Source organism: Bradyrhizobium sp. cir1 (assembly GCF_014198245.1).
Taxonomy (GTDB): Bacteria; Pseudomonadota; Alphaproteobacteria; order Rhizobiales; family Xanthobacteraceae; genus Bradyrhizobium.
This window is the reverse complement of the sequence record NZ_JACIHE010000040.1, coordinates 1-45,604: the sequence shown is the minus strand read 5'-3', so window position 1 is coordinate 45,604 and position 45,604 is coordinate 1. Positions and strand designations below refer to the sequence as shown.

The 45,604-nt window shown below is 64.7% G+C and carries 37 protein-coding genes, 1 tRNA gene and 1 pseudogene; 22 read left to right on the top strand and 17 right to left on the bottom strand.

Annotated features, from left to right (window positions below):
- Nucleotides 1-237: 237 nt before the first annotated feature.
- Complete coding sequence (locus GGD63_RS38040) at nt 238-1,398, bottom strand: PHB depolymerase family esterase (RefSeq protein WP_183250182.1); 1,161 nt, start codon at nt 1,396-1,398, stop codon at nt 238-240.
- 141 nt (nt 1,399-1,539) lie between these two features.
- Nucleotides 1,540-2,952, bottom strand: coding sequence for an MFS transporter (locus GGD63_RS38035; protein WP_183250180.1), 1,413 nt, complete (start codon nt 2,950-2,952; stop codon nt 1,540-1,542).
- A 495-nt stretch (nt 2,953-3,447) separates the two neighbouring features.
- Here GGD63_RS38035 and GGD63_RS38030 point away from each other — a divergent pair, with 495 nt between their 5' ends.
- A complete protein-coding gene (locus GGD63_RS38030; RefSeq protein WP_183250178.1) occupies nt 3,448-4,683 on the top strand; it encodes an LLM class flavin-dependent oxidoreductase in 1,236 nt (411 codons plus the stop codon).
- Between the two features lie 263 nt (nt 4,684-4,946).
- Entirely contained in the window at nt 4,947-6,323 is a 1,377-nt protein-coding gene (locus GGD63_RS38025; protein ID WP_183250176.1) for a cytochrome P450, read from the top strand.
- A 226-nt stretch (nt 6,324-6,549) separates the two neighbouring features.
- On the opposite strand, the gene GGD63_RS38020 is transcribed toward GGD63_RS38025, so the two are convergent.
- Nucleotides 6,550-7,389: an SDR family NAD(P)-dependent oxidoreductase gene (locus GGD63_RS38020; protein WP_183250174.1), complete on the bottom strand. Its 840-nt coding sequence runs from the start codon at nt 7,387-7,389 to the stop codon at nt 6,550-6,552.
- Nucleotides 7,390-7,568: 179 nt separating this feature from the next.
- Here GGD63_RS38020 and GGD63_RS38015 point away from each other — a divergent pair, with 179 nt between their 5' ends.
- The 13 genes from GGD63_RS38015 (at nt 7,569) to GGD63_RS37955 (ending at nt 25,442) form a co-directional block, all read left to right on the top strand.
- Nucleotides 7,569-8,537 (top strand): sensor histidine kinase, encoded by a 969-nt coding sequence (locus GGD63_RS38015; protein ID WP_183250172.1) that lies wholly within the window; start codon nt 7,569-7,571, stop codon nt 8,535-8,537.
- 291 nt (nt 8,538-8,828) lie between these two features.
- Complete coding sequence (locus GGD63_RS38010) at nt 8,829-10,565, top strand: bifunctional diguanylate cyclase/phosphodiesterase (protein ID WP_183250170.1); 1,737 nt, start codon at nt 8,829-8,831, stop codon at nt 10,563-10,565.
- Nucleotides 10,566-10,810: 245 nt separating this feature from the next.
- On the top strand, nt 10,811-12,253 hold the full coding sequence (locus tag GGD63_RS38005) for a sigma-54-dependent Fis family transcriptional regulator (RefSeq protein WP_183250169.1): 1,443 nt from the start codon (nt 10,811-10,813) through the stop codon (nt 12,251-12,253).
- Between the two features lie 195 nt (nt 12,254-12,448).
- Nucleotides 12,449-13,759, top strand: a complete 1,311-nt coding sequence (locus GGD63_RS38000) for an MFS transporter (protein WP_246785815.1) — start codon at nt 12,449-12,451, stop codon at nt 13,757-13,759.
- A 123-nt stretch (nt 13,760-13,882) separates the two neighbouring features.
- Nucleotides 13,883-15,919 carry an acyl CoA:acetate/3-ketoacid CoA transferase gene (locus GGD63_RS37995; RefSeq protein WP_183250165.1) on the top strand — a complete coding sequence of 679 codons (2,037 nt, stop codon included), beginning with the start codon at nt 13,883-13,885 and terminating at the stop codon, nt 15,917-15,919.
- 106 nt (nt 15,920-16,025) lie between these two features.
- Nucleotides 16,026-17,210 (top strand): substrate-binding domain-containing protein, encoded by a 1,185-nt coding sequence (locus GGD63_RS37990; protein WP_183250163.1) that lies wholly within the window; start codon nt 16,026-16,028, stop codon nt 17,208-17,210.
- Between the two features lie 181 nt (nt 17,211-17,391).
- Nucleotides 17,392-18,156, top strand: a complete 765-nt coding sequence (locus GGD63_RS37985; protein ID WP_183250161.1) for an ABC transporter ATP-binding protein — start codon at nt 17,392-17,394, stop codon at nt 18,154-18,156.
- The gene (locus GGD63_RS37980; protein ID WP_183250159.1) at nt 18,153-18,875 is read left to right on the top strand and encodes an ABC transporter ATP-binding protein; all 723 of its coding nucleotides are present in this window, start codon (nt 18,153-18,155) and stop codon (nt 18,873-18,875) included. The genes GGD63_RS37985 and GGD63_RS37980 overlap by 4 nt, the downstream gene beginning before the upstream one ends.
- A complete protein-coding gene (locus GGD63_RS37975; protein ID WP_183250157.1) occupies nt 18,872-19,882 on the top strand; it encodes a branched-chain amino acid ABC transporter permease in 1,011 nt (336 codons plus the stop codon). Before GGD63_RS37980 ends, GGD63_RS37975 begins: the two co-directional genes overlap by 4 nt.
- Nucleotides 19,879-20,964, top strand: coding sequence for a branched-chain amino acid ABC transporter permease (locus tag GGD63_RS37970; RefSeq protein WP_183250155.1), 1,086 nt, complete (start codon nt 19,879-19,881; stop codon nt 20,962-20,964). Before GGD63_RS37975 ends, GGD63_RS37970 begins: the two co-directional genes overlap by 4 nt.
- Before the next feature lie 175 nt (nt 20,965-21,139).
- On the top strand, nt 21,140-24,250 hold the full coding sequence (locus tag GGD63_RS37965) for an EAL domain-containing protein (RefSeq protein WP_183250152.1): 3,111 nt from the start codon (nt 21,140-21,142) through the stop codon (nt 24,248-24,250).
- Nucleotides 24,250-25,305 (top strand): diguanylate cyclase, encoded by a 1,056-nt coding sequence (locus tag GGD63_RS37960; protein WP_183250150.1) that lies wholly within the window; start codon nt 24,250-24,252, stop codon nt 25,303-25,305. Before GGD63_RS37965 ends, GGD63_RS37960 begins: the two co-directional genes overlap by 1 nt.
- A 60-nt stretch (nt 25,306-25,365) precedes the next feature.
- Nucleotides 25,366-25,442 (top strand) — tRNA-Arg (locus GGD63_RS37955).
- A gap of 65 nt (nt 25,443-25,507) precedes the next feature.
- On the opposite strand, the gene GGD63_RS37950 is transcribed toward GGD63_RS37955, so the two are convergent.
- The 3 genes from GGD63_RS37950 to GGD63_RS37940 all read right to left on the bottom strand — a co-directional run bounded on the left by GGD63_RS37950 (nt 25,508) and on the right by GGD63_RS37940 (nt 28,277).
- Entirely contained in the window at nt 25,508-25,732 is a 225-nt protein-coding gene (locus GGD63_RS37950; RefSeq protein ID WP_183250149.1) for a hypothetical protein, read from the bottom strand.
- A 50-nt stretch (nt 25,733-25,782) separates the two neighbouring features.
- Nucleotides 25,783-27,717: a S8 family serine peptidase gene (locus GGD63_RS40435; protein WP_183250147.1), complete on the bottom strand. Its 1,935-nt coding sequence runs from the start codon at nt 27,715-27,717 to the stop codon at nt 25,783-25,785.
- Nucleotides 27,718-28,067: 350 nt separating this feature from the next.
- Nucleotides 28,068-28,277, bottom strand: coding sequence for a hypothetical protein (locus GGD63_RS37940; RefSeq protein ID WP_183250145.1), 210 nt, complete (start codon nt 28,275-28,277; stop codon nt 28,068-28,070).
- Nucleotides 28,278-28,495: 218 nt separating this feature from the next.
- On the opposite strand from GGD63_RS37940, the gene dinB reads away from it, so the two are divergent.
- The 3 genes from dinB (at nt 28,496) to GGD63_RS37925 (ending at nt 33,731) form a co-directional block, all read left to right on the top strand.
- Nucleotides 28,496-29,596, top strand: a complete 1,101-nt coding sequence (gene dinB / locus GGD63_RS37935) for a DNA polymerase IV (RefSeq protein ID WP_183250143.1) — start codon at nt 28,496-28,498, stop codon at nt 29,594-29,596.
- Nucleotides 29,597-30,084: 488 nt separating this feature from the next.
- Complete coding sequence (locus GGD63_RS37930) at nt 30,085-32,748, top strand: EAL domain-containing protein (protein WP_183250140.1); 2,664 nt, start codon at nt 30,085-30,087, stop codon at nt 32,746-32,748.
- A 62-nt stretch (nt 32,749-32,810) separates the two neighbouring features.
- Nucleotides 32,811-33,731 carry an amino acid ABC transporter substrate-binding protein gene (locus GGD63_RS37925; RefSeq protein WP_183250138.1) on the top strand — a complete coding sequence of 307 codons (921 nt, stop codon included), beginning with the start codon at nt 32,811-32,813 and terminating at the stop codon, nt 33,729-33,731.
- A gap of 143 nt (nt 33,732-33,874) precedes the next feature.
- On the opposite strand, the gene GGD63_RS37920 is transcribed toward GGD63_RS37925, so the two are convergent.
- Nucleotides 33,875-34,168 carry a hypothetical protein gene (locus GGD63_RS37920; RefSeq protein ID WP_183250136.1) on the bottom strand — a complete coding sequence of 98 codons (294 nt, stop codon included), beginning with the start codon at nt 34,166-34,168 and terminating at the stop codon, nt 33,875-33,877.
- Between the two features lie 227 nt (nt 34,169-34,395).
- On the bottom strand, nt 34,396-35,082 hold the full coding sequence (locus tag GGD63_RS37915; RefSeq protein WP_183250134.1) for a DNA-3-methyladenine glycosylase I: 687 nt from the start codon (nt 35,080-35,082) through the stop codon (nt 34,396-34,398).
- Between the two features lie 210 nt (nt 35,083-35,292).
- On the opposite strand from GGD63_RS37915, the gene GGD63_RS37910 reads away from it, so the two are divergent.
- Nucleotides 35,293-36,120 (top strand): metallophosphoesterase, encoded by an 828-nt coding sequence (locus tag GGD63_RS37910; RefSeq protein ID WP_183250133.1) that lies wholly within the window; start codon nt 35,293-35,295, stop codon nt 36,118-36,120.
- On the opposite strand, the gene GGD63_RS37905 is transcribed toward GGD63_RS37910, so the two are convergent.
- The 4 genes from GGD63_RS37905 to GGD63_RS37890 form a co-directional block, all read right to left on the bottom strand.
- Nucleotides 36,059-36,544 carry a Crp/Fnr family transcriptional regulator gene (locus GGD63_RS37905; RefSeq protein WP_183250131.1) on the bottom strand — a complete coding sequence of 162 codons (486 nt, stop codon included), beginning with the start codon at nt 36,542-36,544 and terminating at the stop codon, nt 36,059-36,061. The genes GGD63_RS37910 and GGD63_RS37905 overlap by 62 nt on opposite strands.
- A gap of 184 nt (nt 36,545-36,728) precedes the next feature.
- On the bottom strand, nt 36,729-37,469 hold the full coding sequence (locus GGD63_RS37900; protein ID WP_183250128.1) for a di-trans,poly-cis-decaprenylcistransferase: 741 nt from the start codon (nt 37,467-37,469) through the stop codon (nt 36,729-36,731).
- A gap of 29 nt (nt 37,470-37,498) precedes the next feature.
- On the bottom strand, nt 37,499-37,873 hold the full coding sequence (locus tag GGD63_RS37895) for a transcriptional regulator (protein WP_063985952.1): 375 nt from the start codon (nt 37,871-37,873) through the stop codon (nt 37,499-37,501).
- Nucleotides 37,860-38,477 (bottom strand): hypothetical protein, encoded by a 618-nt coding sequence (locus GGD63_RS37890; RefSeq protein ID WP_183250126.1) that lies wholly within the window; start codon nt 38,475-38,477, stop codon nt 37,860-37,862. The genes GGD63_RS37895 and GGD63_RS37890 overlap by 14 nt, the downstream gene beginning before the upstream one ends.
- Before the next feature lie 199 nt (nt 38,478-38,676).
- Between GGD63_RS37890 and GGD63_RS37885 the strand changes: the two genes are divergently transcribed.
- Nucleotides 38,677-39,921, top strand: a complete 1,245-nt coding sequence (locus tag GGD63_RS37885) for a S1C family serine protease (protein ID WP_183250184.1) — start codon at nt 38,677-38,679, stop codon at nt 39,919-39,921.
- A 223-nt stretch (nt 39,922-40,144) separates the two neighbouring features.
- Here GGD63_RS37885 and GGD63_RS37880 read toward each other — a convergent pair whose 3' ends face one another.
- The 5 genes and pseudogenes from GGD63_RS37880 to GGD63_RS37860 all read right to left on the bottom strand — a co-directional run bounded on the left by GGD63_RS37880 (nt 40,145) and on the right by GGD63_RS37860 (nt 43,199).
- On the bottom strand, nt 40,145-40,882 hold the full coding sequence (locus GGD63_RS37880; RefSeq protein WP_183250123.1) for a thioredoxin family protein: 738 nt from the start codon (nt 40,880-40,882) through the stop codon (nt 40,145-40,147).
- An 18-nt stretch (nt 40,883-40,900) separates the two neighbouring features.
- Nucleotides 40,901-41,233: pseudogene (locus GGD63_RS37875) on the bottom strand (SRPBCC domain-containing protein); the annotation flags it as partial.
- A gap of 11 nt (nt 41,234-41,244) precedes the next feature.
- Nucleotides 41,245-41,697, bottom strand: a complete 453-nt coding sequence (locus GGD63_RS37870) for a helix-turn-helix transcriptional regulator (RefSeq protein ID WP_183250119.1) — start codon at nt 41,695-41,697, stop codon at nt 41,245-41,247.
- A gap of 99 nt (nt 41,698-41,796) precedes the next feature.
- Nucleotides 41,797-42,075, bottom strand: coding sequence for a DUF3551 domain-containing protein (locus GGD63_RS37865; RefSeq protein ID WP_183250117.1), 279 nt, complete (start codon nt 42,073-42,075; stop codon nt 41,797-41,799).
- A gap of 149 nt (nt 42,076-42,224) precedes the next feature.
- The gene (locus GGD63_RS37860) at nt 42,225-43,199 is read right to left on the bottom strand and encodes a tripartite tricarboxylate transporter substrate binding protein (protein WP_183250114.1); all 975 of its coding nucleotides are present in this window, start codon (nt 43,197-43,199) and stop codon (nt 42,225-42,227) included.
- Nucleotides 43,200-43,324: 125 nt separating this feature from the next.
- On the opposite strand from GGD63_RS37860, the gene GGD63_RS37855 reads away from it, so the two are divergent.
- On the top strand, nt 43,325-43,735 hold the full coding sequence (locus tag GGD63_RS37855) for a VOC family protein (protein WP_183250112.1): 411 nt from the start codon (nt 43,325-43,327) through the stop codon (nt 43,733-43,735).
- A gap of 170 nt (nt 43,736-43,905) precedes the next feature.
- The gene (locus GGD63_RS37850; RefSeq protein WP_183250110.1) at nt 43,906-45,486 is read left to right on the top strand and encodes an AMP-binding protein; all 1,581 of its coding nucleotides are present in this window, start codon (nt 43,906-43,908) and stop codon (nt 45,484-45,486) included.
- Nucleotides 45,487-45,604: the final 118 nt, after the last annotated feature.

Below are 45,604 nucleotides of genomic sequence, written 5' to 3'. Positions count from 1 at the left end.
TCTGGCTCACGGACGGCTCCTGTGAATGGGTGTGTGACAACCTCATTCTGGCACACCTGATGCCGTAGGGGGCCGTCCACACCATCAACCACAGGGAGGCGTGGTTACGGGGACTCGGAGTTACTCCTTCGCGCTTCACCTGGTCCCGGGAGTATGGGTCCCGGATCGATCTGCGCGCGCTTGGGGCGCGCTTGTCCGGGACGACGGCGGAGTTTGTATCGGTTGCGGAACGACTAACTATTTCATCAATCCCGCCGCCGTCAGGGCGCGCGTGATGATCTGGCCTAGATCGAAGCCGCGGGATTCCTGTTGCTTCGGCTCGGCGGCCGCCTCGGCGACCTTTGCGCGGATCGAACGCGCAAGATGCGGCGCGGGCGTCAGCGCCGGCTTTGCCTCCGCTTTCTTCTTCGCCTCCGCGACCCAGCCGGTCAGGCCGAAGAATTTTGCGATGTGATAGGACGAGGAGATGCCGGCCTCGATCAGGAAGGCGCCTTCGACGCCGTAGCGCTGGTCGTTGTCGGCCAGCCCGAGCGGCGTGCCGTGGGCCATGTCGGTGATGGCGTAGGACTCGACCAGCGTCTCGCCGTCCTTGTTCCACCAGGCCTGGCGCGGATAGCCGTCGACATTGGTCTCTGCCATCGGCACGTCGGGCAGATCATGCAGGTCCAGCCACTGCTTGACGATCTCGTTGGCATTGCCGGGATTGACGGTGCGGTCGGCGCTGCCGTGCCACACCGACACCTTCGGCCAGGGACCGCGATGATCGGAGGCGCTGCGCACGAGATCGCCGAGCTCGCGCGCGGGCCGCGCCGGGGAATGGAACATGCCGTCCAGCGCCTCGCGCAAGTTCGAGGCGATGCCGTAAGGCAGGCCCGCGATGACAGCGCCGGCGGCGAAGAGCTCCGGATAGGTCGCGAGCATCACCGACGTCATGCCGCCGCCGGCCGACAGGCCGGTGATGAAGACGCGCCTGGGATCGATGCGATGCGCATCCGCCATGTGCGCGATCATCTCGCGGATCGAGCGCGCCTCGCCGCTGTCCCGCGCGGTGTCTTCCGGATTGAACCAGTTGAAGCAGGTGTTGCCGTTGTTGATGCGCTGCTGCTCGGGCATCAGCAGCGCGAAGCCGTAATGCCGCGCGAGCGTCGACCAGCCGGCGCCGAGATCGTAACCTGCCGCGGTCTGTCCGCAGCCATGCAGCACGACGACCAGCGCGCGCGGCTTCTGCAGCTGCGCTGGCACGAACGCGAACATGCGCAAGGCGCCGGGATTGTCGCCGAAGTCCGTGACCTCTTCCAGCGGGCTGGATGAATCAGGGCTCCGGCCGAACTCGGCAAAGCGCAGACCGTCCAGCTTTGGCAGACGTCTCAACAAATCGACATTTCTGGCTAACGACACGGCAATTTCCTGGTGGGCGACTTTCAACGTACAGCCCAACCAGATAGTTGCTGCATTGCGAAATAAAAAGGACGTGTGCTGTCGATCTCGCGAAAATCACTGGAAATCCTGCGGAAAACCGCACGTATTAACCGCAATGCCTCAACTTGATGCAGATGCGCGGCGCATCCACGTCAGAAATGCGGTGCAGACGATGATTAATGTCACAAACAGCGCGAGCGAGACGAAGAATCCTGCGCGCGCTGATTGCAATGATTCGATCGCGAAGAACACCGCGCCGATTGCGGCCACTCCGGCCGCATTTCCGATCTGTGCTGTCGTACCGTACATGCCGGAGGCCGAGCCCGCGGCGACAGGCTTTACCGTCGAGAGCACTGCACCGGACAGCGGCGCCATCACCAGCCCCTGGCCGTAACCGAAGATGCTCATGGTGAGCGCGAGTGCGAGCGGCGACGGCGTGTCAACATAGAGCACAAGAAGCGCGAGCGCGCCGAGGCCTGCGATCTGCAGCGCGCAGCCTTCGATCAGCACCTTGGTGCCGCGATGCCGCGCCCGCGCGCCGCTGTGACGCGAAGCTACGACGAAGGCGAGCGCGAGCGGGACGAAGGCCGTGCCGGCCGCGAGCGGCGGAATCTTCAGGCCGCGCTGCATGAACAGCGTCATGACCAGATAGAACGAGAGATTGGCGAAGAAGAAAAAGAACGCCGCGCCGAGGCCGCGCAGGAAGGCGGCGTCCGTGAGCAGCGTCAGATCGATCAGCGGCATGCCGCCGGCGCGCGCAACCGCGTGTTCGAGCTTCAGGAATGCGACAAGGATCGCGGCCCCGATCGCCATCACCGCCCACAGCCACGGCGCCCAGCCGACGTCATGACCGAACAACAGCGGCCCGATCAGGCACAGCAAGCCTGCGAACAGGACCATGCTGCCCTTGATATCGAGCCGTGTGCCGGCCCGTCGCGGCACCGACGGCATGATGCGCCAGGCCGCCGCGGCGATGACGAGCCCGAAGGGAACGTTGACGAAGAACACCGAACGCCAGCCGGTGCCGGCGAGATCGAGCGTGACCAGGAGGCCGCCGAGCAGAAAGCCCGCGGCGCCTGCAAGCCCGAGCACGATGCCGTAGACGGCGAAGGCGCGGTTGCGCGTCTCGTCGGTGAACAAAAGATGCAGCGTCGCCAGCACCTGCGGCACCATCAGCGCCGCGGTCGCCCCCTGCGCCAGCCGCGCGACGATCAGCTCGACGCCGGACTGCGCAAGGCCGCACCACAGCGAGGTCGCCGTGAAGCCGAGCACGCCGGCCAGGAAGATCGTCTTGGTGCCATGGATGTCGCCGAGCCTTCCGCCGGTGACGACCAGCGTGGCATAGGCGATCAGATAGATCGCGATGACGGATTCGATCTGCGCCGGCGTCGCATGCAGGTCGACGGCGATGGTGGGAATCGCGACGTTGACCACGAAGGCATCGACACCGAACATGAACTGGGCGGCGACGACGATCGCCAGCACCCACCAGCGACGCGTCGAATCGATCGGCTTTGTGACGGTTTGATGCATTGGCGCGCGAGCTTTCCGGAATTTATTCGCGGGCGATGCTCGCAGATCGGCATCATCCGCGCGATTACCTCCGAGGTAGGATTCGACGCTCTTCGCCTCTCCCCGCGTGCGGCGAGAGGCCGGAATTCAAACACAGTTTGAATTCCGGGTGAGTGGGAATCTCCGCGAGTCGTCTGTCCATTGGAACGACACGCTCTCAGCACGTCATTGCGAGCGTAGCGAAGCAATCCAGAATCCCTCCGCGGATGCATTTCTGGATTGCTTCGCTACGCTCGCAATGACGGTGTGGGGCCATCTCGAAAACCTAACTACCTCCGTCCCCGCGGAGACTCCCCCTCACCCCGCCCTCTCCCCGCAAGCGGGGAGAGGGAGAAGAACCAGCGTCAGCACTTAGCTGCATTCCGTCGCGCGGGACATCGCGCGATTGCGTTCGCGCCATCAGGCACGTAGCCTTACGCTACCCAACAAACAGAAAATTCAGCCGGAGAGAACGCCATGGCGCGCCTGAAGTTCGGAGCCTTTCTTGCCCCGCATCACCCGATCGGGGAGCATCCGATGCTGCAGTTCCGGCGCGATCTCGACTTGGTCGAGCAGCTGGATGCGCTCGGATATGACGAGTTCTGGTGCGGCGAGCACCATTCCTCCGGCTGGGAGATGATCGCTTCGCCCGAGATGTTCCTGGCCGCGGCCGGCGAGCGCACCAAACGGATCAAGCTCGGCACCGGCGTCGTTTCGCTGCCCTATCACCACCCCTTCAACGTCGCCCAGCGCATGGTGCAGCTCGACCACATGACCGGCGGCCGTGCCATCTTCGGCTCCGGTCCCGGCGCGCTGGCCTCCGACGCACACACGCTCGGCATCGACCCGATGACGCAGCGCGACCGCCAGGACGAGGCGATCGCCGTGATCCGCCGCCTCTTCAACGGCGAGCGCGTCACCGCCAAGAGCGACTGGTTCACCATGAACGACGCTGCGCTGCAGATCCTGCCGCTGCAGGAAGAGATGCCGTTCGTTGTCGCCTCGCAGATCTCGCCCTCCGGCATGACGCTCGCCGGCAAATACGGCATCGGTATCATCTCGCTGGGCTCGATGACGACGCAGGGCCTGATGTCGCTGCAGCAGCAATGGCAGTTCGCCGAGGATGCCGCCAAGAAGCACGGCACCAAGGTGAGCCGCGCCGACTGGCGCGTGCTGCTGACCTTCCACATCGCCGAGACCCGCGAGCAGGCCCGCAAGGAGGCCGGCGCCGGGCTGATGCGCTGGCACAACGAATATAATGTCGGCACGCTGCAGAGGCCGGGCCTCACCGCATTCTCCTCGCCCGATGAAGCCGTGGACAAGACCGCTTTCGTCGAAGGCGCTGCGTCCACCATCGGCACGCCCGACGATCTGGTCAAAACCATCAAGAACGTGATGGAAGTGTCCGGCGGCGTCGGCGCCATCATCGGCTTCGTGCACGATTGGGCCAACCCGGAAAATACGCGCCGGAGCTGGGACATGGTGGCGCGCTATGTCGTGCCGGAGATCAACGGCTACATCGATGGGCTGCGCAGGTCGCAAAAATTCGTGATCGAGAACCGCGCGATCTTCGAACGTGCAGGCCAGGCCGTGATGGCCAAGATCATGGAGAACGAGAAGGCCGCCGAGGCGCTGAAAGTGACCGGCCCCGGCCGCGTCGCCATTCCCGCCGTCAACGCGCCGGATCTGCAGAAGGAAGCGGCGAAGCGGTAGGACGCGCTCGTCGTCCCGGACAAGCGCGCCAAAGCGCGCGCCGATCCGGGACCCATAACCATAGGATTTTGTTTGACGAAGACTGGTCATTGCCAGCTCGCGCCAAACGCTTCCTGGGAGTATGGGTCCCGGCCCCCGTGCGCAATTGCGCACTAGGCCGGGACGACGATAGTGTGTGTGACGATTTTGTGCGCTAGACGACCGCAGCGTCATCGTGCCCGGATGTGCTATGTTGGCCGGGCCTGCCTACCGGAGCAATCGTCATGTCGATGCAGAATGTGGCCGCCCCTGCGCTTCCGTTCACTGCACCGAGGCGTAACGAGCTGACGCACATTCCCGGCGATGAAGGCTGGCCGATCATCGGCAAGACCTTTCAGGTGCTCGCCGATCCCAAGGGACATATCGAGGCGAACGGCGCCAAATACGGCCCGGTCTACCGCACCCATGTGTTCGGCGAGACCAACGTCGTGCTGCTCGGCCCCGAGGCCAACGAGCTCGTGATGTTCGACCAGCAAAAGCTGTTCTCCTCGACGCATGGGTGGAACAAGGTGCTCGGCCTGTTGTTTCCGCGCGGGCTGATGCTGCTCGATTTCGACGAGCACCGGCTGCATCGCAAGACGCTGTCGGTCGCCTTCAAGTCCGGACCGATGAAATCCTATCTCAGCGATCTCGATCGCGGCATTGCCGCGCGTGTTGCGCAGTGGAAGGCAAGGCCCGGGGAGATGCAGCTCTATCCGGCGATGAAGCAGCTGACGCTCGATCTCGCCGCCGCATCCTTCCTCGGCGCCGATATCGGGCCGGAGGTCGACGAGATCAACCGCGCCTTCGTCGACATGGTCGCCGCCGCCGTCGCCCCGATCCGCAGGCCGCTGCCGGGCACGCAGATGGCGCGTGGCGTTGCGGGGCGCAAGCGCATCGTCGCCTATTTCCGCCAGCAGATCCCGCTTCGCCGCGGCAATCACGGCGGCGACGACCTGTTCTCGCAGCTCTGCCGCGCCACCCATGAGGACGGCGCGCTGCTCTCCGAGCAGGACATCATCGACCACATGAGCTTCCTGATGATGGCCGCGCACGACACCCTGACCTCGTCGCTGACCTCCTTCATCGGCGAGCTCGCCGCGAACCCGGACTGGCAGGACAGGCTGCGCGCGGAGGTTCTGGCGCTCGGGCTTTCTCCTGATGCCCCCAGCAGCTTCGACGATCTCGAAAAGATGCCGCTGTCGGAGATGGCGTTCAAGGAGGCGCTGCGGATCAAGCCGCCGGTGCCCTCGATGCCGCGCCGGGCGATGCGCGATTTCACCTTCAAGGGCTATACGATTCCCGCCGGCACCGCAGTCGGCGTCAACCCGCTCTATACGCACCACATGAAGGACATCTGGCCGGAGCCGGACCGCTTCGATCCCTTGCGTTTCACCGAGGAAGCCCAGCGTAGCCGTCACCGCTTCGCCTTCGTGCCGTTCGGCGGCGGCGCGCATATGTGCCTCGGCCTGCACTTCGCCTATATGCAGGCCAAATGCTTCGCGCGGCACTTTTTGCAGAACATCGAGGTGTCGCTGGCGCCGGGTTACAAGCCGGACTGGCAGATGTGGCCGATCCCGAAGCCGCGGGACGGGCTGCGGGTGACGGTGAAGGCGGTTTAGGGCCGGCACCCGTCATTGCGAGCGAAGCGAAGCAATCCAGACTGTCACCGCGGAAACAGTCTGGATTGCTTCGTCGCAAGGGCTCCTCGCAATGACGGAAACCCAGTCTCGTAGGGTGGGCAAAGCGAAGCGTGCCCACCCTATCTCGCCGAGCTCGAACGCCGATGGTGGGCACGGCGCGCGAAGAGCGCGCCTTTGCCCATCTACGGCACCGCCGCTGGAGCCACTACGCCCCCTGATCGAACGCCTTGCGCAACGCGGACAAGCCCTGCTGCTGCTGGCTCCAGTTGCGGCCGCCGGTCATGGCGCCGTCGATGACGAGGTCGTGGCCGTTGATGAAGCTGGATTCGTCGCTCGCCAGGAACACTGCGGCATGGGCGATGTCGTCGGGAAGACCAGCGCGCGGGATCGGCTGCGCGGTCTTGTAGACCTCGCGCATCACTGCCGGCGTCTTCTCCGCGGCGTCGGTCGAGAGCCCCAGCGCCTTGCCGAAAATCCCGGTTGCGATCGCGCCCGGCGAAATCGAGTTGACGCGCACGTTGGACTCGCCGAGCTCCATCGCCACGCATTTGGTGAGATGGATCACCGCAGCCTTGGCCGCGCCATAGACCACGGACGAGGAGAACCCGGCGAGGCGGCCAGCGATGCTGCCATTGTTGATGATGCTGCCCGATCCCTGCTTCTTCATATAGGGCGCGGCGTGCTTCATGCCGAGCATGACGCTGCGCACCAGCGTCGCCATCGCCGCGTCGAAGCGCTCGACCTCGAGACCCTCGATGCCGCCGGTCTGCGCCGGGCCGCCGGCATTGTTGAACAGGCAATCGATGCGGCCGAACTTCTCCACCGCGAGCGCGATCAGCGCCTGCATCTGCGCTTCGACCGTCACGTCGGTCTGGAGGAAGACGCAGTTGCCCCCAAGCTGCCGCGCCAGCGCCTCGCCTTCCGGTATGCGCCGCCCGGCGATCACAATTTTGGCACCTTCGGCAACGAAGACTTCCGCAGTCCGCAATCCGATCCCGCTCGTCGCGCCCGTGATCACCGCCACCTTGCCGTCCAGCCTGCCCATGGAATGTCCCTGCTTTCGAACCCCTTGACGCCAAACGGCGAATACCGATCGACGACGGCACCGCGACAGTCGGCGCCGCGACGGTCACTATTCCCGCCGGCTTGCAACAAGGCAAGCTTTGCTTGCGCGCCCGACATGCGTAACATTCAAGGCGAACGCACGTCGCAACCGGGCTGCGCATGGAGAAGCTGATCGAGGAGTTCCGCAAAGGCTGGCAGGGCGTGGCACCGCCGTCGCTCGGCCTGAGCATTGCCTTTGCGATCGCCTGCCTGCTGATTGCGACGCTGGTGCGCTGGGGCCTCGCGCAGGTCCGGCCCGACGTCTATTTTACCCCATATTTTCCCGCCGTGTTCTTTGCCGCTGCGTTCGGCGGCTTCCGGATCGGCATCGTGACCGCGATCGTCGGCGGCGTGCTCGGTGTCGTCGTGAATTTCGGCGATGCCTTTGCCGATCGCGCGCGCTTTGCCCTGCTGGCGCTGTACTGGGTGGTCTGCGCGCTCACCATCTGGGGCGTCGAGCATTATCGCACGCTCCTGATCGAGCAGCGCCGGATCGCCAAACGCCTGACCGAGGAAGAAGATTATCGCAAGCTTCTGGTCGACGAGCTCCAGCACCGGCTGAAGAACAAGCTGTCGACGGTGCATGCCGTGATTCACCAGGTGCTGCACGACCAGCCGCAGGTCTGGGCCCGGATCGATCCGCGGCTGCGCTCGCTGGCCGCGACCGACGACCTGATCTCGCGGATCGACAAGGGGGGCTGCGATATCCGTGACCTCTTGATCTCCGAGCTCGGGCCCTACGGCCATGTCCGCTTTAGCCTCAACGGCGACCGGCTGTTCCTGCCGCCGAAGCTCGCGGTCACGTTGTCATTGATGTTTCACGAGCTCGCCACCAATGCGGGAAAGTATGGCGCGTTCTCCGCGCCGCGCGGTCTGTTGCAGGTGTCATGGACCGTCAGCGAGGACCGCCTGACCGTCACCTGGGACGAAACCGAAGGGCCGAGCGTGGACAAGGTGTCCGAACCCGGCTTCGGCACCAAGCTGCTGAAATCGGCACTTTCGGCTTTCGACGGCAGGACCGAGCTCTCCTATCTCAAGTCCGGGCTGCATTGTATCATGCAATGCCGCATCCCCAAGGACGTCAACTGACAGCAAGACTCGGTCGATTGGGTCACCTCTCCCCAGCGGGGAGAGGTGACCCCCGGGGCGCGCATCGATTCAAACAAGACTGATCGCGCAACCAAGCGAAAGTAGATTCGCACTCCGCTCGCAGTTTCGCATGTGCCGTTGACGCTCTGTTAATGACGATTTTCTGCGCGCGTCGCATCATCGCAAAACACCCCCGTATTTCTCCCGAACCCTTAACCAAACTTAAGAGGGAACTGCGCAACATCGCGTCCATTGCAAAGGCGCGCTGAAACAACAAGATTCATGACTTCTATGAACGACAACAATTATTCCGGCGCGAGCGAAGCCGAACTCGGATTTCTCAAGGAAATCGTTAGAATGCTGCCGGCCGGCCTGACCGTGCAGGACGCCCATGGCGAGCTTCTGCTGGTTAACGATGCCGCGGCCGCTCAGCTCGGCATGGACGGCAGCCGTCCCTCGCCGGATCTGGCGCCGCGCCGCGAAGCCTGCCGCAAGGCGTTGAGCGCCGGCCAGGCCGTCGTCACCGAGGAAGCGCTTCACGACGGCGCCGCGCGCCAGGTGCTGCTCACGACCCATCGTCCCGTTCGCCTCGCCGGACGCGAGCTCCTGATCTCCGCCTCCTCCGACATCACCGAGCAGAAGAATTTCGAGGACCAGCTGTTCCGCTCGGCCTATTTCGACGAGCTGACCGGCCTGCCCTCGCGCCGCGTGATCGAGCATCGCGCCAACAGCCTGCTCGCGGGCGATCGCAGCAGCGAGCGCTTCGCGCTCGCCTTTCTCGACGTCGACAATTTCAAGCACATCAACGACTATTACGGCCACGCCGTGGGCGATGCACTGCTGGTCGAGCTGTCGAAGCGGCTCGGGCGCGACCTGCGCGATTCCGACATGCTGTCGCGCATCTCCGGCGACGAATTCCTGCTGCTGCTCTCTCCGATCCAGAGCCAGGAGGAAGTCGCCGAGTTCATGCAATCGACGCTGGAGCGGCTGACCGCGCCGTTCTTCATCGACCATTCGGAAGTGTTTGCCTCGACCTCGGTCGGCATCAGCCTCTATCCCGACCACGGGCGCAGCTTCGAGACGCTGCGGCAGAACGCCGACATCGCGATGTACCGCATCAAGAACAACGGCAAGGGACTGGCTGCGTTCTTCGACGCCAGCATGGAGCGCGAGGCGCTGGCGCGGAGCAAGATCGAGCAGTCGCTGCGGCTCGCCATCCTGGAAAAGCGCTTCTGCTGCGCCTTCCAGTCCAAGGTCGACATCCGCACGCAGGCCGTGAAGGGCATCGAGGCCCTGGTGCGCCTGCGCGACGACGAAGGCGTGATCCAGGCGCCGGGCTCGTTCATCAACCTCGCCGGCGAGCTCGGGCTGATCGACGAGCTGACCCATCTCGTGCTCGCCGAGATCGTCAAGTCGATCGACCTGATCAACGACACCTTCGGCGCGGAAGCGTCCATCAGCATCAACGTCGCCGCCAAGCGGGCCGGCAATCCCGAGTTCATGCGCAGCTTCGCGCTGGCCCTGGAGGAGACCGGCTTTCCCCAGCGCTTCATGATCGAGGTGACGGAAGACGCCTTCGTCGCCAAGAATCATTTCCAGGCCGAGATCCTGCCGATGTTTCGCAAGCTCGGCGTCGGCATCTCGATCGACGATTTCGGCACCGGCTATTCCTCGCTTTCGGCACTCGCCGACATCACCGCGGACGAGATCAAGATCGACCGTTCCTTCATCACTGATATCCACAAGCGCCCGCGCAGCCAGGGCATCTTGCGCGCGATCGAATCCTTGAGCGAGGCGCTCGGCATGACCGTGATCGCCGAAGGCCTCGAATCCTACGAGGAGCTGGCTTATCTGCAGGCCGCGACCAAGATCCGCTACGCGCAGGGCTATTATTTCTCCCGCCCGATCTTCCTGGAGGAGCTGAAGCTCGCAACGCCGGTCTCCAGCGAGTCGCGCCCCAGCATCGCGAGCCGCCCGATGCAGCAGAACCGCCAGGGCTATTCGCGGGCGAGCGGGTATCGAAGGTAGGGATGCTCCAGGATCTGCGTTCCGTCATCCTGAGGCGCGAGACCCGCGATGCGAACGCATCGCGGGTCGAGCCTCGAAGGATGAACGGCCGAGATGCAGCCGGGCCGTCGCCCTTCGAGGGCCGCTGAAGAAGCGGCCACCTCAGGGTGACGGTGGATAGATTGCGAACGGTGCAACCCTCAATTCCCCCTTTGAAATTATTGGCCTTTTGGTAATACACAGGCGGGCTTCCCGCGAGGCACGCCATGTCCGTCCCCGTCTCCGTCGTCAGCGACCCCGCCTATATCCGCGCACGTGCCATGGAGACGCTGTTCGGGCGGCTCGAGCATCTGTGCGAGGGCGCCATCGCAATCGATCGCAGCGGACGCGTGGTGTATGTCAACGAAAAATATGTCACCGCGATTGGCCTCTCGCATGAATCCGAAGCGCTCGGCCGCCCGATCGAAGAGGTCATCCCCAACAGCCTGATGCGAAGGGTCGTCGAAACGGGGGAGCCGATCATCCTCGACATCATGGAGCTCGGCGGCCAGCAACTCGTCGTAACCCGGATGCCGATCGAGGACGAGAAAGGAAACATCATCGGCGCGATCGGCTTCGTGCTTTATGATCGCCTCGAGGGCCTGAAGCCGCTGCTCGGGCGCGTCGCCCAGCTCGAGAACGATCTGCGGCTGGCGCGACGCCAATTGTCGCATGCGCGCGCCGCGCGGTTCACCTTCGATGACTATGTCGGCGCAACCGCGGGCATCGCACAGGCCAAGGAGCTTGCAGCGCGTGCTGCGCGCCAGAGCGTCACCGTTCTGCTCACCGGAGAGACCGGCACCGGCAAGGAAATGTTGGCGCAGGCGATCCACAACGCCTCCTCCCGCGCCGACAAGCCGTTCGTCAGCGTCAATGTCGCCGCGATCCCGGAAACGTTGATCGAGTCGGAATTCTTCGGCACCGTGCCCGGGGCCTATACCGGCGCCGACCGCAAGGGGCGCGAGGGCAAATTCCGGGTCGCCGACGGCGGCACGCTGTTCCTCGACGAGATCGGCGAGATGCCGCTGCAGCTCCAGGCAAAGCTCCTGCGCGTGTTGCAGGAGCGCGAGATCGAGCCGCTCGGCTCGGACAAGATCAGCAAGGTCGACGTCCGCGTCATCGCCGCGACCAATGTGGACCTGCGCAAGCGCGTCAGCGACGGCGCATTTCGCGCCGATCTCTACTATCGCCTCAACGTGCTCTCGGTGGACCTGCCGCCGCTGCGCCAGTGCCTGGACGATCTCCCCGACATCTGCGCCCGGTTGCTCGACGACATCAGCGCGTCCGGCGACTACGTCAAGGCCAAGATCACGCCGAGCGCGCTCGCCGCGCTCGCCCGCTATGATTGGCCGGGCAATGTCCGCGAGCTCCGCAACATCCTCGAGCGCGCGCTGATCCTCAGCGATTCCGGGCGGCTGACCGGCGACGACTTCGTCCGCATTCTCCCTGTTGGCACCGAGGCCAGGCTTGCACCGCCCGAGCGGCCGGCCGGAACGGTGGTGCCCTATGCCGAGGCCGAGGCCGAGTTCGAGAAGCACACGCTCGAGCAGGCGCTCGCCGCCAGCAACGGCCAGATCTCGGAGGCCGCCAAGATGCTGCAGATCTCGCGTGCGACCTTCTACAAGAAGCTCGCCAAGTTCGGCCTCGCCGCTGGACCGGCTTCCGTCTGAGTTTCGAGACTCGGAGTGTCCGGAGTCTCGGATTCCGGACATGGCGCATTGCAGCTCTGTCCCGTCACTGCCGCTGAATCTGCTGGGTTTTCAGCCAATTTGCGCAAACCTGTGGCATCTGGCGCGGAGCTTGCTCTTCGCTTTGCACAATGACGCATGCTGCACATGCGCATTCGCAACCAGGGAGGACGCAAGATGAGTGAAGCGATCTCGGTCCATCAGCTTCAGACGAGACAGCCATCGCACGTCACGGTCGCCACCGCGAGCCTGATCGGCACGGCGATCGAGTGGTACGACTTCTTCCTCTACGGCACCGCCGCGGCGCTGATCTTCAACAAGCTGTTCTTTCCGACCTTCGACCCGATGATGGGAACGCTGCTGGCGTTCGCGACCTACGCGCTCGGCTTCATCGCGCGCCCGCTCGGCGGCGTCGTGTTCGGGCATTACGGCGACAAGATCGGCCGCAAGACCATGCTCTATCTGACGCTGCTGATCATGGGCGCGGCGACCGCGGCGATCGGCTTCCTGCCGACCTATGAGACAGCCGGCATCTGGGCCGCGATCCTGCTCGTGACCTGCCGCCTGATCCAGGGCTTTGGCCTTGGCGGCGAATGGGGCGGCGCGGTGCTGATGGCGGTCGAGCATGCGCCTGCGGACAAGAAGGGCTTTTACGGCAGCTGGCCGCAACTCGGGGCGCCGCTCGGCCTCGTACTCGGCACGCTGGTCTTCTCGGTGGTGTCAGCCATGTTGACCGATGCGCAGCTCTATGCCTGGGGCTGGCGCATCCCGTTCCTGTTCTCGATCGCGCTGGTGCTGGTCGGCCTGTGGATCCGCTTCACCATCGCGGAATCGCCGGAGTTCCAGAAGGTCAAGGACACCAAGCAGGAAGTGAAGATGCCGATCCTCGAGGCGATCAGGATGTATCCCAAGAACATCCTGCTCGCGATGGGCGCGCGCTTCGCCGAGAACGGCTTCTTCTATATCTATGCGACCTTCGTGCTCGCCTATGCCACGCAATCGCTCGGCATGAACAAGCAGGACATGCTCAACGGCGTGCTGATCGGCGCGGCGATCGAGACCTTCACCATCCCCGCCTTCGGCGCGCTCTCCGACCGCCTCGGACGGAGGCCGATCTACATTTTCGGCGCGGTATTCTCGGCGCTGATGTCGTTCCCGCTGTTCATGCTGCTCGCGACCAAGAACCCGCAATATGCCTGGATCGCGATCGTGCTCGGCCTCGCCATCGGCCACGCCGCGATGTATGGGCCGCAGGCGAGCTTCCTGTCGGAGCTGTTCGGCACCAAGGTGCGCTATAGCGGCGTTTCGCTCGGCTACAACCTCGCCTCGATCTTTGCCGGTGCGCTGTCGCCGCTGATCGCGACGGGATTGATGACGGCCTACGCACCGGCGACCTGGCCGATCTCGCTCTACATGATCGCGCTGGCGCTGATCACCGTCGTCTCGGTCTATTTCGCCACCGAGACACGCAAGGTCGCCCAGCCCTGAACGGGCTGAGTGCGGCCCCCCGCGACGCCGGAGCGGCTGGTCGCCAGCCGCTCCACGCGATACGAATAGAGGCAAGCGAGAAGAACGGGCATGCGGTCCGCAACAGACATGGGAGGGAATGCCATGAGCCAGCATCCTGCCTTGCCCTATTTGCGCAATTCCGAGAAGGGCAAAGTCGTCACCGCGGCGGAAGCCGTCATGCTGATCCGTGACGGCGATACCGTCGCCACCGGCGGCTTTGTCGGCATCGGCTTCGCCGAGGAGATCGCGATCGCGCTGGAGGAGCTCTATCTCTCCCACGAGGGCGATGCGCCCTACACGCAGGGCAAGCCGCGCAACCTGACGCTGGTCTATGCGGCCGGACAAGGCGACGGCAAGCAGCGCGGCCTCAACCATTTCGCGCACGAAGGGCTGGTCCGGCGCGTGATCGGCGGGCACTGGGGCCTTGCGCCAAAGCTGCAGCAGCTCGCGATCGCGGGCCAGATCGAGGCCTATAATCTGCCGCAGGGCGTGATCACCCATCTGTTCCGCGACATCGCGGCGCGCCGGCCCGGTCACATCACCCGCGTCGGCATGGGCACCTTCGTCGATCCCCGGCATGGCGGCGGCAAGCTGAACGCGCGCACCACCGAGGACATGGTGGAGCTGATTACGCTGCGCGGCGAGGAGTGCCTGCTCTACAAGACGTTCCCGATCGACGTCGGAATCATCCGCGCCACGACCGGCGATCCCGACGGCAACCTCACCATGGAGAGGGAGGCGCTGACGCTGGAGGCGCTCGCCATCGCCATGGCGGCGCATAATTCCGGCGGCATCGTCATCGCCCAGGTCGAGCGCGTCGCCGAGAGCGGCAGCCTCAATCCGCGCCAGGTCAAGATCCCCGGCATCCTCGTCGACTGCGTCGTCGTGTCGAAGCCTGAGAACCACTGGCAGACCTTCGGCACGCAATACAATCCGGCGTTCTCGAGCGAGATCCGCGTCCGCGCCGCCTCCCTGCCGGTGATGCCGGTCAGCGAGCGCAAGATCATTGCCCGGCGCGCCGCCCTCGAGCTCAAGGCCAACAGCGTCGTCAATCTCGGCATCGGCATGCCCGAGGGGATCGCCTCGGTCGCGAACGAAGAGCGCATCATCGACCTCATCACACTGACGGCGGAGCCGGGCGTGATCGGCGGCATCCCGGCGAGCGGGATCGATTTCGGCGCGGCGATCAATACCCAGGCGGTGATCGACCAGCCCTATCAGTTCGACTTCTACGACGGCGGCGGTTTAGATGCCGCCTTCCTCGGCCTGGCCCAGGTCGACCGCGCCGGCAACCTCAATGTCAGCAAGTTCGGGCCGAAGCTTGCCGGCGCCGGTGGCTTCATCAACATCAGCCAGAACGCCAAGGAGGTCGTCTTCGTCGGCACCTTCGGCGCGGGCAAGCAGCGCATTGCGGTGAATGACGGCAAGCTCGTCATCCTCGATGAGGCGAAGTCGCGCAAGTTCGTAGGTAGCGTCGAGCACGTCACCTTCAGCGGCCCGTTCGCCGCCGCGCGCAAGCAACGCACACTCTATGTCACCGAACGCTGCGTGTTCGAGCTCAGGCCCGACGGGATCGAGCTCACGGAAGTCGCCCCCGGCATCGACATCGAGCGCGACATCCTGCGCCTGATGGATTTCAAGCCGCTGATCCCGCGCGATCCTGCGCTGATGGACGCCCGCATCTTCCGCGACGGCCCCATGGAGCTGCGCGAGCGCCTGCTCACCATCCCGCTCGACCAGCGCTTCACGCTGGACGAGCAGCAGAACCTGTTCTTCGTCAATCTGGAGCGCTATCCGCTGCGCAGCAAGGCGGAGATCGACACCATCGCAGCGATCGTCGAGGCGAGGCTCGCACCGCTCGGCCGCCGGGTCTACGCCATCGTCAATTATGACAACTTTTCCATCCTGCCGGAGCTGATGGACGACTATTCGGCCATGGTACGCAGCCTGGTCGACCGCTTCTATTCCGGCGTGTCGCGCTACACCACGTCGGGCTTCCTGCGCATCAAGCTCGGCGAAGCCCTGGAGAAGCGCGGCGTCGCGCCGCATATTTTCGAGAGCGCGGAGGAAGCGCAGTCGGATCGACGTCAGGCCGAGGGGGCCGAATTATCGCAGACCGTGCGGCGGGCCCAAAAATGATGCATGCTCGAAAAGGCCGACACGCTCGGCCGGAGGTTCAATTGCAATGTTCGTAGTGTTGTGCAAATCGCTATTGCAGAGAAACTTTGAATCAGGAGGGACCATCGTGCGTCGATCACTCATCATAACAACAACCATCCTCGCCCTCGCCGCGAGCACCTCCGCACGGGCCGACGACCTCAAGGTCGCGCTGATCTACGGCAAGACCGGTCCGCTCGAGGCCTATGCGAAGCAGACCGAGACCGGCCTGCAGATGGGTTTTGAATACGCCACCAAGGGCACCATGACGCTCGACGGTCGCAAGATCGTCGTCATCACCAAGGACGACCAGGGCAAACCGGACCTTGCGAAGGCCGCGCTCGCCGAAGCCTATCAGGACGACAAGGCCGACATCGCCATCGGCACGACCTCGTCGGCTGCGGCGCTGGCGATTCTCCCGGTCGCCGAAGAGAACAAGAAGATCCTGATTGTCGAGCCCGCCGTCGCGGACCAGATTACCGGCGAGAAGTGGAATCGCTACATCTTCCGCACCGCGCGCAACTCGTCGCAGGACGCGATCTCCAACGCGGTCGCGATCGGCAAGCAGGGCGTCACCGTCGCAACGCTGGCGCAGGACTACGCCTTCGGCCGCGACGGCGTCGCCGCCTTCAAGGAGGCGCTGGCCAAGACCGGCGCGACGCTGGCCGCCGAAGAATACGCCCCGACTTCGACCACCGACTTCACTGCCGTCGGCCAGCGCCTGTTCGACGCGCTGAAGGACAAGCCCGGCCGCAAGGTGATCTGGGTGATCTGGGCCGGCGCCGGCAATCCGCTGGCAAAACTCCAGGACATGGACCCGAAGCGCTACGGCATCGAGCTCTCCACCGGCGGCAACATCCTGCCGGCGCTCGCCGCCTATAAGGGCCTGCCCGGCATGGAAGGGGCAACCTATTATTTCTACGAGATCCCGAAGAACCCAGTGAACGACTGGCTGGTCGCCGAGCACCAGAAGCGCTTCAAGGCGCCGCCGGACTTCTTCACCGCGGGCGGTTTCGCCGCCGCGATGTCCGTCGTCGCCGCCGTCACCAAGGCCAAGTCGACCGACACCGAGAAGCTGATCACGGCGATGGAAGGCCTGGAGTTCGACACGCCGAAGGGCAAGATGGTGTTCCGCAAAGAAGACCATCAGGCGCTGCAGAGCATGTATCACTTCAAGGTCAAGGTCGATCCGAACGTCGCCTGGGCCGTGCTCGAGCCGGTGCGCGAGCTGAAGATCGAGGACATGGACGTTCCCGTCCGCAACAAGCGGTGAGCGCTTCACCTCTCCCATAGGGAGAGGTCGCGCCGAAGGCGCGGGTGAGGGGTCCCGCTCTCTTGTGGGACCCGAGCCCCCTCACCCGATTTTCACTGGACGATGCTTCGCATCGCCAGGAGCAAATCGACCTCTCCCCTCCGGGGAGAGGTGTCACAACCAGCCGACACGCTTAAAACCCATGACGCTCACCCTCGAAACCCGCGACCTCACCATCCGCTTCGGCGGGCATGTCGCAGTCAATAACGTCACCTGCACGTTCCGCCCGGGCGAGCTCACCGCCATCGTCGGGCCGAACGGCGCCGGCAAGACCACTTATTTCAATCTGATCTCGGGCCAGCTGCGTGCATCGAGCGGCAGCGTCTTGTTTGACGGCACCGACATCACCCAGCATTCAGCGCCGATGCGGACCCGCGCGGGACTTGGCCGCGCCTTCCAGCTGACCAATCTCTTTCCGAATCTCTCGGTCGAAGAGAACGTCCGCCTCGCGGTGCAGGCGGCGAACGGCACCCACTACGACATGGTGCGGCCCTGGATGGTGCGCGGCGACCTGATCGCGCGCGCGGATGCCATCCTCGACCAGGTCGCGCTCGGCAGCCGCCGCGGCGTCGCCGCGACCGCGCTGTCGCATGGCGACCAGCGCAAGCTCGAGGTCGCCCTGATGATCGCGCTGGAGCCGAAGGTATTCATGTTCGACGAGCCGACTGCCGGCATGAGCATCGACGAGGTGCCTGTCGTGCTCAACCTGATCGCGCAGCTCAAGCAGGACAAGAGCAAGATCATCCTCCTCGTCGAGCACAAGATGGACGTGGTGCGCTCGCTCGCCGACCGCATCATCGTGCTGCACAACGGACAACTTGTTGCAGATGGCCCGCCTGCCGAGGTGATCGCCTCGCCGATCGTGCAGGAAGCCTATCTCGGCGTCGCGCCAAGGAGTGCCGCATGAGCGATCTCCTGAAGCTCTCCGGCGTGCACACCCATATCGGGCGGTACCACATCCTTCAGGGCATCGACCTCGCCGTTCCGCAAGGACAGGTCACGATGCTGCTCGGCCGCAACGGTGCCGGCAAGACCACGACGCTGCGCACCATCATGGGCCTGTGGCAGGCCTCCAGCGGCGAGATCAGCCTCGCCGGGATGCGCATCGAAAGCTGCGCCACGCCCGACATCGCCCGGCTCGGCGTCGGCTATGTGCCGGAGAGCATGGCGGTGTTCTCCGACCTGACGGTGAAGGAGAATCTGGTGCTGGCGGCCCGCGACGGGCCGCTCGACGACACCCAGCTCGACTGGATCTTCGGCTTCTTCCCGGCGCTGCGCCGGTTCTGGCTGTCACGGGCGGGGAGCCTCTCGGGCGGGCAGAAGCAGATGCTGTCGATCGCGCGCGCCATCATCGAGCCGCGCAAGCTGCTCCTGATCGACGAGCCGACCAAGGGGCTGGCGCCCGCGATCGTCATGGCGCTGATCGAGTGCCTGAAGGAGATCAAGCGCAAGGGTGCGACGATCCTGCTGGTCGAGCAGAATTTCTTTGCCGCCCGCGAGCTCGGCGACAACGTGCTGGTGATGGACAACGGCACCATCGTCCATCGTGGCGAGATGGCGGCGCTCGCCGCCGACGTGCCGCTGCAGGAGCGGCTGCTCGGCCTGAGCCTGGAGGCGCATCAGTGACTGACCTTGCTGCAACCGATCCGCTGCCGAAGCCGAAGCGCGACATCGCGCCGGTCCTGCTGCCGATCGCCCTCGCGCTTCTGACGATCCCGCTGATCGGATCGACCAGCTCCTGGCTGACCCTGACCGCCGCGAGCCTTGCCATGGGCATGATGATCTTCATCATGGCCTCAGGGCTAACGCTGGTGTTCGGCCTGATGGACGTGCTCAATTTCGGTCACGGCGCCTTCATTGCCGTCGGGGCCTATGTCGCAACGCTGGTGCTGGCGCCGTTCGCGGCGTCCATCCAGGCGGATTCGCTCTGGATGAACCTCGCGGTGCTGGCCCCGGCCGCGCTGCTCTCGATGGCGGTGTCAGGCGCGCTCGGGCTCGTCGTCGAGCGCGTGCTGATCCTGCCTGTTTATGGTCAGCATCTGAAGCAGATCCTGATGACGACCGGCGGCCTGATCGTCGCCGAGCAGACGCTCTATGCGCTGTGGGGGCCGCAGATCATCCCGATGCCGCTGCCGGCCTCGCTGCGCGGCTCCTTCATCCTCGGCGATGTCGCGATCGCCAAATACCGCGTGCTGGCGATGCTGATCGGGCTTGCCGTCTTCATCGCGATCCAGCTCGTGCTCAACCGCACCAAGCTCGGCCTGCTGATCCGCGCCGGCGTCGAGAACCGCGAGATGGTCGAGGCGCTCGGCTATCGCATTCGCCGCCTGTTCCTCGGCGTGTTCATGACCGGATCGGCGCTGGCCGGTCTCGGCGGCGTGATGTGGGCGCTGTATCGCGAGCAGGTGCACGCCTCCATGAGCGACGACCTCACCGTCCTGATCTTCATCGTCGTCATCATCGGCGGGCTCGGGTCGATCGGCGGCTGCTTCATCGGCGCGATCCTCGTCGCCATGGTCGCCAATTACGGCGGCTTCCTGGTGCCGAAGCTCGCCCTCGTCTCCAACATCCTGCTGATGGTCGCCATTCTGATGTGGCGGCCGCGCGGCCTCTATGCGGTGACCAGCCGATGATGATCCTCTCGGGCGATCCGCCGCGCAGCCGCGTCCTTACTCTTGTTCTCATCGTCATCATCCTGGCGCTGGCGGCGACACCATTCCTGTTTCCGGGCGCCAAGGCACTCAACGTCGCGGCCAAGATCTGCGTCTTCGCCGCGCTGGTGGCGTCCTACGATTTGCTGCTCGGCTATACCGGCTCGGTGTCGTTCGCCCACACCATGTTTTACGGCATCGGCAGCTACGCCATCGCGATCGCGCTCTACGGGATGGGCCCGAACTGGGCGGCGGTCGCAACCGGCATCGCCACCGGCTTGCCACTTGCGGCCCTGCTTGCGCTCGCCATCGGACTGTTCTCGCTGCGGGTGGCCGCGATCTTCTTTGCCATGATCACGCTCGCGGTCGCCTCCGCCTTCCAGGTTCTCGCCTCGCAGCTGTCCTGGCTGACCGGCGGCGAGGACGGGCGCAGCTTCCAGCTGCCGGAGCTGCTGCGCCCCGGCACGGTGCTGATCTCCAGGAACCTGTTCGGCTTCGAGATCAACGGCCGCATCCTGACCTTCTATCTGGTGTTCGCGATCTCGGCGCTGATGATTCTCGCTTTGCTGCGGGTGGTGAACTCGCCGTTCGGCCGCGTGCTGCAAGCGATCCGCGAGAACCGCTTTCGCGCCGAGGCGCTCGGCTTCCGCACCGTCTTCCACCTGACCTACGCCAACTGCCTCGCCGCGCTGGTCGCCGCCAGCGCCGGCATTTTGAACGCGCTGTGGCTGCGCTATGCGGGTCCCGACACCTCCCTGAGCTTCTCCATCATGCTGGACATCCTGCTGATGGTGGTGATCGGCGGCATGGGCACGATCTACGGCGCGATCATCGGCGCCACCATCTTCATCCTCGCCCAGAACTATCTGCAGTCGCTGATGGGCGTCGCCTCCAAGGCGGCGTCGGAAGCCGGCCTGCCGCTGCTGCCGGGGCTGCTGCATCCCGACCGCTGGCTGCTGTGGCTCGGGCTGCTCTTCATCGCCAGCGTCTACTTCTTTCCGACCGGCGTGGTCGGACGGCTGCGCCATGGCGGCGGCAAGAAGGCCGCGGGCCCCTCGCATTAAGCATCGATTAATGATGCAGCGCAGCGGTTGCCGCGGGCGCAGCGCAACTGCGACGTGCTTCGCGTCCGGCGGCATACGGGCGCGACAGCGCAACCTGATTTAATCCTTAGGTAACTGGTTTTCCTAAGCTTTGCGCCATTTGTGAGGTGTATTCCTGTCGCTCCAGGGAGGGGGAATGCTCCAAGTCTTGTCCACGATGGCAGCCGGAATGTCCCTAGCCGCAAAAAACGGCTGGGCGGCCTTGGCGCGGTGTGGCCCTGTCCTGTGGCTGACCCTGTGCGGTGTGTTGCTGGTCGCGGGCATCTTCGCCGTGACCGCCATGGCCGTCGGCGAATTCCGCGAGCGGACCTTGGTCAACCGCGAACGCGAGCTGGAAAACACGGTACAGCTGATCGCGCGGCACTTCGATCAGCAGTTTGAAGACTCCGATGTCGTTGCCGCCGATCTGATCGGGCAGATGAATTTGCCGGAGATCACTTCGCCCGCAATGTTCCGCGAGCGCATGTCGGGCCTTGCGGCGAACCAGATGCTGCGCAGCAAGATCAGCTCCATCTCCTATCTCGGCGACATCGCGATCTACGATGCCGACGGAGAACTCATCAACTGGTCGCGGGCCCAGCCGCTGCCGAAGATCAATATTTCCTCGCGCGCCTATTTCCAGACGCTCAAATCCGATCCGATGGCCGAGCCGGTCATCCTGGAATCGGTCCGCAGCTTCATCATCGGCAAATGGACCACGGTCGTCGCACGCCGGCTGCGCGGCACCGACGGCACCTTCTTCGGCGCGATGGTCCGACGGATCGACCCGGACAGCTACCAGAACTATTTCGCATCCGTGGCGCTTGCCGAGGGCACGGCGATCGCGCTGTTCGACCGCGAAGGCAAGATGCTGGCACGCTACCCCCACGTCGAGGAGCTGATCGGCAGAAGCTTCAAGGATGCACCGCTGATGCGGAAGGTGCTGACCAAGGGCGGCCAGCACACGCTTCGGGTCAGGAGCCCGGTCGACCACGAGGAGCGGCTCGGCTCGGCGGCGTCACTGAAGCATTTCCCGCTGGTCATCGTCGCCACCAACACCACGGCTGCAGCGCTTGCGGACTGGCGGCAGCAGACCGGCTTCATGGTCACCACGGCCGCGCTTTCGGCCGCCGTGATCGCGCTGATCCTCTATCTGATCATTCGCCAGATCCATCGGCAGAACCGCGAGGCCCAGGAGCGGATCGAGGCGGAACGGCTGCGGCTCGACACCGCCCTCAACAACATGTCGCAAGGGCTGGTCCTGTACGACGCTGCCGGCTACATCGTCACCTGCAACCGCCGCTACGCCGACATGTTCGGCCTCTCCCACGACGTCATCAAGCCCGGCTGCCACATCCGTGAGGCGATGTATCATCGCAAGGAGCGCAACGCGTTCGACGGCGACGTCGAGGAATTTTGCGCCGACGTCATGAGGATGGTCGCCGAAGGCACAGTCTCCACGCTAACCCATCAATTGGCCAACGGCCGCGCCTTCCAGGTCATCAACACGCCGCTCGCGCAGGGCGGATGGGTCGCCACGATCGAGGACATCACCGAGCGCCGCAATTTGGAGCAGGAGCGCGACCGCAACCATACCTTCCTGCGCGAGATCATCGACCATATCCCGTCGCGAATCACCGTGAAGGACGCCCGCACGCGGCGCTACCTCCTGGCCAACCAGGTGGCCGAGGAACAGCTCGCCGAGTCCCCCGAGACGATCGTCGGCAAGACCGCGTTCGACCTCTACCCCACGGGGACCGCCGAGACCATCACCCGGGATGACGACAGGCTCCTGCAATCGCCGGGCGGGCTATTCCTCGACGAACACATCTGGAACACCCCGACCGCCGGACGGCGTTACATCACCTCGACCCGGATTGGCATCCGCGACAGATCCGGCGAGCCGCGCTACATCATCAACGTCGTCGAGGACGTCACCGAGCGGCGGCGCGACCACGAGAAGATCGCGCATATGGCGCATTACGATGCGCTGACCGACCTGCCGAACCGCACGCTGTTCCGCGAGCAGATCGAGCGCGAGCTGGCGAAGGTCGCGAGCGGCGCGCAGTTCGCGCTGCTCTATATCGACGTCGACGAGTTCAAGGGCATCAACGATTCGCTCGGCCATCACGTCGGCGACGAGTTGCTGAAGGCGATCGCGACCCGCCTGCGCGGCTGCCTCAAGAAGGGCGATCTGATCGCGCGGCTCGGCGGCGACGAATTCGCGGTGATCCAGACCGGGGTCCAGTCCTCAGCTGACGTGCTGTCCTTCGTGACGCGGATCTACGAGGCGATCCGGCAGCCCTATCACTGCCTCGGGCACCAGCTCTCCACCGACGCGAGCATCGGCATTGCGCTGGCGCCGCAGGACGGAGCCGATCTCGACCAGCTCATCAAGAACGCCGACCTCGCGATGTACGGCGCCAAGGCTGAGGGCCGCCGCACCCACCGCTTCTTCGAGCCGGAGATGGATGCGAGCGCCAAGGCGCGCCTGACCATGGAGCAGGATTTGCGTCAGGCCCTGGTGAACGGCGGCTTCGAGATCCACTATCAGCCGCTGGTCGATCTGCGCTCGGGCGCGGTTTCCGGCTGCGAGGCGCTGCTGCGCTGGCGCCACCCCGAGCGCGGCATGGTGTCGCCGGCGGAGTTCATTCCGATCGCCGAGGATACCGGCCTCATCAACGAGCTCGGCGACTGGGTGCTGCGCATGGCCTGCAACGAAGCCGCGACCTGGCCGGCGCATATACGGGTTGCTGTCAACGTCTCGCCGGTGCAGCTCAAATGCAACACGCTGGCACTCAGGATCGCCAGTGCGCTCGCCGCCTCCGGGCTCGACCCGCGCCGGCTCGAGCTCGAGATCACCGAGGCCGTGCTGATCCGCGACGACGAGGCGGCGCTGTCGATCCTGCACCAGCTCCGTTCGATCGGCGTACGCATCGCGCTCGACGATTTCGGCACCGGCTATTCCTCGCTCAGCTACCTCAAGCGCTTCCCGTTCGACAAGATCAAGATCGACCGCTGCTTCGTCGCCGACATCGCCGAGACCGGCGGCGCGCCCGTCATCGTGCAGGCGGTGGTGAACATCGCCGCCGCCAGCAGCATGACCACGGTCGCCGAAGGCGTCGAGACCGAGGCCCAGCGCGAGATGCTGCGTAACCTCGGCTGCACCGAGATGCAGGGCTATCTGTTCAGCGCGCCGAAGCCGGCCACCGATGTGCGAAAACTGTTCGGCCCCGGCGCTGCCGCGCCGGTGGCGGCGGTGGCCTGATGACGAAGCCAGGCAAAACGCCGGCAAAGGCCGTCGACGCTGCGGATTCCTATGCCGCACGGCTGATGCAGCACCTGGTGGTGCCGACCTTCGTGATCGACCCGAAGCGCCGCGTCGTGATCTGGAACAGGGCCTGCGAGCGGCTGACCGGCGTCGCCGCCTCCGAGGTGATCGGCACCAGCAAGCACTGGCAGGCCTTCTATGAAACCAGGCGCCCCTGCCTTGCCGACCTTGTCGCGCTCGACCGTCCCGAGCAGCTGCCGGAGTTCTATTCGGAATATGCGGCGCGCGGCCATAACGGGCTCGGCTTTTCCGCCGAGAACTGGTGCGTGATGCCGAAGCTCGGCAGCCAGCTGTATCTCGCCATCGACGCCGGCCCCATCCACGACGAGGCCGGCCAGCTGATCGCGGTGGTGGAGACGCTACGCGACCTCACCGACCAGAAGCGCGCCGAGATGGCGCTGAAGGAGCTCGCCACCAAGGACGGGCTCACTGGCCTATCGAACCGCCGCTCGTTCGACCAGATGCTGATGAGCGAATGGGCCCGCGCCCAGCGCACGCAGAAGCCGATGGCGCTGCTGTTCGTCGACGTCGATCATTTCAAGCTGTTCAACGACCACCACGGCCACCAGACCGGTGACGAGTGCCTGCGCACGATCGCGTCCGTCGTCAGCCGCCATGCCGTGCGCCCGCTCGACCTCGCCAGCCGTTATGGCGGCGAGGAATTCGCGCTGATCCTGCCGGACATGGATTGTGACAGTGCCTGCGTCATCGCCGAGGAGATCCGCGTCGCCGTGATGGCCTTAGCGATCGCCCATGGCGCCAATGGGGCCTGCGAGCACGTCACCCTCAGCGTCGGCGTCGCCAGCCGCATCCCCGGCGCGGCCGACGGCGGCCCCGACCGGCTGCTGGCCGAGGCCGACGAGGCGCTCTACGTGGCCAAGCGGCTCGGCCGCAACCGCGTCATCTGCGCCGAACGGGTGCTGGCCGAGTTCGCGGCCCTCGGCCGGGAGGCCACGGCGGTTCCGGCCCCTTTCCGGCGCAAATCGGCCTAGCACAGCGCGGCGAGAAGCGGTTGCCCACCCCGCGCCAATCAGCTAAATGAACCTCGACTAGCACCCGTAGCTCAGCTGGATAGAGCGTTGCCCTCCGAAGGCAAAGGTCACACGTTCGAATCGTGTCGGGTGCGCCAGTCTCCTGTCGGACGCCACGTAAGTTCTAGCTGCCGCCCGAGATGGGCTCCGCGCCACGCATAGACTAGCGCGGCAATTTTCTCTGCATCACTTCCACGTCCGCGACGGACTTGAGTGCCTCGATGTTTGACGCGGGCATCCGTGCCGAGAACATGCCCGGCACCAGGCTGCTGACATCGGTCACCTTTGCAGCCTTCATCGCGTTCTGGAGCTGCTCCTCCGAAACGCCCGGCGACGGCTCGATATAGACTGCAACGATGTCCGGGTCGGAAGGTGATCGCTGGGCCATTTCTTTATCTTCCGAATCTTCCGACCTTCTTCCGGGATCCCGACTTAGCGCTAGCGCTTTTTCTTTGCCTTCCGGGCTACTCCGGTCTTTTTCTTGCCACCCGATCCAACCCGTTTCGCCTGCGGCGCGGCCGCGGGTCTGGCATAGGCCTGCCCGGCGTCGGCGAGGGGCGAGCCAGCCGCTGTGACGACAACAGCCGAAGGCGCCATCTGGTTCACATGATTGACCAGAGCCTGCGCTGATATCTTTCCATGGCCGTATTCGGGAGTCCAGTTGGTCGGACCCGTGTGCGCATCCTTGACGGCCGTCGCCTGCAAGGCCGCAACCACACCTTCGGGATCAAGCTGGGGCCGCCGCTCCAGCATGAGCGCGATTACGCCCGAAACGAAGGGGGTCGCCATGCTGGTTCCTTCGATGGTCAGTGTGCGCGTCGGCGTACCGGCCCGTTCGCTGTTCTCCGCCTCTTCCGAACCAGCCGCGAGTGCCGCCGTGATCATCTCACCGGGCGCCGATATCTCGGGTTTCTCGCGCCCGTCACGCGTCGGCCCGCGACTGGAGAAACGGCTGGAACGACCGACCACCGCAGCGGGCGCGGTCTGCGGCCCGTCATCGGACCTCCATGCATTCTTGGTGACGTGACTGGCCACGGCTATGACTCGGGTGGCCGTCGCGGGCAGACCGATGGTGCGCGCAGACTCCACGAACGCGCCGTCGCGAAAGCGGCCGTTGCCGGTGATCCAGGCATCGAACCGTCCCGGTTCAGCCTTGGTGCAGGTCACACGCAGCTTCCATCCCTTGAAGTCGCTCAAGTCGGTGCTCGATTTGATCCGGGCATCGATCAGAACCTCGACGGATTTATGCCGCGTCTGGGCCGTTCTTCCGATCGTTACCCGGGCCCCATTGGCGTTGAACTTCGCTTCCCGATTCATGCCCGGCGCCGCCATCACCGTCCCCGACGGCGAGACCAGCGAGACGTCGAAGCTGTCCTTGTTGCCGTACCAGCAGACGATGGTGATGCCGCCTTCTTCGGTCGACATGTCCAGCGTCGCGGTTTCCGTCTGGCCCTCGGCAAGGCGCGCGCCGACGTGAATGTTGTCAATGCGCTCGTTGCCGGCCGCCAGCACGACGATCCGGCCGGGGCCGGAAAGCCTGTCCAGCGCACGCTCCTCCGCGCTCGCGCCGTCGTGGGCGCCGTGATGACCGCCGAGACTCATGTTGACGACGGCCGGACGGCCGTCAGCCTTGTCGAAGCACCATTTTGTCGCCTCCGCCAGGCGAATGAAATCGGTCTTCACCAATACGAATCGTGCATCCGGCGCCACGCCCGATACGACATTGAACGGACTGCCAGCGGCGATCGAGGCCACGTGTGTTCCGTGTCCATCCTCATCAAAGCCGGGTCGGTTGCCGCCGGTGTTCCAACCGGCCTCGAGCTGCGCCGTCGAAAACTCTCGCGTGGAGAACGTGGTGCCATTGAATTTCTGCTCGAGCAGCGCATCGACGCGCAGTTTGTTGTTGCCATCGCGGAAGGCTGGGTGCGAGAGATCGAACCCGGAATCGATGATGCCGACGACGACACCGTCGCCTCGACCCGTCACCTTGCGACTGCTCGGCAACCCGACCATGCCGTCGACAAGCGCTTTCTCCAGCATGGTTCTCTTTTGCTTTTGTGCCTCAACAAACCTGACGTTGGCATGCTCGTAGACGATGCTCGCCTTCTTGACCGGCACGATCGCGGCATAGAGACCGCCACCAAGATCCGCGATCTGCTTCGCCTCCGCGCGCGCGAGCAGCGGAGCGATGTCCGTACCCTCGTCAGCCTCGACGATCACTGCGGCCTCGGGATCCGCCCCTGCGGCCCTGCTCACCACGCGTCGCGGAGCGGCCAGCGGCTGGACGATCGCAAACACGTCACCGCCGGGTGCGATGTCTTCCATGATCTGCAGGGAAATGGACGATTTGGGTGAAAGCTCGCGTACAGCCATGGCAATTCCTCCGAATAAAAAGCAATGACGAAAATGGGGCAATCATCTCGGCTGCGTTACCGCGCTACGGACGGGCACCGCCGCTGATCATGGTTGCATGGTAATATCGGGCAACCTCGCCTAACAGGAGTATATAGCTTACGTCGCAAGACATTTAGTCGCAACCCTTGATTGCGACCGCAGCGAGAGGGAAGTATCTCTCCAGGAGTGGCACCATCAAGAGGGCGAGCGAACCGTCGAGAGCGGCGGCTCGAGACCGATCTTGCGAGATTCGCGGCGAACGATTCAGGCCATACTGAGGCCCTGAACCAAAAGGTCGAACCACAAAATCAGGCGCGACTTAGCCACCCTCACGTCAGCATCGCAATAATCGACTGGACCTGGTCCGACGCCGACGCCACCAGCCCGTCATATGACGTCTGACCATGCGCGGCAGCCTTCAGGATGCATTCGGCGACGGCCGCTTTCAGGCCGAAGACCGACTGATGGGCCGGCACGCTCGCCATCACGGTCTCGAGTGCCTGGCGCATCGTCTGAACGAGCTCGGAGCTGTATTGCATGGGCTGTCCTCCGCAGGCCCATATGGGACCACATCCCAGGGCTTGCCACTCACAAGGGCGAGATTGCTCTTTGAACCCGTCGAGGCCGAACGCCAAAATTCGAACGCCAGATGGCCGCATTGAGCACGCCGGCAAATGCGGCCACCGCGATGACGAACAACGACCACTGACGCATCCATCACCTCGCGCTTCTTGCGGCGCGATTGTATCATCCTCGCATGAGCGATTCCGACACGGTGACGGGCGAGGCCTCGCCCGTGCGCAAGATCATCCATATCGACATGGATGCTTTCTATGCGTCCGTGGAACAGCGCGACAATCCCGAGCTGCGCGGCAAGCCGGTCGCGGTCGGAGGCTCCGCGGAACGCGGCGTCGTCGCAGCCGCCAGCTATGAGGCTCGCAAGTTCGGCGTGCGCTCGGCGATGCCGTCGGTGACGGCGAAGCGGCAATGCCCCGACCTGATCTTCGTCAAGCCGCGCTTCGAGATCTACAAGGCGATCTCCAGGCAGATCCGCGAGATCTTTGCCGAGCACACGCCGGTCATCGAGCCGTTGTCGCTGGATGAAGCCTATCTCGACGTGACCGAAAACCTGCAAGGCATCCCGCTGGCGCGGGACGTCGCCTTGCGGATTCGCGAGAAGATCAAATCAGAGACGGGCCTCAACGCTTCGGCCGGCATCTCCTACAACAAGTTTCTGGCAAAACTTGCCTCCGATCATCGCAAGCCCAACGGCCAGTTCGTGATCTCGCCGGAGATGGGACCGGCCTTCGTCGAGACGCTGCCTGTCGGCAAGTTCCATGGCATCGGTCCGGCGACGGCTGCGAAGATGAACGCGCTCGGCCTGTTCACCGGCCTCGACATCCGCAACCAGTCGCTGGAGTTCATGAACGCGAATTTCGGCAAATCGGGCGCTTATTACTACTGGATCTCGCGCGGCGTCGACAAGCGGCCGGTCCGGGCCAACCGGATTCGCAAGTCCATCGGGGCGGAGACCACATTCCAGGCCGACCTCGACGCATTCGACGCGCTAGTCGCCGAGCTCAAGCCACTCGTCGGCAAGGTCTGGCGCCATTGCGAGACGACCGGCAACCGCGCCCGCACCGTCACCCTGAAGATCAAGTTTGCCGACTTCGAGATCATCACACGCAGCAGGTCGGTTACTGCGGCGGTTGCAGGCCGGGATGAGCTGGATCGGCTGGCCTGCGGCCTGCTTGAAGCCGAGATGCCGCTGCCGAAGCGCGTCAGGCTGTTGGGCGTGTCGCTGTCCTCCCTCCAGGACGGGGACGATGCGGAGCCGCAGCTCACTCTGGGCATCTGAGCGAGGCCGCCCTCGGCAAACGCGACATCTTTATCCGCGACGCGGCTGCCGACCTGTCGTAGAGACACTGGATATGCCTTATTGCCATTGATGCTGGAATGCTTGCCTTATTGATACGTCTGGGATTGCGCTTCGAAGACCGGATCGAGGAGCGGCGGTTTGTCGACCAATATGTCCGCGGCAGCCTCCTCGTCACCAACGAGAATTGACGAGGATGGGCGCACAATAATTGCGCAGGACCCGGTAGAACTACCGGGAAACACGCGGGCCGAGGCCGCATTCCCTCGCATCGTCTTCAGTGACGTAACACGCACGTAACCGTATTCGACGTTGCGGCAGCGGCGAGGCGCCGGCTTTAACCTCATTCCAAATGCCCGAAGCCTAGCGTGTTCCCCGAAGACCGACCGTCGCAGGGAGCAACGTTGCTGGCCGCTCGCGCACACAAAGGTTTGTTGGCGGGGTTCGCGCAGGAGGGGCAGCCACCTCCCATGCGCCGGATCGGCTCAACGCGTCCGGTTGCGATCCTGATGCTGTGCGGCGGATTCCTGATCGCGCTCATCATTTGCACCATCGCGCTCATCCTGTCCAACCTGCGCTATCACGCCATCGAGGAGAGCAAGCAGCAGCTGCTCGCAACCGCCACCGTGCTGGCCAATCAGGCGGCGCGCGATTTCGACGCCGCCAATTTGATCGAGGCGAGCCTGATCGAGCACATGCAGACGCTCGCGGTCGTGTCCGACGAGGTCTACGCGCGTGCCATGGCGAGCCGCGACATCCAGCTCATGCTGGAGGACAAGATCGGCGGCTTCCCGCATATCGAGGCCGTGATGCTGGTCGGCGCCGACGGCAAGGTGATCAACTCGTCGGTGGCGTGGCCGACCCCACCCCTCAATGTCGCGGATCGGGACTATTTCCAGGCGCTCAAGGCCGATCCCGCCCTGAGCACGAAGCTGGGCCGGCTGGAGAAGAATCCGCGCAGCGGCACCTGGTCGATCCCGCTGGCCCGGAAATTCATGGGATCCGACGGAGAATTCCTCGGCCTCGTGGTCGGCGCCATCAAGTCTCGATATTTCGAGGAGCTGTACCGGTCGCTGGTCCGCGGCCCCGATGAATCCATCACACTGCTTCGCCAGGACGGCACGATGCTGGCGAGCCATCCGCATGCCGATAGCGCGATCGGAAAATCCGTGCTCGGCAAGTCGCTGTCCGAGGGCCGGCTGAACGAGATCATACGATCCGGCGGCGGCGTGGTCCGGTGGCGCGACGGCGCCGACGGCTCCGAGCGCCTGATCGCAGCCGCGCACCTTGCCGGCCTTCCGGTGCTCCTGACCACCAGCACCACGGTGTCCGCCGCACTGGCCGGCTGGTGGACCGAGGCGCTGTTCCTGATCGGGCTCACGATCGTGCTGGTCGTCGCCATCGGCGGCACCGGAGCCGTCGTCGTCCAGTATTTCCGCAAGCAGAGCATCCAGCTCGACGCCACGCTGAACAATCAGTCGCAGGGCGTGTGCATGTACGATGCGCATCACCGCCTGATCGTGTGCAACGACCGCTACGCGGAGATGTTTCATCTCCCCGGCGAGCTGACGCGGCCCGGGACCACGCTGCGACAGATCTTCGACCATCAGATCTCGCAAGGTCTCCATTCCCAAGGCGGCGCCGAGAACCATATCCGCGGGCTGATGACCATCGTGACGGCCAACAAGCCGGCGAGCATCGTCGCGGAGCTGTCGGACGGACGTGCCGTCGTGGTCGTGTTCCGGCCGGTGCCGGGCGGCGGCTTCGTGATGACGGTCGAGGACATCACCGAGCAGAAGCGCGCGGAGAAGCGGATCGCGCATATCGCACATCACGATGCGCTGACAGGCCTGCACAACCGCGCCTCGTTCTCCGAATATCTCGCGACGACGGTGGACGAGGCGATCCGGGCCGGCGAGACGTTCGCGATCCTGTGCCTCGATCTCGACCGCTTCAAGGAGATCAACGACCTGCATGGCCATCTCGTCGGTGACGCCTTGCTGCACGAGGTGGCGCGGCGCCTGCAAGAGGTCGCAGGGGACGCCTTCCTGGCGCGGGTCGGCGGCGACGAATTCATCGTGGTCCTGCTCGGCGAAGCGCAGGCTGCGGCGGCCGGTCAGCTGGCGGAGCGGCTGCGGACGGCCGTCGTCGGCGACATCGAGCTTGCCGGCCGGCAGGTGCGGATCGGATTGAGCGTCGGCATCGCGCGCGCGCCGGCCGACGGAAACGACCCGACCGCGCTGCTGGCCAATGCCGACATCGCGCTCTACCGCGCCAAGGCTGAGGGGCGCAACGCGATCCGTTTCTTCGAGCCGTCGATGTGGGCGCAGCTGCGCGATCGCAGCGAGTTGCAGCACGATCTTCAGTCCGCCGTGGCCAATGACGAGCTGCGGCTCGATTACCAGCCCCTGGTGCGGATCTGCGGCGAGATCGTCGGCTTCGAGGCATTGGTCCGCTGGCATCACCCCCGCCGTGGGCTCGTCCCGCCCGGCACCTTCATTCCGCTCGCCGAGGAGAACGGGCTGATCGTCGCGATGGGAGAATGGATCCTGCGTGAAGCCTGCCGCGAGGCCGCATCCTGGCCGAACGAATTGAAGATTTCCGTCAACCTGTCGCCGGTGCAGTGCCGCAACGACGACATCGTGCGCCTCGTCCACGAGACCCTGATCAGCAGCGGATTGCGCCCGCACCGGCTCGAGCTCGAGATCACGGAGGGCGTGCTGATCGACGACTTCTCCGGCGCGGTCTCGATCCTGCGCAGGCTGAAGGCGCTCGGCGTGCGCATCGCGCTCGACGATTTCGGCACCGGCTATTCGTCGATGTCCTATCTCCAGGCCTTCCCCTTCGACATGATCAAGATCGATCGCAGCTTCATTTCGAACCTCGATCACGCACAATCGAAGGCGATCCTGCGCGGCGTCATCGGGCTGGCGCGCGGGCTCGAGCTTCCGGTCACCGCGGAGGGCGTGGAGACGCAGGCTCAGCTCGACGTGCTCTCCCACGCAGGCTGCGACTATGCACAGGGTTTCCTGATCGGACGGCCGGCCGCAATCAGGCAATACGCACGGATCGTCGGACGGCCGGATCGCTTCGATCGGCCCGAGGCCTGGGCCGGCCTTGCATCCACGGCTTGAGCGGACGGCATGACCGATCCGCTCCAGATACGATTTGTCGATCTCCAACGAAGGGCTGGAACATGACCATCAGGATGATCCTGGCCGCGGCGGCGCTGAGCATCGCGGCCCAGACGGCAACGGCCGAGGAGCTCACCGGCGTGCTGGACAAGATACGGCGCACCGGCACCATCACGCTCGGCCACCGCGAATCGTCGATCCCGTTCTCGTACTACGACGAGAACGAAAAGGTCGTCGGTTACGCCATGGACCTCTGCTACCTCGCCGTCGATGCGGTGAAGGCACGGCTCGGCCTGCCGAAGCTCGACGTCAAGCTGGTGCCGGTCACGCCATCGGGCCGCATTCCGTCGGTCCTCAGCGGAGCGATCGATCTCGAATGCGGAACGACCACCAACAATCTCGAGCGGCAGAAAGTGGTGTCGTTCTCGACGACCTATTTCGTCGCCGCGAACCGCTTCGCCGCCAGGGCGGCCGCCAAGCTCCGGACGCTGGATGACCTCAAGGGCAAGGTCGTCGTATCCACCATCGGATCCACCAACATCAAGCAGATCAGCGAGCTCAACGGACGGCAAAACCTCAATCTCACGATCCTCGCCGCCAAGGACAATGGCGAGGCATTCCGGATGCTGGAATCGAACCGCGCCGATGCCTTCGTGATGGACGACATCCTGCTCTACAGCCGGGTGGCGGATTCGGCGAATCCCGGCGACTACACCGTGTCCGACGAGGCATTGTCGATCGAGCCATACGGCATCATGATGCGCCGCGACGATCCGGCGTTCAAGAAAGTGGTCGACGACGCGATCGCCGCCGTCTATCGCAGCGGCGAGATCGACAAGATCTATGCCAAATGGTTCCAGGCGCCGACGCTGCCGAAGGGCATCAATCTCAACGTTCCGATGAGCGCGCCGCTCAAACGCGCGATCGCGAATCTGATCGCCAGCGGCGATCCCGACGCCTATCGGGCCGGCGGCACGAACTAAGGCTGCGATGACCGGACCTTGCGCTCCGACCTCGACAGGCCGGAGCGCCCGGTGCGGCTGGACCTGGCGTCAGCGAAATGCACGCCAGCGCGGACCGTTGTCCTCGGGATCACCGGCCATAACCGGTCTATCCGGGCATGCCTTCAATGCTTCATCTGCTCGAACACCACGATCACGCCAGTCGGCTCCGGCTCGTGCGCCATCAGGCGCGTCAGGTCCGAATCGCTCCAGTCGGCGAGACTGACGACTTCGCCGCTCTGGCGGTCTGCTCCGAGCGACGGGGTGGGTTCGAGCACCTTGAGGCCCATCTCGTCGACGAAGAAGGTGTGCTCACCGAACATGCTGTTGAGCTGAGGCATGGCCGGATGCTCGTCAGGCAGCACCTGGGCGCCGAGTTGATGAACGGTCTGCTTCACCTGTGCGGATGTTAGCTTCATGCGCTGCTCCGTTGCTGTCGGGTCCGGTTTCATCGGCTTGGGGCCAGAGCGGGCGTTCCCTGCGCCTGCGCGCCTGGCTCCAATTGCGAACGGGTGCTGCGCACAAATGTTCCTTCGAAATGCATTTCGTGATCGTGCGTTTCATCTGCCGCGCTTGCGGCACGAGATCGCCACAGGATGCACACGATCCGGCCCGGACGGCGCTAATTGGCGACTTCAGCAACCTGCTACTCGCTGCGGTTTTCACCGACCGAGAGCGCGCAGATGCGCGAGAGATATGCGTAAGGCAGACCGGTCTCCTCCGCCCAGGCGTTGAACTGCGCCTGCACCTTGGCGAGGTCGCCCTTCGATTTCACCTCTTCGGCGATGTCGAGGCCGGCATCGCGCAGACACGCGACGACGTCCTTGGAGGTGACGAAACCGTCCCAGCCGACGAAGCGCAGCAGCATCTGGCCGGTATTGCCCCCTAACCGGCTGCCGCGTTTGGTGAGCAGGTCGAGCAGGCCGATCTCGTTGGATGCCGGCCATTTCGCCAGAAACTTGCCGAAGCTGCCGTGCTCCTTCGCGATCTCCTGCACGAAAGCGGCGTTGTCGCGCACCGACATGATCTTGGCGCCATTGCGCACGATGCGCGCGTCCCGCAGCAGGCCTTCCCAATACTCCTCGGGCTGGAAGCTGAGCTTGGCCGGCTGGAAATGCAGGAAGGCGTCTTCAAAGCCGTCCCATTTCGCATCGATCACGCTCCAGGCAAAGCCGGCGCAAGACACCCGCCTGGTCATCTCGGCGAGGATGCGGTCGTCGCCGAGCCGGGCCAGACGCTTCAGGTCGGGCTTGTCAGGCATCAGCTTGTCCAGCGCCTTGGGCCCGCCCTTGCGCTTCTCGGCGCGGGCACGAATGGTCTTGAAGGAGGTCATGTGGACACAGCTGTTGAGGGCAGGCCACGACACCAGACTTCGGCGATCCGGTCCAGCCCTCGCGTTGCCGCCCCCTTGCGCTCAGCGGCGCGCCGCAGCATGCTGTCGCTCGTTGGATTGACGCGACGGGGCGGCCGGGCTGGTCTGCTTCTTGCTTTGTGCCATTTTGGAATCCCCTGACATTTTTGATCTCTCGCTGACGGATTTTCCATGCGCTGCCTGGTCGTGGCCGACCTGCACTACTCGCTGCCGCAGCTCGACTGGCTGGTCAGCGCGGCGCCGCAATTCGACCTCGTGATCTTCGCCGGCGATGCGCTCGACATCGGCTCGATGGTGGATTTTCGCGCCCAGATCGTGGTGGTGAAAAAATACCTCGCGCTGCTGGCCGCGAAGACCCGCGTGATCCTCTGCTCCGGCAATCATGACCTCGACGAGCGCAATGCGGAAGGCGAAAAGGTCTCGCGCTGGATCTCGGAGGTGCGCGAGCTCGGCATTGCCTGCGACGGCGACAGCCTCACCATCGGCGACATGCTGTTCACGGTGTGCCCGTGGTGGGACGGGCCCCTGGTCAAGCAGCGCCTCATCGAGCAGTTGCGCGATGCCGCCGCCAGCCGGCCGCAGCGCTGGATCTGGGCGCATCATGCGCCGCCGGCGGATTCACCGACGAGTTGGGGCGGCAAGCGCTTCTTCGGCGATGTCGAGCTGGTGCAGTGGATCATGCAGTACCAGCCGTCGATGGTGATCTCGGGCCATGTGCATCAATCGCCCTTCATCACCAATGGATCGTGGTTCGACCGGCTGGGCCAGACCTGGGTGTTCAACACCGGCCTGCAGCCCGGCCGTCCCCCGACCTACATCGTGCTGGATCTCGATGCGGACAAGGCGTTCTGGCTGGCCGCCGGCGAAGCGCAGTGGATCGACCTTGCCGCGCCGCTGAAGCGGCCCGCCGCTCCGATCGAGGCGCCGCCCGACTGGCTCATATTCTTGGATCAGATTGCCGATCCGAACCTGGCGAGACCTCAAGCGGCGGCAGGTTGATCATGCTCTGGAGCACCTCGCCGACCATGGCCAGATGCGTGCCGTGGCCGGCATATTGCCGCTTGAGATCGGCAAGATAGGTGTTGGCGACGTTGAGCCGCTGCGCCAGCATTTTCGCGATCAGCAGCGCGATGCCCGGCTCCCGCTTGAGGAACGAGGCGGCGTCCTCGAACTCATAGATGACTGCGTCGGAGCAGGCGCGCACCGTCGCCGTATGCGGCAGACCCAGCAGCACGGACATTTCGCCCAGCACCGCACCGGGCTCGGTGACGGTGGCGACCACCATCTCGCCCTTGAGCACCTCGAGCTTGCCTTGCATCAGCACGTAGAGATGGCCGCTGGTGCCACCCTCGGTGACGACGAGCGTGCCGGCTGCAACCTGCCGTTCCGTGCCGCCGGTGCAATAATCCAGGACTGCGCGCATCTTGCGAAAGCTCCCATCGCTGGGGATATCCCGCCCGATACTAGAGCACGATCCGTGCCACGCGGCAAATCAGCACGGGTGCGACTGGCGCGGGAGGCGCTTGGCGAGACCTCCTGCCCGTGGCTTGGACATCGTTGCCAATCATGCGGCTGAAAACGAACAGCTCATTTTCCTGTGCCGCCCGTCACACACGGGAGAGCGACGGCACTTCCTCAGGCATGATCGCCTGCAGGCCGCCAAAGCGGCGCTCGCGGTTGTGGAAGGCGGCGAGCGCGTCAGCGAGATCGCCCGCCTCGAATTCGGGCCACATCCGCTCGGTGAAGTGCAGCTCGGCATAGGCGCCTTCCCAGAGCAGGAAGTCCGACAGCCGCTTCTCGCCGGAGGTGCGGATGATGAGATCGACGTCGCGCAAGCCGGCTTCACCGGTGACGAGCTGCGAGAAGGCTTCGCGGGTGAGACTGGTCAGCGCCGCCGCCTTGGCCGCCGCGTTGAGGATGGCATCGCGCGCGGAGTAATCGACGGCGATACGCAGATGCAGCGTGCTGCCGCGGGCGGTCGCCTCTTCGGCGCGCGCGATCGCGGTGGCGATGCCGTCAGGCAGCCGGTCGCGGCGGCCGATCACGGTGAGACGCACGCTGTTCCTGACGAGGCTCTGCACCTCGTTGGCGACATAGAAGCGCAGCAAGGTCATCAGCGCGGCGACCTCGGCCTTCGGCCGCCGCCAATTGTCGGTGGAGAAGGCATAGAGCGTCAGCGTGCCGATGCCCTGCTTGGGCGCGGCCTCGACGATGCGGCGGATGGTCTCGACGCCGGCCTCGTGGCCGCGCACGCGCGACAGGCCGCGCCGCGTGGCCCATCGTCCGTTGCCGTCCATGATGATGCCGACATGAAGCTTCTCGTTACGGGACGTGATTTCACTTTGCATTGCAAAGTCTCCGGTCAAAAAAGGGAGGATCAGGTCGAGATGATGCCGAGACGACCGAGCGGCGGCGCATCGCGGCCGGCGGCCTTCGCGGCGTCGCGCACCAGCCGCTCGAGCACGGCGAGATAATCGAGGAAGCGGCGGCGGCCGGCCTTGGTCAGGCGACAGGTGGTGTGCGGACGATTGCCCTCATAACCCTTGGTCACCTCGACGAGGCCGGCCTCCTGGAGCACCGCAAGATGCCGGCTGAGATTGCCGTCGGTCAGGCCGCAGAGCTGCTTGAGGTCGGCGAACGCCAGACCCTTGGGATGCGCCATCAGCGAGGTCAGCAGCCCGAGCCTCGCCTTCTCGTGGATGACGCGATCGAGCCCTTCATAAGAGAAGGGCGCGCTGTCAGTCTTCGACATCGTTGTCTCCGGACGCGAAATACAGGATGCCCGCCATCACCGACTGCCCGATCACGAAAGGCAGCCCCATGGTCCATGGCGACAACGTATGGGTTCGGCTCGCGAGCACCACGACCGCGAAGCCGGACACGAAATACCAGGCCCCGGCGAGCGCGACGGTGCGCGGCAGCGAGCGGACCGAGGCGAAGATGCCGAGCGACACCAGGATCTGCCACAGGCCCGGCAGCAGCCACAGCGTCTCGCTCGCGAACTTCCACATCACCACCGCGAGCAGCACACCGGCAACGCCGGCGGGCAGAAACTGCTCGACCGCCTGGTGGATCATGGCATCGGCAAGACCCGAATGATGGCGGCGCGAGCGCGCGCGCATTTCGATTCCGATCATCAGGCCGGACAGCACGGCGGCAATGAGCCAGCCGAGGAAGAAGCCGACCGGCTCGCTGGTTGGATCACCAAGCAGCCAGGCTTGCAGGATCGCGGTAAGCAGCGCGACGGCACCGGTTGCCGCCATCGTCGCCGGACCATAGCCGCGGAACGCCGTGCCCGCCGCGATCTGGCTGCGGATCGCCACGATGTCGGCCAGTGCCTTGTCGAGATCGCGCATCGGCAACGCCAAAACCTCGCTCCGCCCACGTTTCCGGGGTCACCGACCCCGTTACTTTGTATTGCAAAGTATATCGGATCGCAAAGTAATGGCAAGCCCGAAAGTCGCTGCAGGGGGATTCGATCCGCACGAACAACTGCCGGTTGCGCAGCACCCATGCCCGCAGATAAGATGCGCCCGAAGCGTTCCGGGGGCTGGCATGTGGCTTAAGTCGTTGATCGTTGCGTCTGCGTTGCAGGTGAGTGTCGTCGCGGCGAACGCGGCGGGACCGTTCGGCTCCGTCAATGTCGGCAACTGGATCGGCGGCGCCTTCAGCAATGACGAGACGGGCGCGTTCTCGCATTGTGCGGCGACGACGCCCTACGCCAACGGCGTCATTCTCGTGGTGGGCTACAATGCCGCCGGCACATGGTCGCTGGCCTTTGCGAGTCCCAGCTACCGCTTCAAACAGGGCGAGAACGCCGCGATCGACGTCATCTTCGACGGCCAGGAGCAGGCACGGTTGTTCGCCACCGCCAATCAGCCGAACATGCTCACCGCCGTCATGCCCGCCAATGTCGTGCGAACATTTCAGAAGGCGAGCCTGATGGTCGCGACGAGCGGCCGCACCGTCCTGAATTTCGACCTGACCTCGACCGGCCCCGTGATCGCAGCCTTGTCCAACTGCGTCACCAAGGTGAAGGCCGACGGGCTGAACAAGGCCGGTGACTTCACCAAGGGTGCGGCCAAGCCGGCAGCCACGGCGGAGAAGCAGGCGTCACCGCCGGCCAGCGGCAAACCTGCCAGGGCCAAGAGCGGCACCGGCTTCGTGGTCAGCGCGAACGGCCACATCGTCACCAACAACCATGTGATCGACGGCTGCGTCGGCGACATCAAGGGCAACCTCACCGGCGAAGCCTCGATGGTGCTGCGCGTCGTGTCGAGCGATGCGAACAACGATCTCGCTCTCTTGCAGGCGCCGTCGACGACGCCATTCAAGGAGTTTGCGCGGATCCGCGACCGTTCAATCCGCTCCGGCGATGCCGTCATCGCAATCGGCTTTCCCTTCCATGGCCTTCTAAGTTCGGATTTCACCGTGACCACCGGCATCGTCAGCTCGCTCAGCGGCATGCGCAACGATTCACGTTTCCTGCAAATCAGTGCACCCATACAGCCCGGCAATAGCGGCGGGCCGCTGTTCGATACCACCGGTCAGGTCGTGGGTGTGGTCACCAGCAAGATCCCGGCATTGCGTATCGCCGCTGCGACCGGCAACATCCCTGAAAACATCAACTTCGCCATCAAGACCGGCGTGCTGCGCGACTTCCTCGACAACTCCGTGGTGCCCTATCAGACCGCCGAGCCGAAGAACGAACTCAAGACCACCGACATCGCCGGCAACGCCCGGCCCTATACGATGCTGATCTCGTGCAACGCGACGGAGCAGGCGGACGCGAAGCGATAGCGTGAGCTGCGCTTCAGTCTCCGCTGTCATTCCCCGCGACCCGGCTACGCCAAGGCTTCGCCGGGGTTGAGGTCCAGGGGCGCCGAAGCTTTAGCGTGGGCGGCAGGCGGGGAATCCGGTACGCCGCGGCTTCCCGATTCAACCACGACCGTCTCGGAGTACTGGATCGCCCGTTCAAGCCGGGCGATGACACTTTGGTGAGGATCCGGCGTGCCCGCCCCCCTCACCCGTGGCAGCACGCCGCCTTCGCCGCCTGCGGCTCGTACTGGTCGCGGAGGCGGACCCAGTCCATCGGATAGGGCAGGCCTTCCTCGTGACGGCCGAGCGGGGTGAGATCGAGATATTGATAGGCGGCGTTCATCATGTCGAGGCCGCGGGCGAAGCAGGAATAGGTGTGGAAGATCTCGCCGGCCTCGTTGCGGTAGAACACGCTGATGCCGGGCAGCTCGGGGCCGTAGATCGGCGTGGTCCCGAAATTGTACATCGGCTTGCCGGTCGCGATCTCGTCCGGCGAGAACGTCACGCCGTAATCGCGGTTGAAATCGTTGTCGCCTGAAGAGACCCAGTCGAAGGTCCAGCCCATGCGCTTCTTGAAGGCCTCGAGCTTTGCGCTTGACGCTAGCGAGACCGCGGCCATGGATGTGTCGCGCGCAGCCAGATGCGGCACCATGCGCTCGAACCCGTCGGCCCAGAACGAGCAGCTCTTGCAGGCCGCGTCCCAGTCGGGCGCGAACATGACGTGCTGGACGACGAGCTGCGGGCGACCCTTGAAGAGATCGGAGAGCGTGACCTTGCCGTTCGGCCCGGTGAAGACGTAGGTCTTGTCGACCTTCACCCAGGGGAGCTGGCGGCGCTCATCGGCAAGCCGTTCGCGGGCCTGCGTCAACTCCTTCTCGTGGGCCAGAAGGCTCTTTCGCGCCGCAATCCACTGCTCGCGCGAAACGATCTGATGTTGCTGCATGGCATCCTCCTTTGGAATTCAGGCGACGAAGGCGTCGAGCTTGTCGAAGAACGAGCTCCAGCCGCGCTGGTGGTTGTCGCGTGCGGTCTCGTCGGCGAACTGGGCGTGATGGAACACCATCAGGGTGCCTGCACTGTCCGGCTTGAACGAAATCGTGACCAGCGATTCGCGCTCCGGCGTCGAATGCCAGGCCCAGGTGAAGACCAGGCGCTCGTTCGGCACCACCTCGCGATAGGTGCCGCCGGCCTCGAAATATTCACCGTCGTCGCGGGTAAAGCTGATGCGAAAGCTGCCGCCGGTGCGGACGTCGAGCTCGGCTTGCAGCGTCGCCGGCTTCATGTTCGGCGGCCCGAACCACTGCGCTAGCTGCTCGGCTTGCGTCCAGGCGGCGAAGACTTTTTCCGGCCGCGCGCGGAGCCGGCGCGTGAGCGTGAGGCTTGGACGCTCCGCTGGTCGCTCAGTGGCGTTGACGGCAGTGTTGGCCATGTCTCTTCCTCCACGAAGGCGGCAAGACGGTCGAACTTGTCGGACCAGAACTGGGCGTAGCGATTGAGCCAGTTCATCGCTTGCTCCATCGGCTGCGCGGTGAGCCGGCAGGAGACCGTGCGTCCGGTCTTCTCACGTACGACCAGGCCTGCATCCGTGAGCACGTCGAGATGCTTCATGATCGCCGGCAGCGACACCGGAAACGGCGCTGCCAGCTCGCTCACCGACAGGCTATCCTGCTCGCCGAGGCGCGCGAGCAAGGCGCGCCGCGTCGGGTCGGAGAGCGCCGCAAAGGTCCGGTCCAGTGCCTCGTCCTTATACTTAACCATATGGTTTAGTATAAGCGCGCACGAAGTTGCGTCAAGCCGGAACCCGCCCGCGCGGGTCCGCACGACTGCGTGATCAGGCTGCGATGGTGCGAAACGCGATCAGTACGGCGCGACGGGCCGCGTGCGCCGGGGCGGGCGAGGCGGCGGCACCTGCTGCTGGCCGTAGGCAAAGCGAGGGTTGCGGTCGCAATACAGCAAGCGGCCGGAGACGCTGGCCTGGCACTGCTCATAGGTGCTGTAGGCGCATTCGCCGGGATAGTCATATTCCCCGCCCTGGGCGCACCAGGGATAATCGCGTGCCGCCACCGGCGTGATGGTGACGAAGCCGGCAAGGAGCGTCGCGCACAGCGTCAGCAGTGCCAATTGCGTCTTGCGCATGATCCGAACTCCATTGCTCACGGCGCGAGATACGCGCCATCTATCATCAGGTTTCGCCGCAGCGTTTTATTCCAGATCAACGAAACACCGCACGCAAGAAAAAAGCCCTGCCGAACGGCAGGGCTCCCTTCCCGGTCATCACGAGATCGCTACTCGACCTTCAGGCCGGCGAACTCCACCACCTTCTTCCACTTCTCGGTCTCGGCCTTGATCTCCTCGCCGAACGCCTCCGGCGTCTGCACGCGCGGCTCGCCGCCGAGCTCGACCAGGCGCTTGGCCATGTCGGGCTCCTTCATCAGCGTGTTGATCTCGCTGTTGAGCTTGGCGATGATCTCCTTCGGCGTGTTCTTCGGCGCGCCCATGCCGAACAGCGCGCTCGCCTCGTAGTCCTTCACGGTCTCGGCGATCGCCTGCACGTCGGGCAGCTGCGGCGAGCGCTCCGTGGTGGTGACACCGATCGCGCGGAGCGAGCCGGAGCGGATGTGCTGGATGATCGAGGGCATATTGTCGAAGATCACCTGCACCTGGCCGCCGAGCATGTCGGTGATCGCGGGCGCCGCGCCGCGGTAGGGCACGTGCTGCATCTTGCAGCCGGTCATCGCCATGAACATCTCGCCGGAGAGATGCACCGAGGTGCCGTTGCCGGACGAGGCCATGTTGACCTTGCCGGGATTGGCCTTCACATACTCGATGAACTCGGCGACGTTCTTGGCCGGCACGTCCTTGTTGACGGTCATCACGTTCGGCACGCGCTGGAACGAGGCGATCGGCGCGATGTCGCGCACGAAGTTGAACTTCAGGTTGGCATAGAGCGAGGCGTTGATGTAGTTGGCCGGATTGACCATCTGCAGCGTGTAGCCGTCGGGCTCGGCATTGATGACCGATTCGGTGGCGATGTTGTTGCCGGCGCCCGGCTTGTTCTCGATCACGAACTGCTGGCCGAACTTTTCCGACAGCCGCTGTCCGATCAACCGTGCCAGGATGTCGGTGGCCCCGCCCGGTGGATAGCCGACCACCCATTTCACCGGACGGGCCGGATAATCGGCGGCAAGGGCCTTCGACAGCGGCGTGGCTGCAAGCGGACTGGCGGCGAGCAGGCCCAGCGCGGTACGGCGAGTGATCATCTCAAGGGTTCTCCCACGTGTTGTTCTTGCAAGCCGGATAGCTTGAAAGCGGCGTCGATGCGGTTGTAACAAAGCTTGCTGCGGGCGGAAAGTGCGCGGGGCGCATCACGACGAAAGGATAAGGCATGCCGGTCAACGTCGAAGCCCTCGATCATCTCGTGATCAACGTCGCCGATGTCGCGGTGACCGCCGAGTGGTACCGCAAGATTCTCGGCATGGAAGTCAAGGCCTTCGACCCCGGCGGCGGCAAAGCGCCGCGGACTTCCCTTCAATTCGGTAACCAAAAGATCAACGTCCGTCCCCGCGATGCCGACAAGGTCGAGTGGTTCACCGCCGACCAGGCGACCGCCGGGAGCGACGATCTCTGTTTCCTCACCTCCGCGACACCCGACGAGGTAGTGGCGCATTTGAAGGCACATGGCGTCGCGATCGAGGAAGGCCCGGGCCCCAGGCAGGGCGCCCGCGGCACGCTGCGCTCGGTCTATTGCCGGGATCCCGATGGCAGCCTGATCGAGATCTCGTCGTACGAAAACTAGACTCGTCATTCCGGGGCGGTGCGCAGCACCGAACCCGGAATGACGGCGGAGAGAGCGAGTGTGCCGCACTCGCGCCTCCCCCGATTTGCGCCCCGCGCCGTCCGATGGCAGGAAGACGCAATAATCAAAAGGCAGCCGCCAGCAAGATGCGGGCTGCACGGGGAGGATTCATGTCACTTCAACAGACCGCAGCCGGAATCGTGGGTCCATTCGACGGGCTCGACGTGCCCTGGCTCTTGAGGATGCGCGCCGAGGTGCGCAGCGCGCATCCGTTCCTGATCTGGGCGCCGTTCGACGCGCCGGCGCGGCGCTGGAGCTATGGCGAGTTTCACGAGCGGGTCGGCGCGCTCGCGGCGGGGCTCGCCAGACGCGGCATCAGACCGGGCGAATATGTGCTCATTCATCTCGACAATTGCATCGAGGCGCTGCTGGCCTGGTTTGCCTGCGTCGAGCTGGGGGCCATAGCAGTCACGACCAACACCCGCTCGGCGCCGGCGGAGATCGCGTATTTCGCCGATCATTGCGGCGCGGTCGCCGCGATCACTGAGCAGGCCTACGCGGAGATCGTTGCACAAAGCTGCAGCAACATTCGCTGGATGGCGGTGACGTCGCATGATGCCGGCGCCGCCCCCGCGCAAGCGGTCTCGCGCGGCGACAGCTTTGAATCGCTGTTCGCCGACAGCGCCGACCGTCCGAGGCGCGCGACCGATCCGCTGGCGCCGTGCAGCGTGCAGTACACCTCAGGCACGACGTCGCGCCCCAAAGCGGTGCTGTGGACCCACGCCAATGCGCTGTGGGGCGCCAAGATCAACGCCGCGCATGAGGACCTCCACGCGGGCGACGTGCACCAGGCCTATCTGCCGCTGTTCCACACCAATGCGCTGGCGTACTCCATGCTGGCGACGCTGTGGGTCGGGGCGACCTGCGTGATCCAGCCGCGCTTCTCCGCAAGCCGGTTCTGGGGCGTCGCGCGCGAGCACGGCGCGACCTGGACCTCGACCATTCCGTTCTGCATGAAAGCGCTGCTCGAGCAGGAGATCCCGAAAGACCACAAATTCCGCCTGTGGGGCACCGCGATCAACGAGCCGCCGGCCTTTGCCGCCTTCGGCGTCAAGATGATCGGCTGGTGGGGCATGACCGAGACCATCACCCACGGCATCGTCGGCGAGGTCGACCAGCCCAACATACCCATGTCGATCGGCCGCGCCGCGCCGGAGTACCAGATCCGCATCGCCGACGATGATGGACGGCCGACCGAGATCGGCGATACCGGCAATCTCGCGATCAAGGGCATTCCCGGCCTGTCGCTGTTCGCCGAATATCTGCACAACGAGAAGGCGACGCGCGAGAGTTTTGACGAGCACGGCTTCTTCCTCACCGGCGACCGTGTCGAGCGGCTTCAGAACGGCTTCATCAAGTTCGGCGACCGTGCCAAGGACATGCTGAAGGTCGGCGGCGAGAACGTCGCGGCCTCCGAGATCGAGCAGGTGATCGCGGTGGTGCCGGGCGTGCGCGAGGCGGCGGTGGTGGCGAAGAAGCATCCGATGCTGGACGAGGTGCCGGTCGTCTTCATCATCCCGCATGGCGGCGTCGCGGATGCTGCGCCCGACCTGCAGGACCGCGTGATGGCCGCTTGCCGCAAGGGTCTCGCCGACTTCAAGTTGCCGCGCGAGATCAGGCTCGTCGACGACATGCCGCGCTCGACGCTGGAGAAGGTGGCGAAGGCGGAGCTGCGGAAGATGGTGGGGTAGCGGCGTCGCCAAACGGCAAACTGCCGTAGATTCCATGGGCGGTGAGCGTGGCCTTTCCGATAGGTTTGGGTTTCCACACTCGAACCCACGGAGAGTCAGATGCAAGCATCGACGACAG

Coding starts and splice junctions, on each gene's coding strand:
- GGD63_RS38035 (WP_183250180.1), bottom strand. CDS start 2,952: ATGCATCAAACCGTCACAAAGCCGATCGATTCGACGCGTCGCTGGTGG.
- GGD63_RS38030 (WP_183250178.1), top strand. CDS start 3,448: ATGGCGCGCCTGAAGTTCGGAGCCTTTCTTGCCCCGCATCACCCGATC.
- GGD63_RS38025 (WP_183250176.1), top strand. CDS start 4,947: ATGTCGATGCAGAATGTGGCCGCCCCTGCGCTTCCGTTCACTGCACCG.
- GGD63_RS38020 (WP_183250174.1), bottom strand. CDS start 7,389: ATGGGCAGGCTGGACGGCAAGGTGGCGGTGATCACGGGCGCGACGAGC.
- GGD63_RS38015 (WP_183250172.1), top strand. CDS start 7,569: ATGGAGAAGCTGATCGAGGAGTTCCGCAAAGGCTGGCAGGGCGTGGCA.
- GGD63_RS38010 (WP_183250170.1), top strand. CDS start 8,829: ATGAACGACAACAATTATTCCGGCGCGAGCGAAGCCGAACTCGGATTT.
- GGD63_RS38005 (WP_183250169.1), top strand. CDS start 10,811: ATGTCCGTCCCCGTCTCCGTCGTCAGCGACCCCGCCTATATCCGCGCA.
- GGD63_RS38000 (WP_246785815.1), top strand. CDS start 12,449: ATGAGTGAAGCGATCTCGGTCCATCAGCTTCAGACGAGACAGCCATCG.
- GGD63_RS37995 (WP_183250165.1), top strand. CDS start 13,883: ATGAGCCAGCATCCTGCCTTGCCCTATTTGCGCAATTCCGAGAAGGGC.
- GGD63_RS37985 (WP_183250161.1), top strand. CDS start 17,392: ATGACGCTCACCCTCGAAACCCGCGACCTCACCATCCGCTTCGGCGGG.
- GGD63_RS37980 (WP_183250159.1), top strand. CDS start 18,153: ATGAGCGATCTCCTGAAGCTCTCCGGCGTGCACACCCATATCGGGCGG.
- GGD63_RS37970 (WP_183250155.1), top strand. CDS start 19,879: ATGATGATCCTCTCGGGCGATCCGCCGCGCAGCCGCGTCCTTACTCTT.
- GGD63_RS37965 (WP_183250152.1), top strand. CDS start 21,140: ATGCTCCAAGTCTTGTCCACGATGGCAGCCGGAATGTCCCTAGCCGCA.
- GGD63_RS37960 (WP_183250150.1), top strand. CDS start 24,250: ATGACGAAGCCAGGCAAAACGCCGGCAAAGGCCGTCGACGCTGCGGAT.
- GGD63_RS37950 (WP_183250149.1), bottom strand. CDS start 25,732: ATGGCCCAGCGATCACCTTCCGACCCGGACATCGTTGCAGTCTATATC.
- GGD63_RS40435 (WP_183250147.1), bottom strand. CDS start 27,717: ATGGCTGTACGCGAGCTTTCACCCAAATCGTCCATTTCCCTGCAGATC.
- GGD63_RS37940 (WP_183250145.1), bottom strand. CDS start 28,277: ATGCAATACAGCTCCGAGCTCGTTCAGACGATGCGCCAGGCACTCGAG.
- dinB (WP_183250143.1), top strand. CDS start 28,496: ATGAGCGATTCCGACACGGTGACGGGCGAGGCCTCGCCCGTGCGCAAG.
- GGD63_RS37930 (WP_183250140.1), top strand. CDS start 30,085: ATGCGCCGGATCGGCTCAACGCGTCCGGTTGCGATCCTGATGCTGTGC.
- GGD63_RS37925 (WP_183250138.1), top strand. CDS start 32,811: ATGACCATCAGGATGATCCTGGCCGCGGCGGCGCTGAGCATCGCGGCC.
- GGD63_RS37920 (WP_183250136.1), bottom strand. CDS start 34,168: ATGAAGCTAACATCCGCACAGGTGAAGCAGACCGTTCATCAACTCGGC.
- GGD63_RS37915 (WP_183250134.1), bottom strand. CDS start 35,082: ATGACCTCCTTCAAGACCATTCGTGCCCGCGCCGAGAAGCGCAAGGGC.
- GGD63_RS37910 (WP_183250133.1), top strand. CDS start 35,293: ATGCGCTGCCTGGTCGTGGCCGACCTGCACTACTCGCTGCCGCAGCTC.
- GGD63_RS37905 (WP_183250131.1), bottom strand. CDS start 36,544: ATGCGCGCAGTCCTGGATTATTGCACCGGCGGCACGGAACGGCAGGTT.
- GGD63_RS37900 (WP_183250128.1), bottom strand. CDS start 37,469: ATGCAAAGTGAAATCACGTCCCGTAACGAGAAGCTTCATGTCGGCATC.
- GGD63_RS37895 (WP_063985952.1), bottom strand. CDS start 37,873: ATGTCGAAGACTGACAGCGCGCCCTTCTCTTATGAAGGGCTCGATCGC.
- GGD63_RS37890 (WP_183250126.1), bottom strand. CDS start 38,477: ATGCGCGATCTCGACAAGGCACTGGCCGACATCGTGGCGATCCGCAGC.
- GGD63_RS37885 (WP_183250184.1), top strand. CDS start 38,677: ATGTGGCTTAAGTCGTTGATCGTTGCGTCTGCGTTGCAGGTGAGTGTC.
- GGD63_RS37880 (WP_183250123.1), bottom strand. CDS start 40,882: ATGCAGCAACATCAGATCGTTTCGCGCGAGCAGTGGATTGCGGCGCGA.
- GGD63_RS37870 (WP_183250119.1), bottom strand. CDS start 41,697: ATGGTTAAGTATAAGGACGAGGCACTGGACCGGACCTTTGCGGCGCTC.
- GGD63_RS37865 (WP_183250117.1), bottom strand. CDS start 42,075: ATGCGCAAGACGCAATTGGCACTGCTGACGCTGTGCGCGACGCTCCTT.
- GGD63_RS37860 (WP_183250114.1), bottom strand. CDS start 43,199: ATGATCACTCGCCGTACCGCGCTGGGCCTGCTCGCCGCCAGTCCGCTT.
- GGD63_RS37855 (WP_183250112.1), top strand. CDS start 43,325: ATGCCGGTCAACGTCGAAGCCCTCGATCATCTCGTGATCAACGTCGCC.
- GGD63_RS37850 (WP_183250110.1), top strand. CDS start 43,906: ATGTCACTTCAACAGACCGCAGCCGGAATCGTGGGTCCATTCGACGGG.